Here is a 57,671-nt window from a genome sequence, read left to right as displayed (position 1 = left end):
CGATGACATAATACTGTGTGTCGCCGCCGAGGTCTTCAAAGCCTTTGACTTGCTTGATGCTGAAGCTTGATTTTGCGACTGCGCTCATAGTCGCGAACAAAGGCAGGATTCCCCAGCCTTTGTGGCCTGAAACGATCATGGATTCCTTGCGGGCCATTGCCTCTTCAAGGTACGCGCCTTGTGCTTCATTCATGAAGCCTTGATCAACCAGTTTTTTAAGCATGGCGTTCATTGAACATTCTCCTTTTAATTATATTATAGTTTTAGAATTTACAGGGTACTAGACTATGGAAATCTGAAGATTAAATATAATGTGGGATGACGGTACAAGTCTATATCCTATGCCGCCTTTTTTATAATATCATTTCATCCGAAAAACTTAAAGACCCGAACGAACAAAATTTTTTCGAATAATTGAATTATTTTATAAATAATTTTCATGGCATAAAAAAACCGCTCCTATGAAGCGGTTTTTTTGAATGGACACAATAGTAGACGTGTTTACCAATAAACGTGGATGAGTTCTTCAATGTCCTCTTCCGTGCTGAACAAGCGGACCTCCTTGGATTTCAAAAGCGCTATTGCAACATCTGGCTTATTGACGCGGAAGATCATCAGCGCTTTGCGCGGTTTTGTGCCTACGAAGGCGTACATATACTCAATGTTGATGCCGCCTTCCTCCAGGATATCGAGAATTTTTGTAAGCCCTCCCGGTGTATCCTCCATTTCGACGACGAGTACTTCCGTCATTTTTGCCGCGAAGTTGTGACTTCTGAGGATGGACATAGCCTCCTCGGGCTTGTCGACTATGACGCGCAGAACACCAAAATCAGAAGTATCCGCCAGCGTAAGCGCGCGCATATTGATTCCGGCTTCAGAAAGGACTTTGGTGGCGGCGTTGAGCCTTCCCGGCGAGTTATCGAGAAAGACGGACAGTTGTTTGATCAGCATAAAAAATCCTCCTTCAGTCTTGATTACAGTTTTCGGTTGTCAATGACGCGTTTGGCTTTGCCTTCGCTGCGCGGCAGCGTTTTAGGTTCTACCAGCCTGACCTTGACTGAGATGCCAAGCAGGCTCTCAATTCGGGAGCGGATCTGACTCGCCGTTTCTTCCAGAGCACGGACCTCGTCAAAGAGGAAGGTTTCAGAAACTTCAACGTGAACCTCAAGCTGGTCAAGCTGGCCAACGCGGTCTACAATCAGCTGGTAGTGCGGCTGAACATCCCCCATTTGCAGCAGGACGTGCTCGATCTGGGAAGGGAAGACGTTGACGCCGCGAATGATCAGCATGTCATCCGTTCTGCCCTGGATGCGGCCAATTCTTCGAAGGGTTCTGCCGCAGGCACAAGGCTCCGGAATAATGCGGGAAATATCACCGGTGCGGTAACGGATAATTGGAAGCGCTTCCTTGGTAAGAGAAGTGAAGACCAACTCGCCGCTTTCCCCTTCTGGAAGCACTTCTCCGGTCGCCGGATCAATAACCTCTACAATGAAATGATCCTCCATGACGTGAAGCCCTTTTTGCTCCAGGCATTCCACCGCGACACCCGGTCCAATGATTTCGCTTAGTCCATAGATATCCAAAGCTTTGATCTTTAACCTGGTTTCGATCTCGCGACGCATATTTTCTGACCAAGGCTCTGCGCCGAAGATGCCAAACTTCAGTTTCAGCTCTTCCGGCTTTATACCCAGATCTTCAAGAGTCTCAGCAAGAAATAACGCATAAGATGGCGTACATGCCAGAATGGTGCTGCCATAATCCTTCATGATCATGACCTGACGGTCGGTGTTGCCGCCGCTGATTGGGATGATGGACGCGCCAATTTTCTCGCCGCCATAATGAACACCCAGACCGCCCGTGAACAGACCGTAACCATAAGCATTCTGAATGACGTCGTGTCGAGTGGCGCCGCCGCTGGTGAGGGCTCTGGCCATGAGCTCCGACCAGGTGTTCAGGTCGCGGCGGGTGTAGCCTACAACAGTTGGTTTGCCGGTAGTGCCTGAAGAGGAGTGAATCCGGACGACCTCTGCGAGGCTGACAGCAAACATATCATAAGGATAGTTGTCGCGCAGATCCGTCTTATAGGTAAACGGCAGATTGGCGAGATCCCTCAGACTTTGCACGTCCTCCGGATCAATGCCCTGCTTCTGAAACAGGCGGCGATAGTGGGGCACATTGTGGTAGGCCCGGGACAGCGTTTCCTGCAGGCGCTCAAGCTGCAGCTGGTCCTTATCCTCTTTAGTCATGCATTCCTTTGGCTCATTCCAGTACTTTGTCATAATTGATTCCTCCTGTGCGCTTTGTCTGATGGCTTTTAAGATCTATAGACAGACTGACTTTACTCGTTTCGGGACAAAAAAATAAACCTTCTCCCTGCAATAGAAACTCTGCAAAGGGACGAAAGGTTTTTCCGCGGTACCACCCCAATAGGCCATAAGCCCACTTTTGAAAGACGGGAAACTAAAGCCTTCCTGGCTCAAATTCCGGATCCTCTGCCCTATAACGGGGGCAACCGTTCAAGCCTACAGCGGATGGGTTCAGCTTGAAAACTCAGGAGAGAACTTCGCCGCGCGGGATCCTGGGAACGCTTACAGTCTGGGACATTCCCTCCCTGAAAGGCCTTGGCACGAGTACTTTTCTCCGTCAACGTCTGTTTGGATGACAATTTGAATTGGTCGCGAGCCTGAACTGAACTCATTGACGTGATTATAGGCTTGTCTTGCGGACGTGTCAAGCAAAATGCCAGAGAATTCAAAAAGATTTGAAATATTTTATAAAAAATAAAATTTTTGTAGAAGATAAACTCTTTTTATGAAGAGGACTTTAGTTTTCTGCGTCGAATAGTGTCAATGGATTTACTTTGGGTACGAATTATTTGACCGAGAAATTGGGAATGAGTGTGGTGGGGGCGGGTGACCATCGGCAGAGAAAAGTTTTAAAAGCTTTAAAAGCTTTTAAAGCTGATGCCGATGGTCGTGAGTTCCTAAGCCTTTCAGAAAGTGAGTGGTTGGATGAAGCAGGGATATGACCATTTGATGGGATTCAATTTTATTGAAATTGCCAGGAAAATTCAGGTGGCGGTCAGCAAGCAGCTGGAGCCGCTGGGCATCACGTTTGCGCAGTACAGGGTGGTGTCGAGGCTCTGGGTTGAGGAGGAAATGACCCAGAAGGCGCTGGGGGACGTGCTGACGCTGTCCGCGGCGACGCTGACGCCAATGCTGCAGCTGATGGAGAAGAAGGGCTGGATTCAGCGGACCACGGATGAGTTGGACACGCGCTCTAAAAAGATTCGCCTGACGGAGGCGGGGGCGGAGATTCGGGGGCGGGCCTTCGAGGTTGTGATGGCTTATGAGCGGGAGGAGCTGAGGCTTCTGCCGGAGGAAGAGTCTGGCCTGATGCTGAAGTGGCTGAGGCTGATTAACGAGCACTTGAAGAGTATTTAATTAGGGCGCGAAATTAATTTGGAGAAATAACTTGATTTTATAGCGTTTAGTGCTATTATATAGTTAGGGTACGAACTAAAAATTTAAAGGGGTGCGATAAATGGGTGTCTATGATCAAGGTGTTATGTTTGCTTCTGAGATGGACGGCGTGGATCCATTGAAAGGGATCCGTCAGGAATTTTATCTGAATGATGAGGTCATTTATATGGATGGCAATTCACTTGGACTTTTTCCGAAAGCGGCTGAGGCTTCTCTGCTGAGAGTCCTGGAGGATTACAAGCGCATGGGGATTGATTGCTGGACAAAGACAAATCCGCAGCTGTTTCTCTATCAGGATCACCTTGGGGCGCTGATGGCAAGTTTGGTGGGCGCTTCGCCGGAAGAAGTGACTATTATGTCAAATACGACACTGAATCTGCATTCCATGATTGCGACGTTTTATAAACCATCGGCTGAGCGTTTTAAGATTTTGGTCGACGACTTGACCTTTCCAACAAGCCGCTACGCCATTGAAAGCCAGCTGAGACTGAAAGGCCTGGCGCCTGAGGAGGCGCTCAAGGAAGTAAAGAGCCTGGATGGCAGGACGCTGGATGAGGACAGGCTGATCGAGGCCATGACTGAGGATGTGGCCATAGCGGTGTTTCCGTCCGTGCTATACCGCAGCGGGCAGCTGCTGGATGTGGCGAGGCTGACCCAGACAGCTCATGAACGTGGCATCATCATAGGGTTTGACTGCTGTCACGGGGTTGGCGCGGTGCCTCACGAATTTTCAAAGTGGGACGTGGACTTCGCGGTCTGGTGTACCTATAAATATCTGAACGGGGGACCGGGGTCGAACGCGGCGCTGTATTTAAACAAGCGGCATTTTGGCCTGCATCCGGGCCTCGCCGGCTGGCAGGGCTACGTCAAGGACAAGCAGTTTGACCTGCTCAATACTTTTGAGCCGGTCAGAAATGCAGGGGGCTGGCAGTCCGGTACTCAGAACATTTTCAGCATGGCACCGCTGGAAGGGTCTCTTGAGCTCTTCAACCGGGTCGGGGTGGAGAACATTCGTGAAAAGTCCCTGAAGCTGACGGATTACCTCATGGCTTTGATCGACGACAAACTTACCGGATACGGGTTCAGTGTTGGAAACCCACGGGAGCCGCACCGCAGGGGCGGCCATGTGGCGCTGGAGCATTCAGATGCGGTGCGGATCAACCAGGCACTAAAAGACAACGGGGTCATGCCGGACTTCAGGGCGCCAAATGTCATCCGCCTGGCGCCTATCGCGCTGTACACGTCCTTTACGGAAGTCTTTAGAGTCGTGGAAACTCTCGTCAGGATTATGGATGAAAAACTGTATGAAAATTATTCCTCGAAGCGGGGAACGGTCGCTTAAAACAGGAGTTCTTGAGCGGGGCTGGGAATGCTGACTGCAGCGGGGCTGGAGAACGGTTGTCGGCGTAGTTGAAAGCGAGATTGACAGCGCGGCGGACTAAGGTCTTGAGTTTTTTTCATAAGGTTCAACAAATAATTTGATCTTTGTGTCCTTTTATGATGTAATATGAGATTGTAAGAGGTTTCACAGAAGGGGGTCGAATCGTTGAATGAAAAACTCAAACTGTATGGGTTTAACAATCTGACAAAGACGTTGAGCTTCAACATCTTTGATATTTGTTACACGCACAGCAGGGATGACCAAAAAAAATACATCGATTATATCGATGAACAATACAACGCCAGACGTTTGACGAAAATTTTGACAGAGGTCACCGAAATGATTGGGGCCTGCATTCTGAATATCGCGAAGCAGGACTATGATCCGGAAGGGGCCAGTGTCACTATTCTGATTTCGGAAACGCCGGTCCGGGTCAGTGAACTCGACGCCTCCTGTAATTTGGGGCAGCTGGTGTATAAGGATTCTGTCGTCGGTCACCTGGACAAGAGTCATATTACCGTTCACACCTATCCGGAAAGTCATCCCCAGGATGGCATCTCGACCTTTCGCGTGGACATAGATGTCTCGACTTGTGGCGAAATTTCGCCGCTGAAGGCGCTCAATTATCTGATTGAGTCCTTTGACTCGGACATCATCAATCTGGACTACCGCGTTCGCGGTTTTACCAGAGACACAAATGGTCAGAAGTTTTACATCGATCATAAGATCACCTCTATTCAGGACTATATCTCGCCGGATGTTTTGGATCGATATAATGCCATAGACACCAACGTCTATCAGGAAAATATCTTCCACACCAAGATGCTGCTCAGGAAGTTTGATCTGGACAACTATCTGTTTTCAACAGAAAAACTGGATCTGAGCCCTGAAGAACGGCGTTTGGTGACAAAGCGCCTGCGTTACGAAATGGAAGAGATTTATTACAGAAAGAATTATCTGTAGCCGTTTTAATCACATGAGTGGATCAGCCCTTTGGAATGAGCGGAAAGCTTTATTCCAGGGGGCTTTTTATTCGTGTTGATGTTTCTATAAGGCGTGCAACTCGCTACGCCATAAACCCCGCTGCGCGAGATTTATGGCTGCGCTTCGGTCACGGGCTGCGCCCTATACAAAGAAAAATGAGCTCGAGCTTCAGAGAACAAGCTCTCTTCAATCGAGCTCATTTTTCTTTGTGCACGTCTGTTAGCCTTCGCGTATTCTGGGGACGCGGACGGTAATATAATCCGCTTTTAAAATGTCTTGAACTGCTGGCCCCAAAAGGGTACGATAGGAAAGGAGTACACCATCACCTCATTCGAAAAGACGAAAAGGAGTGTGAAGCGTCATGGACGCTGGACCGAGTAGAATGCCGAAAACAAAATATGAATGGCGGCTCTGCACAGGGTAATTCCAGGCGGATGTTGACGCAGGATCCGGTAAATGATCATCGCGCTCGACTTTTGGCTTGGCTTTGCCAAGCGCAGGACGCCGAGAAGGAGCGAATGCGATGATTCAAATTTTTAAAACCATCGGCGAAAAGCTTGAAACGGTTGAGATGAACGGGGACGGCTGCTGGATCCACATGACGGCGCCCACAGAGCAGGAACTGCAGGATATCTGCAGAAATTTTCCGGACATGGACCCGACGCACCTGAGGGCGGCGCTGGACGAAGAGGAACGGGCGAGGATCGAGATTGAGCCGGGCTCGACTCTGATACTGGTGGACGTGCCTATGATCGAGCCGTCGGAGAACAACAAATACTACAATACGCTGCCGCTGGGCATCATCCTGGCTGGGGATTCGATTATCACCGTGTGTACGCAGGATGTGCCGCTGATCAAGGATTTTGCGGGCGGGAGCATTCGCAGTTTTTACACGTTTAAGAAAACGCGTTTTATTCTTCAAGTTTTGTATAAAAATGCGTCCTATTATCTGATGTTCCTGAAGCAGATCGACCGAAGGAGCAGTCAGATTGAGCGGGAGCTTCACAAATCCATGAAGAACAAGGAGCTGATTCAGCTGCTTGAGCTGGAAAAGAGCCTGGTATACTTTTCGACGTCCCTGAGGGCAAATGAGGTTGTGCTGGAGCGGATGCTGAGGCTGGACGCCATCAAGAAGTATCCTGAGGATGAGGATCTCCTGGAAGACGTTATCATTGAGAATAAGCAGGCCATTGAGATGGCAACCATCTACAGCAATATTTTGAGCGGGACCATGGACGCCTTCGCGTCGGTCATTTCGAACAATCTCAACATAGTCATGAAGCTGTTGACATCTATCACTATTGTTATGGCTATTCCGACCATGATCGCGAGCTTTTTCGGCATGAACGTGCCGGTGCCGCTTGAAGGAAACGCCTGGGCGTTTGTGGTGATCATAATGATGACCGTAGGCCTGGCTGTGCTGTCGACTTTTGTAATGTGGAAGAAGAAGCTGTTTTGAATTGAAGGCCGGGTGTGAGCGAAATGTTCGGCCAGTGAGCCGTGAAGGCGCAAAAAAGCCGCTGAGGCTTCGAATCCCAAAAGGATGCGAGGGGGCAGCGGCTTTCTTTTTCTATTATAGGGTTTATTATGTTTTTCGTCGGAGGTATGTTAATAAACCTATGAATTTGGGAATGAAAAGGTAGAATGGAATTAGAAGTTTGGTCAGTGTTGCCTTGAAATATGGTTTTTATGGTTTTTATGAAGGTGCTATGTTTCGTTTTGAGATAGCCGCTGGGAGTGTGGGTTGTGCAAAAAGTGAACGAACTGAATTTGGAACGCGGCATGCCGGAGGTGGCAACGGCAGTCCGGCGGCTCAAGGATGGCCTTGTGACCGCGAAACGACAGGGTGTCAAGGCGGTGGTTGTCATTCACGGCTACGGTTCCAGCGGGGTGGGCGGTGCCATCAGAGGCGCGGTTCAAAAGACCTTGGACGAGGATCAAATGCGAGGGCTGGTGCGCTTTTGGTTTAGTGGAAGTGCCTGGTCCTGGAAAAAGAAAGAGGCACTGGCCATCTGTAAGGATTTGGAGAAGTTTGAGAGAAGAATTTACGGTAACGAAGGCGTGACCGTGGTGATTTTGAAGTAGGGTCGCTGTTTTAGATATTTAGGGGTGATTTCAATGAAACTTCAAAGAAAGGCTGATTTGGCCTTAATTATGGTGGTCATGTTCTGGGGGACCTCAAATTTATTGACTAAGGTTGGCCTTGGTGATTTAAGCGAATTTAATCTGATTGCCCTGCGCTTTGTCATTGCGTTCGCGCTGACGGCTGTGATCTTTCGAAGGCGACTGGCGGCGGTTGATCTTATAACCGTGAAGCGCGCAGCAATGCTGTCGGTCATCCTCTTTTGTGTTTTCATTTTCGCGACGTTTGGGGTCAGGCATACGACGGTGTCCAATGCCGGATTTCTGACCTGTCTTTCGGGGATCATCGTACCCATGATCAACTTCGCGGTCTTTAAGATCAAGCAGGATAAGCTGACCGTAATAAGCATTCTGATGGCGCTCGCGGGCGTTTGGCTATTGATCGCGGGCACCTCACTTACTTTTAATTTAGGGGATATATTATGTATTCTGTGCTCTGTAGCGTTTGCTGTCCACATCCTGGTGACGGAACGGCTGACACGAGACGTGGACTCGGTTGCGCTGGGCGTGATTCAGCTGGGATTCGTTGGTGTTTACGCTGTGGTCTTCAGTTTTATGCTTGAGACGCCAACCCTTCCGGTGTCTGTTTCGAATTGGATGGTCGTCCTGGGACTCAGCGTCTTTTCGACAGCGATTGCCTTTGTCACTCAGACTGTCGCGCAGAAGTACACCACGGCAACTCATACGGGATTGATCTTCACCTTTGAGCCGCTGTTTTCGGTACTTATTGCTTATATTTTTCTTGGCGAAATCCTGTCTCTCAGGGGCTATGCCGGGGCGGTGCTGATGCTGGCGAGCCTGTTGCTGATAGAATTGAAGCCTGACTTTAGAAAGGTGGTATCCTGATGACTGCGTGGACTATGATTTTTGCTGTGGATCTCGACTGGAATATTGGCTATGATGGCGATATGCTGTTCAAGATTCACGCTGACCTGAGACGTTTCCGAAGGATGACGCAGTCTAATCTGATCATCATGGGTCGCAAGACCTTCGAGTCACTTCCTGAGCAGCGTCCGCTGCCCAACCGCGTCAATATTGTGGTCACCCGGGACCGGGCTTACCGGCGGGAGGGTGTGACGGTGGTACATGATCTCGATGCGCTCAAGTCCTTGGTGGACGGGCTGGTGGCGGACAGCGGCGGTGATCTCAGGCCTTTTTTGATAGGCGGAGGGGAGCTGGCCAGGCAGTGTCTGCCATGGTGCGCTCATGCCCTTATTACTAAAGTGTTCCGGCGCTTTGACGCGGATACTCTGATTCCCAATCTGGATGAAGATCCTGACTGGGCAACCGTGTGGACGTCAAGGCGTTACAGCCAGGAGGATCTGGTTTATCAGTATGTGAATTATGAGCGAGTTTCTGGTGTTTAGACCTTTTCGGAAGGTTTATAAGAGTGTTTGTAAGGGGGCGGCGCGTCGTGATTGAGGAGAAGCTAATCGGTCAGGAGCTAGTAGTACCAGGTGGGATCTATCGTCACTTCAAGGGGAAATTCTATAAAGTGCTGGAGGTCGCGAGGCATTCAGAAAACGGTTTGCCGATGGTCATCTATCAAGCACTCTACGGCGAGTATGGTCTCTGGGTCCGCCCGCTGGAGATGTTTCTGGAAGACATCGAACGCGATGGCGTACGCGTGCGGCGGTTTGAACTCTGGCAGGACGGAAGTGACGGGGCGTTCTATAAGGATGGAATGGATGGGGTTGAAAAACTATCTGAAGTCACGTTGGACCAGGATCCATGTGCCCGGATGCTGCGGGATCCTTCGGAGGCGCTGGAGCCTGCACAGGATCTGCATCAGCTGATCCTGGAGCTGGATGGGGAAAGGCGCTTCGGGGTCATGTTTTCGGCAGGCGGCGGGAGTGGGTCGAGGCCTACGCTGCTGCTGCTTCATGGATTCCCGGGCAACGAGCGAAACTTTGATCTGGCCCATGCCGTCAGGCGGCTGGGATGGAATGTCATGATCTTCCACTACCGGGGCACCTGGGGCAGTGATGGGGTGTTTACGTTTGAGAATGCGCTTGAGGACATCCGGGCCGCCATTGCTTATCTTCGCTCTGAAGCCGCCATTCAGGCGTTCGGGGTGAATCCTCAGAACCTTTTTATTGGGGGCAACAGCTTCGGCGGATTTGCAGCGATTTTGGCCGCTCAGGAGGATCCTGAGATTAAAGGGTGCATAGCCTTGTCGGTCTATGATTTGGGGAGAATGGGTGAGCTGATTCAGAAGGATACGGTGGCGGAAGGCGAGATGAAGTCGATGTTTGCTGCTTGCGTGATCCCGACCATCGGCGGATCTGTGGAGGCACTGACTCAAGAAGTGCTGGATCACCAAGGGGACTGGGATATAAGCGGCAAGGCCGGTCGTCTTAAGAACCGTCCTGTTCTGCTAATGGCGGGCTCACGGGATGTGGACGGGCCGCCGGCGGTGCACTACGAGCCTCTGAGGGCAGCGCTGGAGGCTTCCGGCGTGCTGCTGGAAGCGCATCTGCTGGAAAGTGATCACGGCTTCCAGAATAAACGGATTGAGGTCGCCTGCAGGATGGGGCGGTTTCTTGAGCGGTGGAAGTGAACGAAAATTATGGCACCATAAAAGGCGGCAGGGACAAATCGAACTTTTGTCCCTGCCGCCTTTTTCAATTTGGTGTCTGACACTCAGTTTAGGTCGGTGTCTGACACTCAGTTTAGGTCGGTGTCTGACACTCAGTTTAGGTCGGTGTCTGACACTCAGTTTAGATTGGTGTCTGACACTCAGTTTAGATTGGTGTCTGACACTCAGTTTAGATTGGTGTCTGACACTCAGTTTAGATTGGTGTCTGACACCAAGTTCACTTTGGTGCCAGAGCTTTGTCAATAAATTGTAATACTTCCCTCGGATTCAAGGGTGGTTTTGTCGAAAGCGCGAATGCGGCCGTCCTGAACATAGTAGAGGGTGTCGCCAATGTAGCAGAGGCGGCGAACCCATGAATAATAGTAGATGTTGTCAGGGGAGGAGAGCGCAGGCAGGCTTTCGATTTGGCCTTTGACATCGAATCCATCCTGGGCGTCATAGGTCATGACCACTGCGCCGTTGAAATAATCCACTCTGGTCTTGTCTGGGCTGTCCTGATCTGAAATAGTACCATCAAAAGCAATCATTTGGTTTTTGAGATCGAACATAATCGCTTTGTGGTTGTAGAGCATTTCGGCATAGCTGCCGGAACCGCCCAGTGTCAGTGTTTGGATTTCTTTAGGCTTACCCATGTCAGAGACATCAAAGAGTGAGAATTTAATACCTGCGGTGCGGGTGCCAACGACGATTTCTTCACCGTTGGAGTCTCTGGTGTAAATGTCTTGAGTGCCCTGGCCAATGCCAAGGATCAAGTCTTCTTCAACCGGGTGGAGATAGTTGGAGAAGCCCGGAACCTTAAGTTCCCCGGTAATTCTAGGCGCTTTTGGATTAGACAGATCGAGGACGAAGAGCGGGTCAATCTGTCTGAAGGTGACCACGTAACCCTTGTCGCCCATGAATCTTGCGGAGTAGATGGTTTCACCCGGTGCCATATTTTCGACGGCGCCAACGACGTTAAGCTGATCGTCGAGGACATAGACTGCATTGGTGGTTTCCATAGCCCAGCGCGTTGTCGCCAAGCGCAGGTAACCGTTGTGTTCATCCATGGAAAACTGGTTGAGCAGCGTGCCTTTGACTTTGCCGCCGCCTGCGAAGCCAATCTTGAGTCCGTCTATGCTGAACTTGGAAAGGCTGGTGGTGGAGCCGGACATGTCGCTGTAATCCTGACGCGCGATATACAGTGCCTGATCATTCATATAAATCTGAGTGCCGCTTCCGAGAATAGCTTCCACGGTGGAAGGGGTGCCTTCATCGCGAATGTCTATTGCAGCCACCATCAGATATTCCGGTGTCGTGTTGCCCGGATAGTACATGATCTGGTTGATGCTGAGTGGTTTGTATGCATCGCTCTTCACGGTATCTCGAAGGATTGGGAGGACATCCTCCATAATATAGTAGTAGTTATATTTGTTGACGGCCAAGTAAACAGTGTCGTCTTTTTTGCGGCTGGAGAGCAAATTGCCTTCAAGCTCAAATTCCTTCAGGAGTTCCGCTTTGCCTGTGTCGCTGATAGTATAGACACCGGTATAGACAAAACTCTTGCTGTAGTAAGGCGGCATGATGCCGATTCTGGTGTCGCCATCCATAGCAGGCATTGGGGCAGGTTCTGTCACCGTACCGGACTCCATCAATGGAAGATCCACAGGCCGAACTTGCGGGAGGCTCCTTGAGCCCAGGATCACGAGACGGCCGCTGTCAATATAGAGCTCAGAAATGTGAATGCCCTGGCCATATTTTTCATCTATTGGCATGCGAATGGTATCGGTGAGTTTCATGTCGCTGCCATCAGCGCGGACTATGCTGACGACGTTGCCGGACGCGACATAGATGAATTTGCCGTCGGTTTTTACGACGTCAGCTTCTTCAATGCCCTCGACCTGCTCGTTGGTGCTGGAGAAGTCCCTGTCGCCGCCACCGGAGGCCGAATCCTCTGCAGGCGCGGATGGTGCTGGGGCTTCAGCAGGCGACTCAGCTGCAGGAGCGGCAGTTTCAGGAACGGCATCTTTCAAGCCGCCGCTGTAGCCATACTGGTTAATGCTGCTGGAAAGCAGCGTCTTCAACTGCCAGAGTGAGGACACTTTGACAGCTTGACCAATTTTGGCGCGGATACTTTCCCGCAGCGTTTGATCTGCCGCGAGATTGACGAGTTTGTCGCCAATGAGGACCACGTTGCTGTCGTAGCTGACTGCTTTGCCGAGTACATCTTCACAGATGACGCGCAGCGGCAGCATGGAACGGTTTTCGATCACGAGGGTCTCGGTATCGAAGGTGACGCGTTTAGCCGGCTGACCGGTTACGATCAGGTCGTAATAGTTTTTGTTGAAGTAGAAGATGAACATTTTGCCGCCGTATTCGATCACAGCGGCTTGTTTAGGCGCGTCGTAGCTGACTTTGGCGCCAAAGTGCTCCGCCACGGCACGTGCTGGAACCAGTGTCCTGTCTTTGTGGACAATGGCTGCCACGTTAGGATTATCCGGATCCAGTGGGCTGACGACACCGTTTGAGAGCGTCAGCGGGCTGCCTATATAGAGCGCAATCGATCCGTCTCCGGCGGTCGTTTCGGCCATAGCCGGCACAGCGGCTGTTAATGCCAGCACGACCAGCATCAAAATGGATAGCATTTTTTTCACTTGGCTCACATCCTTTTTTGGGTTGATGGAGTGCTTAACTGTTTAATTGGAGATTGTTCCATGACTCGCTACATTAGTACCCTTATAACTTCCTTTGATGACAGTCTGTCTTAAAAGACCTCAATCTGATAATTACATTCCAATCGGCAAGATCACCTCTTCCGGGGTCTCAGTCTGTGGAACAGGCTGCTCTGCAGCCGCATCGAAAACTCTGATCCGTCCATCCGCCAGGATCTCATAAGCGTCATAAGTATAGCTCATGACCTTGTCTATGCCGCCCGAGAAAGCATCGCGGCTCACATCCTGGGTGAGATGAAATACAGTTCCGTCATAATTGACATCCATAAGAATGGGGTCGCCTTCAATGGTAAATGCCACAAAGCGCATGAAGGTCGGTTCGCCCTTTTCCAGGGTGCTCTTAAACTTTTCATAAGCTTCTGTATTGGTCAGCTCGCCGTGTAGATTGACGACGTCACCGCGTTCCACAGCGGTTTCAAAAGGGTAGTCCTCCGGTACTTCTGCCAGAGGCACAAAACCATTTGTGGTTTCGGAAGGCTCTATGGTTCCGTTTGGATCTGTCTTTTGTCCAGTGCATCCGCTGACGAGGACCATCACAAGGATCAGCAGCGCAAGTCCTGTCAGCGTCATGATAGTTTTTAATTTTGTCATTCTATTCACCTCCGTGGAGCTATCTGCCAATGGATCTGGCGTTCAATGGTTTAGACGAAACTCATCCGCCAACGGTTCCAGAACTTTAACTTGGTGACGCGGACAACTTTCAACTTGGTGACGGGGCGGTAATGAAATTGTAATATTATCGACCATCGGCAAACGTCTTGAAAAGGGTTTCAAAAGGGTTGCGGGAAGCATCTGTAATAATTCAAACGTAGATTTAGAAGACAACATGTGTTAAAGTGTGTATAATCTTTATACACTTAAATTTAGAGGAACGGCCTTTTAAAGGCCCATCAGGAGGATTCCATGAAAACATTTAAAGAACTCGGCATCTCAGACGCCTTAATCACAGGCCTGTCGAAAGCCGGTATCGTCACCCCTACAGAGATTCAGGGCGCGGTGATCCCTACAGGGCTGGCCCGTCAGGACGTCATTGCTCAGTCTGTCACCGGTTCCGGCAAGACGCTGGCCTATCTGCTGCCCATTTTTGAATCTATTGATGTGACTTCCAAAGCGCTTCAAGCGGTCGTGCTCAGTCCGACCCATGAGCTCAGCGTTCAAATCGCCAACGAGGTCAAGAAACTCGCTCAAAATGCGGGGCTGGCGCTTCAGTGTCAGGTGCTTATTGGTGAAACCAGCCTGAAGCGGCAGGTGGAAGCCTTGAAGAGCAAGCCGCAGATCGTGGTGGGTTCGCCGGGGAGAATGACCGAGCTGATTGCCATGAAAAAGCTTAAGATGCATGAGGTTAAAACCATCGTTCTCGACGAGGCGGACCGGCTGATGGACGACACCAAGCTGGCGGACTGCCGGACCGTGATCAAGGCGACGCTGCGTGACCGTCAGCTCATGGCGTTTTCAGCCTCTATAACCCCACAGGCCGAGACCGTGCTCACAGAAATGATGAAAACACCCCAGGTCATCCGGCTGGAAGGGACGCTGGTCAATCCAAACATCACGCACCTCTACGTGGAATGCGATCTCAGGGATAAAGCCGACGCTGTCAGAAAGATCGCCAGCGCGCTGAAGCCGGAGAAAATTCTGGTGTTCCTCAATAAGAATGACCATATTCAGAACATGGAAAAATTCCTGATTCATCACAAGGTCAGCGCCAAGGCCATATACGGCGCTTCTGAGCGACAGGACCGAAAGGATGCCATGGAAGGCTTCAGATCCGGCCGCTACCAGGTGCTGATCGCGTCGGACCTCGCGGCGCGGGGGCTGGATATAGCTGGGCTCAATGTCGTCGTCAGCGCGGATGTGCCAAAGAAGACCGAGGAGTACGTTCACCGTGTCGGCCGCACCGCCCGCTATGCCAACGAGGGCTATGCCATTGTTCTGGCCACAGCCCAGGACCTTTCCTTCCTGAAGACCCTGGAAGAGGACCTGTCCGTAACCTTTCACGAAAAAATTCTGAGATTTGGCAGGATTGAAGATCCCCGGTAACTGAAGAAATTCGCTGACGTTTCATAACCAGGAGGAAAAGGCGCCCGGCACCATTTCCATGTTCCTCCTGGCACCACTCTTCGCACTTAAGGAGGCCTTCAGTCATGGCTGTCTATGCTAAAGCAGACCCTGAAATGCTGCTCTTCGCGTTTCAGAAAATACTTGACTCAATTTCAGACGGCGTCGTCATGAGTGATGCCGATGGCCGGCTGATCGTCTACAATCACGCCCAGGAAAAGCTGGAAGAGCTTCATGGCGAGGACATCATAGGCAAACCCCTCTGGGAAGCCTATGGTTACGATCCTGACAACGAGTCAGAGCACCGTAAAGTCCTGACCAGCGGCAAGGCGATTGAAAACCGCTACGAAGCCCATGCCGTCAACAACGGCATCCCCAAATATGTGTCCTACAGCACCTACCCTGTGCTTCGAAACGGAGAGGCTATCGGTGTCTTTTCGATCAGCAAGAATGAAACCAAGCTGCACTCCCTCTTGGAAGAGGCCATCGAGCTCAAGCGCCGCTTCCTGAGCCTGGACCCAGACCATCAGGAGCCGGTGGAGGACGCAGGCAATGGCACGCGGTACAATTTTACCAACCTCATTGGTGACAGCGAGGCCACCCGGCAGCTCATCAAGGAAGCCCAGAAGATCGCCTGGCTCGACAACAACGTCTTGATTGTCGGGGAAACCGGCACCGGCAAAGAAGTGTTTGCCCAGAGCATTCACAACCACGGGAAGAAGCACAAAGAGCCCTTCATAGGCATCAACTGCGCCGCGATTCCTGAAAACCTTCTGGAGGGCATTCTGTTTGGTACGGTCAAAGGCGCCTACACCGGCGCAATGGACCGAAGCGGGCTTTTCGAGGACGCCAGGAGCGGAACGCTCTTTCTGGATGAGCTCAACTCCATGCCGGTGTCCATGCAGACCAAGCTGCTGCGGGTTTTACAGGAGCGCAAGGTCAACCGGGTAGGAGGATCTGAGTTTGTTCCCGTCAAGTGCCGCGTCGTCTGCGCTATGAACGAGGATCCCATGAAATTGATCAGCGAGGGCAAGCTGAGACAAGACCTGTATTACAGGATTGGGGGCCTGAGCCTTTACATTTCACCCCTCAGGGAACGCCCGGAGGATGTCCGGTGTCTGACCCGCTTCTTCATTCAAAAGTACAATCACATGCTCAATACCCATGTGGAGCAGCTTTCCGAGGTTCTCGAACGGGCATTTGAAAACTATGAATGGCCGGGCAACGTCAGGGAGCTGGAACACGTCATAGAAAACCTGATGGTCCATAACGATGAGCAAAACCGGGTGCTGGAGGGAACACATCTGCCCTCTTATCTGAAGGCCTCGCTCAAAATTGACCCCAAGGCGGAGCGGCCAAAGCAGGTCAAACGGGAAGGGCTCAATGACCGCATGGATCATTTCGAGCGGGAAATTATTTTGGAAGCGCTCGGCCGCAACGGCTACAACATTTCCTCCACCTCCCGGGAGCTTGGGATCATCCGCCAGAGCCTGCTTTACAAAATGAAGCGGCTGGGGATTGAAAAAGTGACGTCCTGACACCCGTGAAGTTTTTATACAGGGTGTAAAATATTATACACTCAGAGTTTAAGGCGTAAAGACAGCAACGTGTATGAAATTTATACATGCTGCTGTCTTTCGTTTTTTTGGGGGTGTGTTATTCTGTTGGCGTTGTAAAATTTATATCCAGCATTTCCAACGCTTTCAAAGATATTTGCCGATGGTCGCTAAACTTGGCACGCCACTTGCTTATATAGTTTGGCAAGAAACAAAAATCCATGAAACACCCAATAAAAGGAGGAACCATCAGTGGCAAACGCAGAAATTCTTTACTCGGTTAAGGCTCAGCGCGGAGATACCCTTCGCTGCAAAGGCTGGAAGCAGGAAACGATCCTCAGGATGCTGGAAAACAACATGGAGAACGCGGAAATTCCTGAGCTTCTCGTCATTTACGGCGGAAACGGCAAGTGCGCCCGAAACTGGGAGTCCTATCATGCGATCGTCCAGTCTCTCAAAGAGCTGGAGGACAATGAAACTTTAGTCGTTCAGTCCGGCATGCCGGTTGCGATTTTTAAGACCCACAAACTCGCGCCGCGCGTCGTCATGGCGACCACCAATATCATGAAAGCCACTTGGGAGACTTTTTACGATCTACAGGACAAAAACCTCACCATGTTTGCCAACTATACGGCGGCGCCTTGGGAATACATCGGCACACAAGGGGTTATTCAGGGGACCTTTGAGACCTTGTCTGCCATTGCTATTAAGCGTTTCGACAATGACCTTGCCGGAAGGATTTATCTGACAGCCGGCGCGGGCGGCATGGGCGGCAACCAGAGCTGGGCCATGAAGATGCACGGCGGCGTCGCGATCATTGTCGACGCGGACGAGCGCGTCATTCAGCGCAGAATAGACAAGAACTACATGGACATGATGGTACATTCTTTTGATGAGGCTAGAAAAATTGCAGAAGAGCATGCCGCGGCTAAAAAGCCGTTATCTATAGGCGTCGTGGGCAACGCGGCGGAGATCTTCTGGGAGGCTTATGATAAGGGCTTCCAGCCGGACATTGTCAGCGAAATGTGCCCGTGCCATGATCCGATTTCCTATATCCCGGCCGGTTACACGGGTGAGCAGGCGGACGAGTATCGTGCCCGCGACAGAAAGGCTTACCTGACTGACGCCCGGGAGTCCATGCAGAAGCAGCTGCGCGCCATGATTGCCTTCTCCAAGAAAGGCGTTGAGGTCTTTGAGTATGGCACGAGCATCCGCAAAGAGTGTATGGATGCAGGCATGCCGCCGGAAGAAGCGAAGCAGATTCCGGGCTTTGTCTCTGAATACATTCGCCCGCTCTTCTGCGAAGGCCGCGGTCCGTTCCGATGGATCTGCACCTCCGGAGAAGCCTCCGACCTCGCCCGTCTCGACGACCTTGCCCTTGAAATCTGCGCCGGCGATCCCCTCGTAGAGCGCTGGATCAAGCTTGCCAGAAAGAATCTGCCTATTGAGGCGCTCCCTGCAAGAATCTGCTACATGGGCTTTGGCCAGCGTAAGCGCTTTGGCCTCGCGGTCAACGACCTTATCAAAAAAGGCGAAGTCAAGGGTCCTGTGGCGTTTTCCAGAGACAACCTCGACTCTGGCTCCATTGTCAATCCTACCTTTGAGTCTGAAAATATGCTGGACGGCGGCGACCTGATCTCTGACTGGCCATACCTGAACGGCCTCCTCAACTGCGCGGCGGGCTGCGACCTGATCGCCATCCAGGCGAACTACTCCATGGGTGAAGCGGTTCACACCGGCGTCACCATGATCGCGGACGGCACGGAAGAGGCAGACCTTCGCCTTGAGGCATCCCTGACAGTCGACTCAGGCATAGGCGTCATTCGTCACGCACAGGCGGGTTATCAGGCGGCTAAGGACGTTTGCAACGGCAAAGGAAAGCTGACTACCGACAGCATTAAAGTGCCGCTCTGGTGGGAGCCTGCGGATAAGGTGACCTTTGGTCCATCCGGAATGCCGCCGAGATAGGAAGTGGAAAAAGGTGTCTGACACCGAGAGGGAAACTGGGTGTCTGACACCCAGTTTCACCATCGAAGAAGAAACTCGGTGTCTGACACCCAGTTTCACCGATGTATAAAATATATACAACTATGTAAAATATTTTACACCCAATTTCACTCATTTCTTGTGTTGAACTGTATAAAAAATAGACACCCTTAGTATTATCTTAAATCACCCATTTCACAAAAACCTCTAATTCCAATGGCTGCAGAGAAAATTCAGAACTTTCGGCAAGTTGGCACACGACTTGCTTATATGAACAGTGAGCAACAACTTACACTTTCATGATTATAAGGAGGACGTTAAAGTGGCAAACGCAGAGATTCTTTATTCGGTTAAGGCACAGCGCGGTGACACCTTACGCTGCAAAGGCTGGAAGCAGGAAACCATACTCAGAATGCTGGAAAACAATATGGAGAACGCTGAGATCCCTGAGCTTCTCGTCATCTACGGCGGCAATGGCAAATGTGCGCGCAACTGGGAATCCTACCATGCAATCGTCAAGTCCCTGAAGGAACTTGAGGATAACGAGACCCTCGTCATTCAGTCCGGCATGCCTGTGGCGATCTTCAAGACCCACAAGCTGGCGCCTCGCGTTGTCATGGCGACCACCAATATCATGAAGGCAACCTGGGAAGTGTTCTATGACCTTCAAGACAAAAACCTTACCATGTTCGCTCAGTATACTGCGGCGCCATGGGAATATATTGGCACACAGGGCGTTATCCAGGGCACTTTTGAGACCCTTTCCGCCATTGCAATCAAACGTTTTGACAACGACCTCGGCGGCAAAATCTATCTGACAGCCGGCGCAGGCGGCATGGGCGGCAACCAGAGCTGGGCTATGAAAATGCATGGCGGCGTTGCAATCATCGTCGACGCGGACGAGCGTGTCCTCAAGCGCAGAATTGAAAAGAACTATCTGGACCAATACGTCCATTCCTTTGATGAAGCCAGAAAAATTGCTGAAGAGCATGCCGCAGCCAAGAAACCGCTTTCAATCGGGATCGTAGGCAACGCTGCTGACATCTATTGGGAAGCTTACGAAAAAGGCTTCCAGCCTGACATTGTCAGCGAAATGTGCCCATGCCATGACCCAATTTCCTACATTCCATCCGGTTATACAGGCGAGCAGGCTGACGAATACCGTGCCCGCGACAGAAAAGCTTACCTTGAAGACGCCCGCGCCACTATGATCAGTCAGCTGCGCGCCATGATCGCGTTCTCCAAGAAGGGCGCTGAAGTCTTCGAGTACGGCACCAGCATCCGCAAAGAGTGTATGGACGCGGGCATGCCGCCTGAAGAAGCGAAGCAGATCCTTGGATTTGTCGCCGCCTACATTCGTCCGCTCTTCTGCGAAGGCCGCGGACCGTTCCGCTGGACTTGCATCTCCGGTGAAGCCTCCGACCTCGCCCGACTCGACGATCTCGCTCTTGAAATCTGTGCCGGCGATCCGCTCGTAGAGCGCTGGATCAAGCTTGCCAGAAAGCACCTTCCAATTGAGGCACTCCCTGCGAGAATCTGCTACATGGGCTTCGGACAGCGTAAGCGCTTTGGCCTCGCTGTCAACGACCTTATTAAAAAAGGTGAAATCAAGGGTCCGGTAGCGTTCTCCCGCGACAACCTCGACTCCGGTTCCATTGTGAATCCAACCTTCGAATCTGAGAACATGAAAGACGGCGGCGACCTGATCTCCGACTGGCCATACCTGAACGGCCTCCTCAACTGCGCGGCAGGCTGCGACCTGATCGCCATCCAGGCGAACTACTCCATGGGCGAAGCGGTTCACACCGGCGTCACCATGATCGCGGACGGCACAGAAGAAGCGGATCTCAGACTTGAAGCGTCTCTGACCGTCGACTCCGGCATAGGCGTCATCCGCCACGCGCAAGCTGGCTACGAGACCGCTAAAGATGTCGCCAACGGCAAAGGCAAGCTGACCACAGACAGCATTAAAGTGCCGCTCTGGTGGGAGCCTGCGGACAAAGTCACCTTTGGCCCAACCGGCATGCCTCCAAGATAGTCAAAACTTTCAAACACCAAAATGATAGGCTGATTTCAGCGGTTCATTGACCACGACCGGCGATGTGCGACGCATCGCCGGTTTCTTTGATTAAACAAAGTCACAAGCAAAAAAAGGATGGTTTCACATGAACACTCCGGTTGAATCTGCTAAAAAAGCCACCCTCATTCTGAAGGACGCAGCACAGCTGCTGACCTGCGCCGGCAGCAATCCCAGTCACCTTGAGGTCCTTGCCGATGGCTGGGTCGTCATCACAGGCGACCGTATAGCCGGTGTCGGACAAGGGGCGAAAGCCCTCGAGGTGTTCAGGCACACCAGCGGCCTTGATTTCAGCAACCCTGAAGAAGTTTCGCTGACAGGTAAAGTCCTGGCGCCTGGATTCGTCGACTGTCACACCCACCTGGTGTTTGGCGGCTCCCGTGTGGATGAATATGTGGCCAAGCTTCCACGGGGGGACGCTGAGTCACTGAAGAAACGCGGCATTCCAACAGGGCTGGCGGCCTCCATGGCAATGACCAGAGCGGAGACCGAGGAGGCCCTTGTGGAAAGTGCGGGACACCGGCTTAAAAACCTCATGTCTTCAGGCGTAACTACAGCTGAAATCAAAAGCGGTTACGGCTTTACCGCCGAACACGAGCTCAAGCAGCTCAGGGTCATTCAGAAATTGAAAGCCCTGCAGCCCGTCGATCTCCACGCGACCTTCCTGGGCGCTCACGGCTGGCCGCCAGACATGACTAAAGAGGCTTACATGGACATTCTGATGTCGGAAATGATTCCGGAAGTGGGTCGTTCCGGCCTTGCCACAGCCTGTGATGTCTGGTGTGACGACGGCTACTACACCGCAGCGGAGTCCGGGAAAATTCTCTCCAAGGCGCTGGATTTTGGCATGAAGCCTAAGATCCACACAGATGCCTACTCGCTGATTGGCGGTTCGGAGCTTGCCATTGAGATGGGCATGCTTTCTGCGGATCACTTGAATTACACGACCTATGACATCATGGAAAAAATGGCGGCCGCCGGCATTCCCGGCGTCCTGCTCCCGGGGACGGACTTCAACGTCCAGCATCCCGTCCTCACTCAGCCGGGGCTGATGCTGAAGGCAGGTATGACCCTCGCCCTCGCGACGAACCTTAATCCCGGGAATTACGTGGAATCCATGGCGTGGATTCTGGTCCTCGCCTGCAGACGCCATGGCATGACCCCGGAGGAAGCGATACGGGCCGCGACAATCGGCGGGGCACTGGCACTGGGGCTTCAGGAGGACCGGGGCAGTATTGAAGTGGGCAAGCGCGCGGATTTACAGGTCTGGAGCACGGACCGGTATGAAAATATTATCTACCGTCAGGGGGCCAACCTCGTGGAGATGGTAATCAAAAACGGGCAGCCGATAGTCAGTCGATAAGCTGCGGAAAGGTGAGACACAATGACTCAAAAAGAGACATTCAATTATAAAGCACTGGATTTAATCCTGGACACCCAGGACGTTACCGTAGGCGGCGGATCCGCGTCAGCAATATCGGCAGCCATGGCGGCCGGGCTGATTGGCATGGTGGCCAGACTGTCGACGAAAAAGGACTACGGACTTAGCGCAGAGGCCCACCTGGAAGTGGCAGAGCGCTGTGACGTTCTGGCGCCCGGGCTGATGCAGGGCTCGCTGGACGACATGGCGGCTTTTGCCATGATCAAAGCGGCATTTGGATTGCCAAAAGAAACAGATGACGAAAAGCTGGCCAGAGCGAAAGCGATCAATGACGCAGCGGTTCAGGCGGCGCTGACGCCTTATGAAAATGCGAAGAAGGCCCTTGAGGTTCTGGAACTTGGCAGAAAGATCAAAAATGTCTCGAATCCGGCGGCTGGCTCAGACCTTTTGATCGGCCTGCAGCTCTCTGAGATTGGCGTGAAAGGCTGCATCATGAACATGGAAGCCAACATGCCGCTCATCAAAGACGCCGGGCAGATTGAAGCCCTCAAGAATTATATTATCCAGTTGAACAGCAGATTATAATAAAAGACCGGGAGGGAACACTCGTGAAAGTGTTATTGGCAGAAGTCAATGTCAGCGAAGGCAGAAATATTGGTTTAATTGAAGAAATGAAGTCCGCTTTAATGGAGGGTGCTGTGCTCCGTCTGCTCGAGGTCAACTCGGACAAGGATCACAACCGGACCGTCTTTACGTATAGCGGGGAGCCTGAAGAAGTGCTCGAAGGGACTAAGCGTCTCGCCGCGAAGGCAATCGAGCTGATCGATATGACGAAGCATACAGGTGCCCATCCGAGAATGGGCGCGGTGGATGTCGTACCATTTATTCCGGCGAGGGATGTCACTCAGGAGGAGGCCCTTGAAGTCGCACGTGCATTTGGCACTTTTCTGGGAAGCCTAGGCGTACCGGTCTATTACTATGAAGAGGCTGCGACTAAACCCGAACGCAAGAGCCTGGTCGACATAAGGCGGGGTGAGTACGAATCCTTCCCTGAGAAAATGACCAAGGACGAGTGGCGTCCGGATGAAGGTCCGTTTGAATTTGTGCCAAAGAGCGGCGCGACTGTGACGGGTGTCAGGTTCCCGCTGGTGGCCTTTAATGTCAACCTCAGAACGGATGATTTGGCGGCGGCCAAGCAGATTGTCAAAGCAGTACGTGCGGCGACAGGCGGCTATCAGAATGTCAGAGCGATTGCCCTTGAGATTCCGGACAAGAAAATGGTTCAAATCTCCATGAACCTGACGCAATATCAAAAGACGCCTATTCACCGGGTCTTTGAGACGATTAAATCAGAGACGGAGAGCAGGGGAATTCTCATTGCGGACACCGAGCTCGTAGGTCCGGTTCCGGTGATGGCCCTTGAGGACATGATGAAGTTCTATCTCAGATGCTACAGCTTTAATATGGAGCAGCTTTATTAGAAGCAAGGAACTGGGTGTCAGACACCGAGTTTCATCAGGAAGAAACCGGGTGTCAGCGGCTAGCGCCTATCAACCCTGAGTTTCAACTCATCAAAATCAAGAAACTGGGTGTCAGCGGCTAGCGCCTGTCAACCCCAAGTTTCATCAGAAAGGCAGGAAAAAAAGTGGCAGAGTATATAGTCTTGGATGGCAATAACGTCAGTCTTGAAGACGTTGTAAATATTGCGCGCTTTGGCAAACCGGCAGTACTTGCGGAAGATGCCAAAGAAAGAATCAATAAATCCCGTGCTTGTGTGGAAAAATTTATAGCGGAAGGTAAAGCCATTTATGGTCTGAACACCGGTTTTGGTAAATTCAGTGATGTGGCCATTACGGCGGATCAGCTGGATGAGCTTCAGAAAAACCTGATTTATGCGGATGCGGTCGGCATTGGACGGCCTTTCGATACGGAGATAGTTCGTTCTATCATGGTACTCAGGGCGAATGCCCTGGCCAAGGGATTTTCAGGGATCAGGCTGTCTACGGTAGAAACCCTGATTGAAATGGTCAATAAACGCGTACATCCAATCATTCGCGAAAAGGGCTCTGTAGGCTCCAGTGGGGATCTCTGTCCCCTTGCTCATCTGGTTCTCGTCATGATAGGCGAGGGTGAAGCGGAGTATGAGGGGGTTGTCATGCCTGGGGCAGAAGCCATGGCTAAAGCAGGCATAACGCCGGTTGTGCTCAAGGCTAAAGAAGGCTTGGCTTTGATCAACGGCACCTGCGCTATGATGGGTGTGGCGACTTTGACCGTTTATGATGCCCTGAATCTTCTCAAGACGGCGGATATTGTGGCAACACTTACGGTTGAAGCCCTAGAAGGAATCAAGGACGCCTTTGATCCGAGAGTTCATCAAGCCCGCAACCAGAAATGGCAGGAGGCTGTCGCGCGAAACCTTCTGAGACTCTCGGAGGGGAGCACCTTGACCACCTCTCAAGGCGAACAGAGAATGCAGGATGGCTATACGCTCCGCTGTGTGCCTCAGATCCACGGTGCCAGCAGACCTGCCTATGAATACGTGCGTCAGGTCATTGAGAATGAGATCAATGCAGCGACAGATAATCCGCTAATTTTCCCTGATGGCGAAGCAGCTGTAATTTCAGGCGGCAACTTCCACGGCCAGCCAGTTGCTATTGCCATGGATACACTTGGCATAGCTGTAGCGGAGCTGGGTAATGTTTCCGAACGCCGGATTGAAAGATTGGTCAATCCGACTTTGAGTGGACTGCCAGCGTTCCTGGTGAAAAACGGCGGCCTTAACTGCGGCTTTATGGTGCCTCAGTACGCGGCAGCTGCAGTCGTCTCCGAGAACAAGATCCTGGCCCATCCGGCCAGCGTTGACTCCATTCCGACCTCTGCCAATCAGGAAGACCACGTCAGCATGGGTACCATAGCGGCGAGAAAGGCGAGGGAAATATTGGGGCACGTGGAATATGTCCTGGGCATTGAGTGGCTCTGCGCGGCGCAAGCCGTTGACTTCAAAGACAAAGAACGCCTTGGTAAAGGCAGCCGCGCGGCCTATGAAACTATCCGCGCCAGTGTGACCTTTATGGAGAGTGACCGGATCATTTATCCGGATATGGATCAGTCGGTATCCCTGATCCACAGCGGTGTATTGGTGGACGCGGTGGAATCGGTTGTTGGTGAATTGGAATAATGTTAAGAAAGAGGATGTAGAGCATTTGCAAAATAGCCCCCAAAGTGAAACTCGGTGTCTGTGGCTGGTGCCTATTGACCCCGAGTTTTTTTTTCTGCAACTGACGCCTATTTACCCCTTTACACCACAAAATTGTATGCATACACTGTGTCTAAAAGCTAAATTGTATCGACAAAACGCTTCTCATAACCCCTTTTGTATGTATAATAAATTCAAGACTAATACTAATGGGGTGTAAAAATGACAGAAATCAAAGTACAAGCACAATTGGCAGCAGAAGGCACTATGGATTCAAAAGGCGTAATGAGACATTCGGGAACAATGGAAAAACCCAGGTCCATCGCCAAAGAAGTTACACTTAATGGATTATTGATCGCACTCGTCTTTGTCAGCACCTATCTGATTCAGATCAGACTTCCCATCTCCCTGAATGGCGGCCTGGTCCATATGGGCAACGTGGCACTGTTTACTGTCGCCCTCGTCTTTGGGAAGAAGAAAGGCGCCATGGCAGGCGCGGTTGGAATGGGTTTGTTTGACCTGGTTTCGGGCTGGGTCGCGTGGGCACCCTTTACTTTTGTGGTCAGGGGCGTCATGGGCTATCTGATCGGACGCTTTTCAGAAGGCTTTGAGAACGCATGGTGGAAAGCGCCCGCCGCGATTATACTCGGCGGCATCTGGATGCTGGCGGGCTATTATGCAACAGAGGGGATCCTTTATGGTAATTGGATCGCGCCAGTGACATCTATTCCGGGCAATCTGACACAGCTTGGACTGGGCGCGGTCATTGCCATTCCGTTTTCAAAAATGCTGAAAAGCAACGCTTTAAAATTCATGAGATAGGGCAGGTGACGATCATGCGAAAAAACGAAAAACCTTACCTGATTATGACACCGGGTCCAACGCAGATGCATCCGGATGTCCTTGGTGCGTTGTCCCAATATGAAACAAATCCTGATTTGGATTCGGATTTTCTCGTGTTTTACAGGAGACTATGTCAGGACATCTCCAAAAAAATGAACGCGTCTGGCCCAACCTTTATTCTGGCAGGTGAAGGTATTTTGGGACTTGAAGCTGCCTGCGCATCAATGATTGAGCCGGGCGACCGGGTTCTTACGATTTCCAACGGCATCTTTGGAAGAGGCTTTAATGATTTTTCCAAGATGTATGGCGCTCAGACGGTGATGTATGAGGGGGATCTGCGCAGGGGACTCGATCCGGCGAAGCTGGACCGGTTCATAATAGACCACGGGCCGTTCAAAGTGGCAACTGTAGTGCACTGTGAGACACCTTCCGGGATTACGAATGATCTTGAGACCATCGGCAAAGTACTGAACCGGCATGGCATCCTGTCCATAGTAGACGCGGTCTCGTCCTTTGGCGGGGAAAAACTGAATGTGGACGCCTGGGGGCTTGATGTGGTCCTCAGCGGGTCCCAGAAGGTGCTTTCCGGACCAGCCGGACTGAGCACGGCGACCCTAAGCCAAAGGGCTGTGGAGCGCATCAAGGGGCGCACAACACCTATTGCTTCCTATTATGCCAACCTGTCGATCTGGCTGGATTACTACGAGAAAAAATCATTTCCTTATACACAGCCGGTTCAAATGCTTATAGCGCTGGACAAAGCGGTGGAGCGACTTGAGGTGGAGACGCTGGCAGAGCGTCATAAAATCTTTGCTGAGGCAGTGCGCGGCACTTTCGAACAGCTCGGTTTTGAGCTTTATGCCCTGGATCATGAGTCGAATACGGTGACGACGGTCCTTTTGCCTTCTGGTGTGGACTTTAAGACGCTGTTTAATCAAATGAAGACGGTCCACGGCGTTCTTATTGGCGGAGGCTTCAATTTTCTTGAAAACAGGATCTTCCGAATTGGTCATATGGGGGAAAACCTCTCTGCTGAGAAGATCGCTGCAGCACTGGACGCGCTTCAGGCGTGCTTCATATCAATGGGCACTGTATTTGGAACTCGACGATACTCCGAAGTTTTTTGTGAGCTGCTGGAGCAGCATCAGGAGAACTTAAAGGCTTGTTGAAATAAAGCAGAGTGTTCAGATAAAAATAACTCGAGATAACCTCCAGAGGCTGGGATATTCCCTTTACATTCCACTATTGCTGTGTGATAATATTACTTTAATTGAGGAGCGGGATCGCACAGCAAGTGGATTAATGGGAGGGTATTGTCTTGAAAATCGGGTTCGATCACAACAAGTACATCGAAGAACAATCGAAGTTTATTCTTGAGCGCGTCAACAACTATGATAAGCTGTATTTGGAATTCGGGGGCAAACTCCTGGGGGACTTTCACGCAAAGCGCGTACTGCCCGGCTTCGACGAAAATGCAAAAGTCAAACTGATGCATCACCTGAAGGACAAGATTGAGGTCATCATTTGTGTCTATGCGGGGGACATTGAAAGAAACAAGATCCGGGGCGACTTTGGCATTACTTATGATCTGGATGTCCTAAGGCTGATCGACGACCTCAGAGCTTTTGAACTGGACGTGAACAGTGTCGTGATCACGCGCTTCGACAATCAGCCTGCCACCACGCTTTTCATAAATCGGCTCGAAAGACGCGGCATTAAAGTCTACAAGCACTCTGCCACTAAGGGGTACCCAACGGATGTAGACACCATCGTCAGCGACGAAGGCTATGGCAAGAACCCGTATATCGTCACGACTAAGCCAATCGTACTGGTCACTGCGCCAGGACCTGGCAGCGGCAAGCTCGCGACTTGTCTGAGCCAGCTTTACCATGAGCACAAACTTGGCCGCACAGTCGGTTACTCAAAATACGAGACCTTCCCAATCTGGAACGTGCCTCTGAAGCACCCGGTCAACATTGCTTATGAAGCGGCTACCGCGGATCTGAAAGATGTCAACATGATAGATTCCTTCCACTTTGATGCCTACAACGAAGTGACGGTCAACTACAACCGAGACATCGAAATGTTCCCGGTTTTAAGACGGATCATTGAGAAAATCACCGGTGAAGCCGCTGTATATAAATCCCCTACGGATATGGGCGTCAACCGCGTAGGCTTTGGAATCATTGATGATGAAGTGGTCAAGGAAGCTTCCCGCCAGGAAATCATCCGCAGATACTTTAAGACGAGCACTGAGTATAAAAAAGGCTTTGTTGAAAAGGATGTTTCCAATCGCGTCAAGCTGATCATGGAAGAACTCAATCTGAAAGAGGAAGACCGAAAAGTCGTCATGCCGGCGCGTGAGTATTCTGCCAAGCTGAGAAAACTGTCCAGCAAGAACGAGCTGTCACCGGTTGTAGCCATTGAACTGCATGATGGCACCATTGTTACCGGCAGAACCTCCAATCTTATGGACGGCTCGGCAGCGGCGCTTCTGAACGGCATCAAGTATTTGGCCAATATTTCAGATGAAATTCATCTTATCTCACCGGTCATTCTTGAACCAATTGTCGATCTGAAAGCCAACAAGCTGGGAAGCCGCAACACACTCCTGGACTGCGAAGAAATTCTGATTGCCCTCAGTATTTCCGCAGCGACGAATCCAACAGCGCAAGTGGCCCTGGACAAGCTCTCCATGATGAAAGGCTGTCAGGCACACTCTACGACTATTCTCAGCGTCAATGACGAACAGACTTTCAGAAAGATCGGGATCGATTTGACCTGTGATCCGGAATATCCGTCAGAGAGCTTGTATTACAACAACTAGAAGCAGAATAATATCGACAGCAAATGCCGCACCCATCTCAGATGGGTGCGGCATTTACTGTTGTGTGCCCGGCATGGGATTTTGAGTTTTTGAAAGGATCTTTTGAGTTTGGTCATTCTCAAGGGCCTCTGAAAGTGATATTATGTAGAATAATGTGTATGTATACTTTATCGACAGCGTATGGCCATTAAGTTTATAAAATCCTTATCGCTGCCGGTGTTTCTCGATAGAATTTGGGGGATGCTCATGAAAATTGTGGATTTGACACATCTGATCAAGGAAGGTATGCCGGTTTTTCCGGGTACTGAGCCTCCGGTTCTCGAGGTGGCGAATACTCTGGAAAAGGATGGTTTTCGGGAGAAAAAGCTTCATATGTATTCACATACAGGGACACACATGGATGCACCAGCCCATATGATAGCTCAGGGATGGACTTTGGACCAGGTTCCGGCGTCTGCTTTTTTTGGACCTGCTGCAAAGTTGGATGCCAGAGGTCTTCAAAGGATCGAGAAACATCACCTGGAGTCTCTGATCAAACCTGAAACCGAATTTCTGATTCTCTGGACGGGGTGGGATCAATTTTGGGGATCTGAAAGCTATTTTGGTGCGTTTCCCACACTTAGCCCCGAAGCGGCAAAATGGCTTTCGGGACTGCCGCTCAAAGGTGTTGGCGTTGACGCGATCTCCATTGATCCAATGGACTCGGTGAATTTTGAGGTCCATCTAGAGCTGCTTGGCAGCGACAAAGTGCTTATTGAGAATCTGAAGGGCCTTGATCAGCTGCCTGAGCATTTTCTTTTCAGCGCAATGCCCCTAAAACTTGAGGATGCCGATGGTTCTCCGGTTCGCGCCTTCGCGCTGGTCGACCACGACCTGTCAACGAATTGTTAGATGCTTACAAAAAAGATTTGTATAGGGGACAATAGCGCCGGACAGGCAGCGCCTTTACCCAAAGAATCTGATTGGATAGACAGAAGGGAGGAAGGAACGCCGGCGGCTTTGACATGAGATCGTGATATAACGAGATCAAAGGTCAGACCTGCGTTCCGCTATTATGAAGCTAGCTATGATTGGCTGCGGCAACATGGGAAAAATTTTACTGCAAAGTGTGCTTAAAGCAGAAAAGCTTACGACATCCGAGTTGTCGGTTTATGATCGTAAACCTGAACGACGCCAGGCGCTGGGGGAAAAATACCCTGGTCTTGGACTGCCTGACAATCCCTATGATTGTGTGAGCGGCGCAGATTATCTGCTCCTAGCCATAAAGCCTTATCAATATGCGGCTATGCTGGCAGAAGTCCGCGATTCAATTTCGAAGGACACGGTCATCATCTCCATTGCGGCGGGCATAGGTACAGAACACCTCAAACGCTGGATTGATCCCAGTGTCAAAGCTGTCATCACCATGCCAAACACGCCGGCCCTCGTCAACAAGGGCTTAACCGCAATCTCCTATGGCGAGGGTCTCAGCGCTGAAGAAATGACATTCTGCCGCGGGCTGTTCGAATGTGTCGGTGAAGTGGTGGAAATTGAGGAAAAACTCATGTATGTAGTTCCGTCCATCAGTGCGTCTGCGCCGGCCTATATCTACGTTTTAATTGAGGCAATGGCGGATGGCGGAGTCATGCAGGGACTTCCAAGAGATCTGGCGTACAAAATGGCAGCCTTGACTGTGGAAGGCTCTGCGCGCATGGTTCTCGATACAGGCAAGCATCCCGGCGAATTGAAAGATCTGGTTACTTCACCGGGCGGTACAACTATTGTCGCGCTCAAAAGTCTTGAAAATGATAAATTCCGAGCGACGATCATGAACGCCATGGAAGCCGGAACCAAGCGCGTTGAGCAGATGATGAAGGGTCAGCAGCCTTAGTTTGTTACTTTTATACAATACAATATGTGGTAAACCTAAGATTTTTTTGAGCTGTTTTCAACTTTCTGTTACAATGTTCGTGTATCTAAACGAAGGTTAAGGAGCGTTGTGTAATGGCTAAAGCATATCAGGGACACATCCTTTATACAAAAGATCCGGACCGTTTTGAGATCTATGAAAACGGCGCAGTTATTGTGGAAGACGGCAAAGTGGTCGAGGTCCTGAAGACCTTGCCTGAGAATCTGGAAGCCCTTGAAGTTTTCAATATGGGAGATCGACTGATTATACCAGGATTTGTTGATCTTCATTTCCATGCGCCTCAGTTTCCGAATTTGGGACTAGGGCTGGACAAAGAACTGCTGCCATGGCTGGAAGACTATACTTTTCCTGAAGAAGCCAAATACTCTGATCTGGATTACGCTGAGTCTGTCTATACCCGGGTGGCCAAAGAAATATGGCGTCAGGGAACAACCCGCATAGTCCTGTTCAGCAGCGTCCACAAAGAGAGCACGCAGCTTCTCATGTCGATCTTTGACAGGGCAGGTCTGGGCGCCTATGTGGGCAAGGTCAACATGGACCGGAATTGTCCGGACTTCCTTGTTGAATCGACCATGGACTCTATTGAAGCGACAAAAGCCTGGCTAAAAGCCACAGTCAATTTATATCCAAAAGTCAAGCCTCTGATTACACCGAGATTTGTTCCAACGTGCACTTCTGAGCTGATGCGGGCGCTGGGAGACCTGGCCGCTGAGTACAATGTGCCGGTTCAGACGCATATTTCCGAGAATCAGGCTGAGGTCGACTGGGTGAGAGAGCTGCATCCGGAGAGTGCGGATTACGCCACAGTCTATGAGGATCATGGCTTGATGGGAGATAAAACCATACTGGCCCATTGTGTGCACAATACGGATGCAGAAATTGAAAAAATGGCTAAACTTGGCGTCTTCGCAGCCCATTGCCCAAATGCCAACTACAATCTGGCCAGCGGAATTATGCCGGTTAGAAAGTTTTTGAATGCCGGGGTAAAAGTAGGCCTTGGGACAGATGTCGGTGCCGGACACAAGGTGTCTATAGCCAGTGTCATGAGCACTGCCATTCAAGCTTCCAAGATCGCCTGGCTGAACTCTGACCGGACCTTGGCACCTCTCAGCACGTCCGAGGCATTCTACCTTGGCACCAAGGGCGGCGGCGCCTATTTTGGCAAAGTGGGCAGCTTTGAGCCCGGTTATGAGTTTGATGCTCTGGTCATAGATGATCACCGTCTGGGAGTCACAGAAGGCCGGACGGTGGAAGAGCGCCTGCAGAGATTCCTGTATATTGGGGATGACCGGGATATCATCTCGAGATTTGTCTCGGGTGACGAGATCATGGAACCGACAAAATAAAAAACAAAAAATAAAAAAGTAGTATGAACTTGAGTCTTCAGCCTTTGCCGGCTGACACTCATTTCATACTACTTTTTTTAGTTGGTCACTGTCAGGACTTTCAAAGTGACGCTGCCGCCGGGGGTGAAAATGTTGACGACATCCCCCGCCTTGCGGCCAATGATGGCCGAACCAATAGGGGATTCATTTGAAATCATCCCATCAAATGGATCCGCTTCAATTTTAGTGACGAGGGTAAATTCATCCTGGTCGCCACTTTCGATGTAAAGAACTTCGACCTGTGATCCGAGTCTGACCTGGTCATGCGTGTAATCTCCAGCATCCTCCAGCTCATAGCTTTCAAGCATGCCTTTGACTTTCAAAATCTCTGTCTCGTTCAAGGATTGGGCTTCCCGGGCGGCATGGTACTCAGCATTCTCTGACAGGTCGCCAAAACCGCGGGCTTTCTTGATTTCTTCAGAAATTTCTTTGCGCTTTCCAATCAGCAGGTCGAGCTCACGCTCTAATTTTTCAACTGCTTCCTTGGTTAAAATGAGTTTCTTCAAGTGATCACTCCTTCGATACAGAGTCCATCATACCAGAAAGTGAGATGAAAATTAAGCGTTTTTTAAGATTTAATTAAGAATTTACAGATTCGTCAAGAAAACCTATCCGCCTTTTGAGACTCACAGGCTTGCCGGAGAGGATCTCCAGGTGATCTCCGGCAAAGGCGTCAGCCTCTTCGGGACTATGGGTGACGAGAATCATGGCCTTCTGATAATGGGCCTGTACAGAAAGCAGAAGCTGGATTGCGTTGTCCCTGTTTGCTCTGTCAAGGGACGCAAAGGGCTCGTCCATAAGGAGAATGTCAGCCTCCGAGGAAAGCGCACGGGCTATGGCCACTCTCTGACGTTCGCCGCCGGACAGCTCCGCCGGGTATTTTGAAGACAGGTGCGCAATTTTTAGAAAGTCCAGCTGCTCATGAATGCTTTGCCGATGGTCGCGGCTCATCACCCTCTCCCGAACCTGACTGTGAAACTCGCCTCGGTGTCCGTGCCGAACTCCAAACATGACATTTTGCAGGACAGTCATATGAGGAAACAGCGCAAGGGACTGAAAGATATACCCAATGCGGCGATCCCGCGGCGGAAGGGAGATGCCGGTATCGTGGTCGTATAGAAGCCTGCCGTTTAGTCGCAGGTACCCTTTGTCCGGCGTCGTCAGTCCGGAAATCAGATTAAGCAATGTGGTTTTCCCTGAACCTGACGGCCCCATCAAGATCAAAAAAGGTGAATCTGTGGTGTGCGCGATATCCAGGGTAAAGGCGTCCAGCTGTTTGACGAGATGAAAATCTATCATATAAAAGGCTCCTTTGACTAAATTAAACTATTGAGTCCTGGACTTGTCCAAAATGAAATTGACACTGAACATGGCGGTTATGCCAATAAATAGGGAAATCACCATAAGTGTGTTTGCAGTGGCATGGTCGCCGCCTTCGGCAGCGAAATAGAGTGCTGTGGGAATGGTCTGGGTTTTACCGGGAATGTTGCCGGCAACCATGAGGGTTGCACCAAATTCTCCAATGGCACGAGCGAAAGACAGCGCGAGTCCAGTCAGTAGTTTAGGTCTAGCCAGAGGAAGCGTGATCTCGGTGAAAATATGCCATTCGCTGGCCCCCAAGGTCCTGGCGGCGTTTTCAAGACGTTGATCCACGCCTTGAAATCCGGCGCGGGCGCTTTGATACATCAAGGGGAGGGAGACAATAACCGCTGCAATGACGGCGGCTGACCAGCTGAAAAGGAGTGTTTTACCGGTGGCTGCATAAATTAAGCTTCCCAGCCAGCTGTTTTTTCCTAAAGACAGAAGAAGCAGGTAACCTACAATGGAGGGTGGCAGAACCATCGGCAAAACTACCAGGGTTTCAATGATTCTAAAGGAAGTTTTTTTTGTCTGAGACAATTTTCGGGCGAGCAAGGTACCCAGGAGGCCGGTGAGTATGGTCGACAGGGCTGCTATTCTCAGGGAAAGCAGGACCGCACTGAGGATCAGGGGCTGGGACAAGGTCATCACTCCAATTCAGGGGAATACGTCAATTTTGGTCTGGTATGGAAAAGCCATAGGACTTAAAAACGGAAAGGGCTTCCTCACTGCTCAGGAATTCCAGGAACGCCGCGGCTTCAGGGCTGTCTGAAATTAGGGCGGCAGGATAGAGGATTGGCTGGTGTGTATGGTCGGGCAGGATCAGCGTGGATACTTCGATTTCCAGCAGAGCGACATCCGTTGCGAAGACAAATCCGGCGTCGACTGCACCTGAGTTCAAATATTGCAGAACTTGTCGAGCGTCTTTGGCATAGAGTTTCTTATCTTCAATTAGATGAGAGACGCCCAGACTCTCGAGGGACTGGGCAGCGTATTTGCCCACGGGGACACTGGCCGGGTCGCCCAGTGTGATGCGTTCGGACATTTCAAGAAGGTCTGGAAGTGTTTCGAGTGACGCGGGGATCTCCAGATGTGTGGAGATAAAACAAATTTGATTGCTTAAGAGGTCGCGCCTGGAAGCTTCAAGGAGAAGGCCCGCGTCAGACAAGGCATCAAGATCTGAGGTGGAGGCAAGTAAAAGCAGATCAAAGGGTGCGCCTTCCTCAGCCTGTTTTCTGAGTGTGCCCGACGACGCAAAGGAAATTTGGGGGCGGACGCCGGTTTTCAAGGCGTAGAGCTCGGAGAGCTCATTTAGAGGTTCGGTCAGGGAAGAGGCAGCACCCATAATAAGCTCCGTTTTTTCACTGGAGGCACTGCAGCCGGCGAGGGTAAAGGTGACTGCGGCAAGGAGGAACAGGATTAGAGATCTTATTTTGGGGTGACGCTGCGAACAGGCAGGTTGAAAGCTGTGTGCCCTCGATAACGCGCCGGTGGTATTGGGTCTATGGATCGTAGTCTTCATGGGGAGGCTCCTTCGTTATGTATTCTAAAGTATAACGGTGGTTAAAATGAATCGACACAGGAGATTGTGCCGAATTCTGTTGTCATTATAGCATGAATTGATCAGTACGGGTAGGGTGAGAGAGCGAGTAAAAACTTATGAGGCGTTTCTTCGAAAAATACTTGAAATGAAAGCTCCTTGCAATTATGATGTAATAGATGAATTAAACAAAAAAAGATGTTTTTATATTTAAAACAACTGAAAAAATCTTTTAAAACGAAACAAATTCTAAAATATAGCAAGGCAAACGGTTTTTCCGGCTTAAAAGGTCCATACATAAAATATTTTGAAGAGGAGAGAAGGCTTGAGTATGCGTCCGCATAATGTAAGCCGCAAATAATGCAGGATTACTTATTGGAACTGGTAAAAAAATATGGTCCGTCCTCTCGAGACGGGAAAGTCGCCACCTATATCCCCGAGCTTGCTAAAGTCAGTCCTGATGGGATAGGGATTTGTGTTAGAAGGCAAGACAGTCTGTATTGTGCAGGGGATGCCAATGTTAAATTTACCATGCAGAGTGTCTCCAAGCCTATTGTGCTGATTCTGGCATTGATGGACTGGGGTATGGACAAAATCTTTGAAAAAGTTGGGAAAGAACCTACGGGAGATCCCTTTAACTCCATGATTCGACTTGAAACCTACGAAAAGCACAAGCCGTTCAATCCTATGATCAATGCCGGCGCAATTTCGATTGCTGCTTTGATTAAAGGCGACTCGCCAGCGCACAAGATAGAACGTCTGCTGGCATTTATGAGGAAAATCGCTCATAACCCCAGCATTGAGATTGACAGAAGGGTATATCAGAGCGAAAAGGAAACCGGTCACAGAAACCGGTCTATTGCCCATTTTCTTCGGGCTATGGAAAACCTTGATCAGGATCCAAATGATGTTTTGGAAGTCTATTTCAGCCAGTGCTCAGTCAGCCTGACTTGCTCTGACCTGGCCAATATGGCAATGGTGCTGGCCCTTGACGGCAAATCCTATGAGACGGGGGAACAACTCTTCCCGAGAGAATACGCCAAGATTGCGAAGGCCTATATGGTGACCTGCGGCATGTATGATGGCTCCGGGGAGTTCGCGATTCAAGTCGGTATCCCGGCGAAGTCCGGTGTAGGCGGCGGCATCATGGGTGTCGCACCTGGGCGAATGGGCATTGGCGTCTATGGACCGGCGCTGGATTCAAAAGGGAACTCAGTGGTAGGCATCAAAATGCTGAAGGATTTATCTGACACCTATGATTTGAATATATTTTAATTAATAAGGCGAATAAAAGAAATTGTTTAACTTGATTAAAAAATAACGTAAAAACATGGAAATAATTTTAATATAGGTTTATAATGAGAGTAAGTCTAATGGATGGAGCGTGACTATGCCTAATAATATTGGAGATAAAATCAAGGATCTGCGTTTATCTAAAAAAATGACCTTGAAAGAACTCAGTGAAATGACAGAATTGTCCATTGGATTTCTTTCTCAGGTTGAACGCGGACTGACAGCTCTGGCGATCACGTCTCTGGAAAAAATCGCTAGGGCTCTGGATGTGGATCTTTCCTATTTCTTTCCGCTTAAAAAGCGGAGCAATGACGTCATCATGCGCTCTTTCGAGAGAGAAGTCGCCAGGGTAGACAGCGCGCACTTCATTCACTATCATTTGAGCAATGACCTGGAAAACAGGGATATTTTGCCGCGCGTCATTGAAATATTGCCTAAGTCAGAAGATGAACTGCTCTCGCCTTACCAACATGAAGGAGAAGAATTCATTTACGTTCTGGAAGGCATCTTCACCTTATATTTGAATAATGAACGCTTTGAACTGTATCCCGGAGACTGCGCACACTTTGAGTCCAATACGGTTCACAACTGGGCCAACTATACCAGTCGAATGGTCAAAGTCCTTTGCATCAACGTACCTAATGGCTTTAAGCACTCAGAAATTGTAGAGCCAATGCTTTAGCCGGAAATTATGGTGAGGGCTGGCCCTTGGACTACACTCATGCTCTGTTTGACTATTGAAGTGGTTTACACTATAATAGTTGTAATTTAGTGTGTTTGGCAATGAAGGGAAGAGTAATGCGACTGTCTGACCCCAGCGAAGCGGGAATGGTGTGAGCCCGCCGTCATGTCACCGTATGAAAAACATCCCTGAGCTCCTGACCGAAAGCTTACAAGCGGATTTTTGATAAGCCGGGCTAAGCTGGTAGATTCGGGCGACTGACCTTCGTTACAGGGTTTTGAGAGGCTGAGTCATGGAACTCGGCAATCAGGGTGGTACCGCGAATAACCTTTCGTCCCTTGTCATTAGTGCAGGCGCGAAAGGTTTTTTTGTTGGCGGAAACAATGAGAATTTTATTAGAATTGAATGAATTAATGGAGGAATCTGCATGCAATTGATGAAAGATTTAATGCTCAGCTACAATGAATTGGCTGGCCAGTCGGTCACAATAGGCGGCTGGATCAGAACCGTCAGAGACAGCAAGAACTTCGGATTTATTGAGTTGAATGACGGCACGACCTTCAGAAACGTACAGATCGTGTTTGACAAAACCCTTGAAAATTTTGACGAAGTAGCGAAGTATCCAATTTCAACTTCTCTGATCATTACCGGAGAAATGATTTTGACGCCTCAGGCCAAGCAGCCCTTTGAAATCAAGGCGTCCGAAATCATCATTGAAGGCACCTCAGATGCGGACTATCCGCTTCAGAAAAAACGACATACTCTGGAGTATTTGAGAACGATCGCGCATCTCAGACCGCGCAGCAATACCTTTTCAGCTGCGTTTCGTGTCAGGTCTGTCGCGGCGTTCGCCATTCACCGCTTTTTCCAGGAAAAAGGTTTTGTGTATGCGCATACCCCAATTGTCACAGGCAGTGATGCTGAAGGTGCCGGAGAAATGTTCCGCGTCACGACGTTAGAGCTCGGGAATCCTCCTAGAACAGAGTCGGGTGAGATCGATTTTTCCGAAGACTTCTTTGGCAAAGAAACGAACCTGACAGTCAGCGGTCAGCTTGAAGCAGAAATTTTTGCACAAGCTTTCAGAAACACTTATACTTTTGGTCCGACTTTCCGTGCTGAGAATTCCAACACCGCCCGCCATGCAGCAGAGTTCTGGATGATTGAGCCGGAAATGGCATTCACGGATTTAAATGGCAATATGGAAATCGCGGAAGAAATGATTAAGTACATTATCCGGTATGTCATGGCGGAGTGTCCTGAAGAGATCGCCTTCTTCAACGAGCGCATAGATACAGGACTGATGGAAAGACTGACCCATGTCGTCAACTCCGACTTCGCGCGGGTCACTTATACTGAAGCAATTGAACTTCTTGAAAAAGCAGATGTCGTTTTCGATTATCCAGTCAGCTGGGGTCTGGATCTTCAGACGGAGCATGAGCGTTATCTGACAGAAAAAGTGTTCAAGAAGCCTGTCTTTGTTATCAACTATCCGAAAGAGATCAAAGCCTTTTACATGAGACTGAATGAAGACGGCAAGACTGTCGCGGCCATGGATCTTCTGGTTCCGGGTGTTGGTGAGATAATAGGCGGCTCCCAGCGCGAGGAGCGTTATGATAACCTGGTTCAGCGCATTAAGGACATGAACCTTCATGTAGAGGACTACTGGTGGTACCTCGAACTGAGAAAGTACGGCACGACCCGCCACGCAGGCTATGGATTGGGTTTTGAACGGATCCTCATGTACTTGACGGGAATAACCAATATCCGCGATGTCATACCGTTCCCTCGTACGGTGAAGACGGCGGAGTTTTAGGAAACAGATTGCATCTGAAGACAAAAAAGGAAGACGGTGTCACTTGGCTATACAGCCCAGGACGCCGTCTTTTTTCAGGTTCACAATATGCAATCAGAGCTTAATGGGCTTATGCTTCAGATACCCGCTGCCTTCATCCCTATTTCACTCAAATTAATGCTCCACGGATCCGTGGTAAACCGGTGTTAACTGCTCAACGGATTTTAAACCGCTCAAAGCGGATAAGTCATCCATCAGACCGGTGAGATCAAAAGCTTTGGGATACTTCAGCGCCAAAGTAATGACAGCGGTTTGATCGGTCTGATGATCCAGATCAATGTCCTGGATCAGACACTTGTGAAAGCCGGTGACATCTCCAATTTTGCCAATCTGGCCGGGTGTGTTTTCGGATACTATCCGAAGTACAAGCTGTCTGCGTTTTTTGATGATGTTTTTTTCGATCCGTGCGAACAACTCCAAAATGACCAGGACAGTCAGCGTAGTAATAATGCTGAGTGAATAGTAGCCCGCGCCAATAGCTAGGCCTATGCAAGCGACTGTCCAGAGGCTCGCTGCAGTTGTTAAGCCCTTGACGGAATTACCTTCTTTGATAATGGTGCCGGCACCTAAAAAGCCTATCCCGCTGATGACCGCCGCGCCAAATCGTCCGGGATCAAGATTGACCATATCACCATAGGCGCTGATCATGACGGCGTTGATCATCATGACCAAAGTGGAGCCAATGCTGACCAGCATGTGAGTTCGAAAACCAGCCGGGCGGTTAACGCTTTCGCGTTCAAGTCCAATCATGCCGCCCAGAATACAGGAGAGCAGCAGTTTAATCAGCATATCTGAGGTGAGCATGAATTCCGGCATAATATGACCTCCAAGCATCTAATAAACCTTTATTATTCATAAGTTTAACATCCGAATCCGGTCAAAGCGATGATTTTTTGAAATTTCGGGTACAATCAGGTTGGGATGATCGTTTTATTTTGATAATCCTCCAGCGGTTTGACGCTTTTTTGACAGCCGGGATCTACACTGTGAATGGATCCGGCGACCCAAGGAGAGTGTATGAGTTGAAAAAAATACTTATCACAGGCGCATCCGGACAAATTGGAACAGAACTGACGACTTATCTTCAGTCTGTCTATGGGCACGATCAGGTGGTTGCTTCAGGCAGACACGACGACATCCGTCATCACGCGATCTATGAAAAACTCGATGTTCTCAGTGCCGTCCAGCTAATTGAGGTCATCCGAAAACATCAAATCGACAGTGTCATTCATCTGGCGGCCATATTGTCAGCCCAGGGGGAAAAGAATCCTGAAGCACTGTGGCAGATCAATATGAATGGCCTCTATAATGTCCTTGAGGCAGCAAAGGAGACTTCTGCTGCGGTGTTCACGCCGAGCTCCATTGCGGCATTTGGACCTGAGACGCCTCTGGATCACACGCCGCAGCTGACCATTCAGCGTCCCAGAACGATCTATGGCATCTCCAAAGTTGCAGGAGAGCTGCTGTGTGATTACTACCACCATCACTTTGGCGTAGACACACGGGGGGTGCGGTTTCCGGGATTGATTTCCCATGAAGCCCTTCCAGGCGGAGGGACTACGGATTACGCGGTGCATATTTTCTACAAAGCGATTGAAACAGGTCAATTCAGTTGTGATCTGGGGCCTGAGACTTTTCTCGACATGATGTATATGCCGGACGCTCTTAGAGCGGTGGTTGAGCTGATGGAAGCAGATCCCGCGAAGCTTCAGCATCGCAATGCCTATAACATTTCCGCCATGAGCTTTTCTCCGTCTCAATTGGCAAAGGAAATTCAGAAGCATCTTCCAGAATTTCGAATGGACTATGATGTCAATCCTGTCAAGCAAGCCATTGCCGACTCGTGGCCAAATTCGCTGGATGACAGCTGCGCCAGGGCGCAGTGGGGCTGGAGGCCTGAATACGACCTGTCAGCCATGACATCTCACATGCTCAAAGTACTTGGTTCCAGATCTCGATAGGAGCCAGTACCCCAAAATAAAACAATATCGAATGGAGGCAATTAAAAATGGCGTTTAACAAAATTGTACAATGTGTCCCTAACTTCAGTGAAGGTAAAGATCGTGAGAAGATCGAAAAAATCGTTCAGGCATTCAGAGGCAAGGAGGGCATCAAGCTGCTCGACTACAGCAATGATGAGGATCATAACCGCGTTGTCGTCACTGTTGTCGGTGAGCCTGAGCCTCTTAAAGCAGCCGTGGTTGAAGCCATGGGCATCGCATCCGAGCTTATCGATATGACGACACATCGCGGTCAGCACCCTAGAATGGGCGCGACAGACGTCGTTCCTTTCATTCCGATCACGAATGTTACTATGGAGGAATGTGTCGCCCTTGCTAAGGAGACCGCGGCTCTTGTCTATGAAAAGCACGGCATACCTTCTTTCCTATATGAAAAAGCAGCGTCCGCTTCACACCGTGAAAACCTTGCTGATCTCAGAAAAGGCCAGTTCGAGGGTATGGCTGAAAAAGTCAAAGAGGACAAATGGAAGCCGGATTTTGGCACAGACATCCATCCAACTGCCGGCATCACAGCAATTGGCGCCAGAATGCCGCTCGTAGCCTTCAATATCAACCTCGACACAAACAACCTTGAAATTGCCAACAAGATCGCGAAAAATGTTCGTTTCCTTTCCGGCGGCCTCAGATATTGCAAAGCGATAGGAATCGACCTTGCTGACCGCGGGCAGGTTCAGGTCTCCATGAATATGACGGACTTCACCAAAACGCCTTTGTACCGCGTCTTTGAGCTCGTTAAAATTGAAGCAAAGCGTTATGGCGTCAATGTTGTGGGCAGCGAAGTCATCGGACTTGTGCCTATGGAAGCTCTAATCAGTACAGCGGAGTATTACCTTGGTGTTGAGGTCTTCTCTATGGATCAAATTCTCGAAAAAAGAATAATGGAGTAAACTCATGACTAAAAAAAAGGCAGATGAAAATCGCGTCCTTCTACTGTCAAATGCTGCACAAATCGTAACGGTGAGCGGCTTCGAGGCTAAAAAAGGCCTACAGATGCAGGAACTTGGCGTCATTGAAGGCGGCTCTGTTGTGGTCAAAGGTGACCGTATTGAGCGCATCTTGCTGCCAGGGGAGACCATGGTTGATATAGTCCCGGATGCGGTGATCGACTGTACCGGCAAGACCATTTTGCCTGGCTTCGTCGATTCCCACACGCACCTGGTCTTTGGCGGCTATAGAGAAAATGAATACAACTGGCGCCTTCGCGGGGATTCCTACGTCGACATCATGAATCGTGGCGGCGGCATTATCAATTCCGTACGCGGCACCCGCGAGGCATCTTTTGAAACGCTGTATAAGACCGGGATGAAACGCCTCGACAGCATGACCCGTTTTGGTGTCACTACGGTGGAAGCCAAGAGCGGCTATGGCCTTGACAAAGAGACAGAACTCAAGCAGCTTGAGGTTATGAAGGCGCTGCAGACAGACCACTCCCTGGATCTTGTGACCACTTTCATGGGCGCTCACAGTGTTCCTACAGAGTATAAGGGACGAGGCGCTGAATTTATCGAATATCTGATCGCTGAGGTTATGCCCTTAGTCCGGGAACAAAACCTAGCTGAATTCTGCGACATCTTCTGCGAAAAGAACGTTTTTTCAGTCGAGGAATCCAGACGTCTGCTGACTGCGGCTAAGGACATGGGCTTCAAACTCAAACTCCACGCAGATGAAATCGTTCAGCTGGGCGGTGCGGAACTGGCAGCCGAAGTAGGGGCTGTTTCTGCAGACCATCTGCTGCAGGCGTCGGATGAAGGCATCCGCAAAATGGCGGAAGCGGGTGTCGTGGCGACAGTCCTGCCTTGTACAGCCTTCAGCCTGAAGGAGCACTACGCCAGAGCCCGCCATATGATCGACAGCGGGTGCGCAGTCGCGGTGGCGACAGATTTCAACCCGGGCAGCTGTTTCACGGAATCTGTGCCTCTGGCAATAGCGCTGACCACACTTCAAATGGACATGCGCATAGAAGAAGTCATCACGGGTCTGACCCTGAATGGTGCGGCTGCTGTTGGGCGCGCTCATGAAATTGGAAGTATAGATCCGGGGAAAAAGGCAGATCTTGTGATCCATGAGTTTCCATCTTATCAGTATATTCCTTATCACATTGGCGTTTCCACCGTTGAAAAAGTGATAAAGAATGGCAGACTCATTTTTGATGCTTGTAAAATTGAGATTTTGTAAATTCTTTCTATAGCATATTAATTGAAGTTGAAGTATACTGATATCAGAATTATTTAAGGAGGAGTAAATTCATGTTATCTACAATGAAAATTACCGAATTTTTGGCAGCCACATCCTCAGATGCTCCGGTTCCTGGCGGCGGCAGTGTTGCAGCACTTTCTGCAGCGATCGCATCATCCCTTGCGGAGATGGTTGCGAACTTAACCATCGGCAAAAAAGGTTATGACGAAGTTCAAGATGAAATGAAGGCAATTTCAGAAAAAATGAGCGCCTATACGCCAAAGTTCGTCGATTTCATTGACAAGGATGCAACCTCCTTCGACGACGTTATGAAAGCGTTCAAGCTCCCTAAGGAGACGGACGAAGAGAAGAAGACCAGAACTGAAGCGATTCAGAACGGCATGAAGCTCGCTGCCAATGTACCGCTTGAAACAGCTCAGGCTTCTATGGAAATTCTCGGCATGATCGAAGCGGTTGTCGAGAGAGGCAACAGCAACGCGGTCACAGACGGCGCGGTTGCGGCTATGATGACGCGTACAGCTGTGCTCTCCGCACTTTACAACGTCAAGATCAACCTCGGCTCCATTAAGGACGCAGAGTATGTTGAGAAGGCTGCTGCTGAAGTTGCACGCATTGAGAAGGAAGTCGTTGAGATCGAAGCGAGAATTCTTTCAAAAGTGAAGCTCTAATTAATGAAGTTATGAAAGCCCTGGGTCAGTTTCTCCAGGGCTTTTGTTGTCTCTATGACTTCGCTTGCTCAGGACGCCTTAATGCAGTCCCTCGCATGTCTGCAGACCTGACCCGTTCACTTGTCAATTGTCGCCAAATACCATATAATTAAAAAAAGACGTTGAGTGAGGTGGGACAAATGGGGTTCAAGATAATTGCGGACAGCTCTAATGATATGTCACCTGATCTTCATGAGAAATACCCGGTCGAAATCGTTCCCTTTAAGCTGACCTTGGATGGGGTAGAATATGTGGATGACGCGCGGCTCGATCCTATTCAGTTTATAACGGATATGAGTGCGGCCAAGGATGTGCCGCGTTCTGCGTGTCCTTCTCCAAATGATTTTCTCGAAGCTTTTGAAGGCGAGGAGGACTGCTTTGTGGTCACAATCTCCTCCAAGCTGAGCGGAACCTACAACAGCGCCCAAATCGCAAAAGAAATGTTCCTTGAGGGTCATCCGGACAAGAAGATTCACCTCGTAGATTCCAAGAGCGCTTCAATTGCTGAAACCCTGATCTCCATGAAGCTGTACGAGCTCATTGGAAAAGGGCAGGACTTCAACGAGATAGTTGAAGCCATTACGGCTTATGTCAATGGCATGAAAACTTTTTTTGTCTCCGAGTCCCTGGACAATTTGATTAAGAACGGCAGGATTTCGAAGCTGAAAGGTGCGTTCGCCACCGCGCTGAGCATCAAGCCTATCATGGGCGCTGAGGACGGCGAGATCAAGATGTTTGACAAAGCACGGGGCTCGAACAAAGCTTTCGACCGTTTGCTGGAAATGATTTACGAGAACGCAAAGGCCGTTGAGGACAAAATATTGGCAATTTCACATGTCAATAATCCTACGAGAGCGGCGCATCTTAAAACGGAAATTCAGAAGCACTGTGGCTTTAAAGATGTGATTATCGTTCAGACCCACGGGCTGAGCAGCCTCTATTGTGACCGACAGGGGATCATAGTGTCATTTTAACTTAAAAAGGTGCAGGGTTCCGACCAATTACTGGCTGGAGCGCTGCACCTTTTTTATGGATTAGTTCACGTGTTAGTTTTCAATAGAAATCAGGTTGTGACGATACTCTGTATAGATGGATTTCAAAGTGGTCATCTTCGCCATCATTTCAATTTGCAGTTCGCTGGCGAGCTCAAATTGCTCGTCGCGGATCGCGTTTTTGATTCGGGTAAAGAGGGCCTGTTTGTCCAAGCTGTTTTTCATGAGTTCTGAGCGGAGGGCACGAATTTTTTCCCAGTTGACAATGTCAAGATCCGTGATATCATCCAGTCCGTGAAGCTTGACATAGCGTCTGATCAGGTCTTCATTCGTCGGGATCACGCGGTTCGTAAGCTCGGAGACCCACTGGCTTAAAATGGTCGCCTGATAGGACTCAATTACTTTTTCAGGGAAGACTTCGCCGCGCGTCAAAACACTGACTTTGTCTTTGTATTGATCAAATGCTTTGAGGTTTTCCCAAACGGTACGAGGCGGAACGCCAAACAACTGATCGCGCTCTTCGATGGTGAAGTGCTCAAAGACATCTTCCTCGCTGCGGTAAGCCCTGAACTTTTCAAGATAATCAGAGTCCTCACCATATGACTTGGATAATTCTTTCTCAAGCTCTGCCTCAGTTGGCTTCTTGTCCAGAACGTAAGCGATGCCGTCCAGCATAGACTGATAGACAGCCGCTGTGGTGAGGTAGGTGTTGGAGGTAGGATTTGGAGAACGCAGCTCGAAGCGCGTTGCGAAAGGATTGTCCATATCTCTGATGAGGCCGATCAGGACGGTACGGTTCCGAGCGGGAACTTCCACCGTGTGGCCGATACATGATACGGTACAAACCGGTGCTTCAAAGCCCGGCTTCAGGCGGTTAAAGGCGTCGTTGGAAGAAGTGACAAACGGATTGATGACTTCATAGTGCTTCAGGATGCCCATGAGCGCGCCCCAACCGAAAGGATTCAGGTAGGAGTCCTTCATATTTTTTGGTGAGAATAAATTCAATTTTCTTCCGGAGCTGAGCTTGACTGCGATCCCAACGTGGTGGTGTTCGCCGTTCCCGGCGACGCCTTCAATAGGCTTGGCGCGGAAAGTGACTTTGAGTCCGTGTCTGACAAAAGTCTCTCTGATGATTTCACGGGCAAAGAGCTCGTGATCCGCGGATTGAAGTGCCTCGTCATATTTCCAGTCGATTTCGAGCTGCTCCATGATGTGCGTAAACTGGCTCATGCCGGCGAGCTTGGACGGAACGCCGCCAACTTCTTTATGGCCCATTTCAGCATGATAGCCATAGTTGTCCAGGTTGATCAGAGACTGCTCCATGGCGGTTCTAACCGGACCGACAGTGCGCTTCCAGTACTGCTCTTTCAATGTTTGAGAAGCAGTAAGTTTCTCTGTGTCCGTTCTATGATCAGGTGTTTTAACCCAGAATTCCACTTCTGTTGCCATGGTCATGTAAACTTCCTCAACAACTTCATCTTTCGTCATGCCGAGGAATTCACGTGCGTAATCGCTTTCTGCCAGCCATGCTTTGAGGGTGGATTTGAAGTATTCCGTCGACTTTTTAAGGACTGCTCTGGAGCAGACCGGTTTGCCGTCATGGTAGAGGAACGCGGGGATGACCAGCGTGCCAACCGGGCGTCCGGTAGCCACATCTCGGTGGGCCAGGTTGTAATCCACCATCCACTTTACATTTCGGTCTGGAATGAGGTCAACTTTGGCGTTGTTGATCTGAGCGATTTTTGGCAAATAAACGCTTGAACCGTCTGTTTGAACACCCTGGTTAAGAAAACCATCAATGTCTTCAAGAAAAATTTGAACTGGGATCTTTTCATCCGTGCTATTGTTGCCCAAATCCACTGCGGTCAGGGAAACAAACTTTATCTGGGGATGATCAGCCAGCTGTTGTTTTATAGATTCTTCGTCGTGTTGATCAGCGGGAATAAAATAAAGAAGATCGTTCACGTTACACCTCCGGACTTAGTTTATGCTCTTTCACGAATTATTATAGAGAGATAACAGAAAGAAGTAAAGCAAATTTCGATAAAAATGCCAATGAAAACAAAAAAAAATCATAAAACGGCCAGTTTAGCACGCATGATAAACGAGTATAACGATTTAATGTTCGTGAATTTGTCCTTTTGAGAACTTTTTGTAATATGCGACTACTGTGATGGCAGTGAGAGGGCCAAGGATCAAACCGGAAAATCCAAGGAAACGGATGCCTATATAAAGTGAAAACAGCGTAATTAAAGGATGAATGCCTATATGATGCCCCACAATTTTAGGTTCGAGCATTTGTCTGGTGACCGTGACAATGGCATAAAGAGCCAGCAGTTTGACTGCCATTGTGACATCAGACAGGATGAGCTTGGAGAGCGCCCAAGGCACATATACCGCCGCTGGCCCCAGCGCCGGCACCACATCCACCAGACCTATGCCAACGGCTATTGGAAGCGCATTCGGCACCCTCAGAATCAATAAGCCTGCCAGGGAGACGGCAAACGTAATGGTCATTAAAGTCAGCTGCGCTTTGAAGTATCCTGCGACAACTTTGAGAACGTCCTGTTTAAAGGTTTGAATATACTGGTTGTCGCTGATATACTTTTGAATCCACGGTCTGAACAGCTTTTCAATGCGCTTTCTGTCGACTGTAAAAAAGAAAGTGGAGATTATGATGACGAGGAGTGAGACGACAAGGCGCGGAAGCGATTTGAGCATGCTGAAAGAGGATGTTGCTGCCTCTGAGAGCACTGAAGCGAGGGCGCCTATAAAACCGGACCAGGCGGTGGTCAGAAAACCGGCGGACTCTTCAGGAAGGTTGAGGAAAACTTTTTCTATGACATTCAAGACACGCTCGTTGTAGCTTGTGAGACTTTCGATCCATCCGGGAACCATCGGCAGCAATTCTTTAATTGAGAGCACGAGAATGATGCCGAGTCTGAAAATTAGAAAGCCGCCTAAACCGATAAGAAGAGCCATCAGTACCAGGGTGATCAGCGAATCCGGCAGACGAAGACCGGATTTGACGCGATCCACGATTCTGCATAACGGCCGAGACAGCAAATAACCCAGCCAAAATGGGAGCAGCACAAAAAGCAGCGGAATCATTTGGGTATAGAAAAGAAACAGGAAGAAAAGCCCCAGCGCGATCAGACTTAGCTTGGACAAGATAATAGAGTTCACCGATATCACCTCCGAATCATTACAACTAATACCCATTTTGAGGAAGCACTCCACAACATCTATGAGGGCCGTTAAAAGGAAAAGGTTGAAATGAGGCGCAGGCGGCGGTGTGGGTATAGATTGTCAAAGGGATAACAGGACTTGATTTTACCCTTTCAATCCTTTATAATGGTAAAAGATTGTGATCAGATACTAATAACTAATTATAAATGGAGGTTACCATGAGCTTATTGAATCAGAAAAAGATTCTGGTAATGGGTGTGGCTAATAAATGGAGCATTGCGTGGGGCATCAGCAGAAAACTGATCGAGTCAGGCGCGCAGCTCATTTTTACTTATTACGGGGAAAAAAGCCTCAGAGGGCTTGAAAAATTAGTCGAGGAAGAGGGCATTACCGGTGTTCGCATGATCGAATGTGACGTGACACAGGATACCAGCATTGAACAGGCATTCGGCGAAATCGCAGAAAAAGAAGGCAAGATTTTTGGTGTGGTACATAGCATCGCCCACGCAGATAAAAATGAACTGGACGGAGATTATTACAATACCTCGAGATCGGGTTACAGCATGGCTCAGGACATCAGTGCCTTTTCGCTGGTCGCCGTGACCAAGCATGCCCTTCCAATACTGGAAGAGGGCGGCTCTATTGTGACGCTCAGCTACCTCGGAGGCGAGCGCGTCGTCAAAAACTATAATGTCATGGGTGTCGCGAAGGCTGCATTGGAAATGAGCGTTCGCTATCTGGCTCACGATCTTGGGCCTCTTGGCTTCAGAATCAACGCTATCTCCGCCGGACCGGTGAAAACCCTTGCAGCGAAGGGCATCAGCGGCTTCAGCAATTTGTCTGCCAACTTTGTAGATCGTGCGCCAATGAGACGAATGGTGACCACGGAAGAGATTGGCGGCGCAGCCGTGTTCCTGCTGAGCAGTTTGGGCAGCGGTGTAACGGGCGAAGTCCTGCACGTGGATTGTGGTTATTCTATACTTGGGTATTAATTGGAATTTCTGATCCAACAAGTTAAAGGAAGATGAAAGGGTGCAGTTTATAGTTCGCTGCCTGATTCATCTTCCTTTTGTTTTGCAAAAATGGATGGAAGTCGGAGCTGACAGGCGCTTGTCGATATCACACACTTCCGTCATTTATTGCCTTAACATTGCAGTCGTACGCTTTTTTGATATAATGTAAAGGTTAATAGTACACGGAGGTGACCTCAAATGCACCTGAAGACCAATCAACTCAATAATATGCTCATTGATCTGGACAGGGCGCTGACCCGCGGTGAGGCTGAGAATGTTGTAGAAGCCATCAATAGAATCCGCTTGATTTGTGATGATATTGAGCTGTCCGTTCAAGATGAAATCGACTACGCGAAGCGTCGTGATGAAGCTTTGAGATTAAAATATAAGCATGAACTCATCAATGAAGTCTCATTTTTAATGAAACCGGTGACGGTTGAAAATGTCTATGACGGCGACTATCTGGATCACTTCGTGGAAACCCGGGCAAGACAGCTCTCCGAGGCTGGTGCTGAGGCAGCCCACAATGCGTTCTGGACGGAATACCTGACCCTTCACGGCAATATCTTTGGCTCAGTGCCAGCTGAACTCTTGACCCCTGAGGCTGCAGCCTACCTGGAAAAATCGGGATGGAAGCGCGTCCAAGTCAGCGTTCTGGATTTTGGGGATGCCCTGGAGGTCACCATGGCCTTTTACGAATACTGTGATGAAAAATTCGGACGCTATATTGTCGTCCAGGAATCCAAGACAAACGCCTTTATGGTTCTCGCGTTTGGCATTTAAGTTGAAGAATTTGGGAAGGCGGCGTCAGAAACATGTTTGAACAGCTGGGACATGACAGGCTGGACTTCCGGATTGAGGAAGCCCAATCCGGAATGAAGATCATAGATGTGATGGTACAGTGGATGGATTTGTCTGTCCGTCAGGTGAGGAGCGGAAAGAATCGAAAGGATGTGCTCCTGAATGGGCGTCCTGTGTCGGTCAATGGGTTTGTCAGGACCGGAGATCTGATCACCTATCAGATGGAGGTTGAGGAAAACTATTTCGAGCCTGAGGCAATTCCCATTGAAGTGGTGTATGAAAATGATGATCTGGTTCTGATCAATAAGCAGCCTTTCGTCGTGGTGCACCCGACTAAGAGTTATCCTTCCGGGACTATAGGCAACGGCCTTGCCATGCACTTCAAGAAAAAGGGCATCAACCCCAAGATCAGGTTCATCAACCGTCTGGATCGGGACACTTCCGGGCTGCTGCTGATCGCCAAGAACCCGTACGCGCAGCACGTGGTGACGGAGCAGATGAAGCGGGATGAGGTGGAAAAGCGCTATCTGGCGCTGGTCCACGGCCGGGTCGAGGCTGAGGAGGGCACCATTGACGCACCTATAGGCCGACCGGATGAAGACCAAGTCGAGCGCATGGTGATGGCCGATGGTCAGCCGTCCACCACCCATTTCTGGGTCAGGGAGCGTTTTGGCAACGCAACGCTGGTGGAAGTGCGTCTCGAAACAGGCAGGACGCACCAGATCCGAGTGCATTTCAATCACCTGGGACATCCGCTGTTGGGAGACACGCTTTACCATGAGGGGTCGGACCTGATTGACCGACAGGCGCTCCACGCCTTCAAGCTCTGTTTTAGGCTGCCTAGAACGGGCGAGCACCACTGCTTTGAAGCACCGCTTCCGGAAGATTTCGAGCGGCTTTTGACTCAGCTTCGAACTGAGGATCCATTCAGGATTTGATATTATTGCTAACTTGTATTATAATGTAATCAGTACTCTGGGGTGTGCGTTATTACGGATAAAATTCAACCACTGGCATATTATAGGGAGCACGTGTTTTCTGAGAGATGACAAGCCGGCCAGACCGGACGCCAGAACTCGGGAACAGTACACCCACTTAGGTGGAGTGTGGTGCTGAATTTCATCCTTGACGGCACTCTGGAGACATCTTCATTTTTTGAATGAAGATTTTTTTTGCGAATTCAAGACAAAAGTGAGTGCGGCAAGGAGGTAGTACATGCAGCCTTATTATGGAATAACCATTGATAAGCAGGATCAGGAGCACTTATACATTCAGGTGTATAAGCATTTGCGGACCCTGATCTTCAACAATTCCATCAAGCCTCATGAAAAGCTTCCGCCTATTCGCAAATTGTCCGCTATACTCGGCGTCAACAACGTCACCGTAGTCAATGCTTACAAACTCCTGGAAGAGGATGCACTGGTCTATAAGAAAATCGGGAGCGGCACCTATGTCGCGCCTGTTGAGGATGAACTTGAAAATGAAAGGGACATGGAGGAACGTCATCGCATTGTGCCTTATGATTTTTCGGTATCATCCCCTACAGCGGATCTCTTTCCGGTTAAGGATTTCAAAATCGTCATTGACGAAGTGCTGGAACGGGATAAGGGCTACGCCTTTGGCTATCATGAGAGCCAGGGCTTTTTTCCGTTTAGACAGTCTCTGTCCGCCATGTTCGGCGGCTCTAAGGTCGCCCTTGACCCAGACCAGATTCAGATCATTTCAGGCGCTCAGCAGGGGATTGACCTGGTGGCGAAATCTGTTCTGGACTACGGGGATTATGTGTTCGTCGAAGCCCCAACTTATACCGGCGCCCTTGCCAGTTTCAAGCTAAAAGGCGCTCTGATCGTGGAAATCCCCATCCTGGAGGACGGCATTGATCTGGAGGCCCTGAGTCAACAGGCCAAAAAGTTGAAGCCCAAACTCATTTATGTCATGCCCAACTTTCAAAATCCAACGGGATATTGCTACAGCGTCGAGAAAAAGCGAGGCTTGATCGAGATCGCCAAATCCTGCGGAGCGTGGATTCTTGAAGACGACTATGCCGCGGATTTGAATACCGGTGATGCGCTGGTATCGCCACTGAGCGCCTATGATCCCTATGATAGAATAATATACGTCAAAAGCTTTTCCAAAGTGCTGATGCCGGGGCTGCGACTGGGCTACATGGTCGTTCCTGAAGCGCTCCAGGACGAAATAGCCCTCGCCAAGCACGCTACGGACATATCCACTTCTGGACTGCTGCAGCGCGCTTTCGATCTATATATTCGAAAGGGTCTTTGGGACAGGCAGATCGTCCTCATGAAGCGCATCTATGACAAGCGTCATGCAGTCATCTCGCGTTATCTGAAGTCTCACGAAGTGCCATGGGTCCACTATCATCTGCCGCAAGGCGGGTATAATTACTGGATCACCATGGATGCAGCCCTCAATGCGGATGAATTGATGTGGCGGCTGAACAAGAAAGGTGTGGCTGTTTTGTCAGGGAGCACTTTTTATCATCTGCAGCTGAAGAGCTCATCCTTCAGGCTCAGCATAGCGGCCATAGATGAAAAGGAAATTGAGGCCGGGCTCGGGATCATCTTTAATGAGATTGAAGCCATGTACCATGAAATGTCCGGGAGCAAGCCGGGGTTAATGAAATCACAGGTGCTGTAAGCATCATTTGAGAGTAAGGCGTCAAGCACTTAAGCTCATCCACACTTATAAGGAGTTATGTATGTCAAATCAGGGATTTATGCCCGTCAATCAAGAGGATCTCAAAGCGCTCGGCTGGGAGCGCGTGGACTTTGTACTTGTCACTGGTGATGCCTATATCGATCATCCTACTTTTGGCGCGGCGGTCATTGGGCGCGTGCTGATGGATGCGGGATTTAAAGTTGGGATTCTGTCTCAGCCCAACTGGAAAACCACAGAGGCTTTCAAGACCTTTGGACGCCCGCGGCTGGGGTTTTTGGTGACGGCCGGCAACATTGACTCCATGGTCAATCACTATTCCGTCAGCAAGCGGCGAAGAGAAAAAGATGCCTATTCGCCGGGCGGAAAGATGGATTTGAGACCGGATCGCGCAACCCTTGTGTACACGCAAAAAATCAGAGAAACATTTTCCAAAATGCCCATTATCATTGGTGGCATTGAAGCGAGTCTGAGGCGTTTTGCCCACTATGATTATTGGGACGACAAAGTTCGGAGATCCATTCTGGTGGATTCTGAAGCGGACCTGTTGGTGTACGGCATGGGTGAGCATCAGATTGTCGAAATAGCAAATTTGATGAATCAAGGCTTCGAGCCCAAATATATCAGGCATATCCCCGGCACCTGTTACGTTGCCGCGTCCCGTGATGAGGTCTATGAAGCGGTGGAAATTCCTTCGTTTGAAGACGTGACGGCAGATAAGAGAACCTACGCAAAAGCCTTCATGATTCAATATGACGAGCAGGATCCCATTCGCGGGAAGGCGCTGATGCAGGCCCACGGCACCAGATGGCTCGTTCAGAATCCTCCGGCCATGCCGCTGAACCGCGGTGAGCTTGACCAGGTTTATGCGTTGGATTATAAACGTGAAATTCACCCTGCCTATCAGAGTCTGGGTGGGGTTCCGGGCATTGAAGAAGTCAAATTCTCAATTATCTCGGAGCGTGGCTGCTTCGGTTCCTGTTCGTTCTGCGCCTTGACCTACCATCAGGGGCGCATTGTTCAGAGCCGGTCCCACGAGTCCATTCTCGAAGAGGCGAAGCGGATTGTTCAGGATCGCGACTTCAAGGGCTATATTCATGACGTTGGCGGACCAACGGCAAATTTCAGAGCGCCGTCCTGCAAGAAGCAGCTCAGGCTGGGTACGTGCAAGCATAAGCAGTGTCTGTATCCTGCGCCCTGCAAGGACCTTGAGATCGACCATGAAGATCTGAGACTGCTGTTAGGCAAGCTGCGTCAGGTAGAGGGCGTCAAAAAAGTCTTCTTGCGCTCCGGACTGAGATATGATTATCTGATGGCAGATCCAAACCAAGCCTTCTTCAAGGAGCTGGTTCAGCATCACGTCAGCGGGCAGCTCAAGGTTGCCCCGGAGCATGTGGCCACTGAAGTGCTGGATAAAATGCAAAAGCCTGCCGGCAAGATCTATGGCAAATTTGTGGACCGTTTCTTTGAGCTCAGCAAGCAGTGCGGACTGGAGCAATATCTGGTGCCGTATCTGATGAGCTCGCACCCCGGAAGCACACTGCACAGCGCTATCGAGCTGGCCGTCTATCTCAAGAAGATAGGTTATCAGCCTGAGCAGGTTCAGGATTTCTATCCGACACCGGGAACGCTTTCGACCACCATGTTTTATACAGAGCTGGATCCTCGTGACATGACCCCGGTCTATGTGCCGAAGAGCAAAGAAGAAAAGAAAATGCAGCGTGCTCTGCTTCAATTTGGAAGGCCGCAGAATTACGAGCTGGTTTATAAGGCGCTTATCCAGGCGGGTCGTACGGATCTCATAGGCTTTGGTCCCAACTGCCTGATCAAGCCGCGAGACGGTTCAAAAGTACCTGATCAAAAGCCTGGAACCGGAAGTGGCAAAAGTTTCCGAGGCAAGGGCAGACCTGCTGAAAATGACAAATCAGTCAAAAATGAGAAATCAGTCAAAAATGACAAATCAGTCAAAAATGACAAACCGGTCAAAAGTGACAAACCGGTCAAAAGTGACAAACCGGTCAGAACTGACAAAAGCTCTGCAAAGGGACCTTCCCGCAATAACACTAAGGGCGCAGCGCGCCAAGCTGCCAACACAAAGACTTCCGGCAGCGGATTTAAAACTAAACGGAGTTGATACTATGTTATCCAAAGAAAAACTGGACAGAATCAATATTTTAGCGAACAAAGCAAAAAATGGTTCATTGACTGAATCAGAAAAAATTGAACAAAGGCTTCTTAGAGAAGAGTACCTTGAGGCGTTTCGCGAGAACTTCAAACGCCAGCTGGACAACATTGAAGTCCGGTATGTGGATGAGGATGGGAATCCGGTTGAGAATCAGAAGTCAAGCACTGGTCAAAAACTCAAGGAGAACTTGAATTAGTCGTACGTTAAGGACTAAACCATTTAGAGAGGTGTCATTATGTCAACGACAAATGTGAGTACGGATCGCAAAGCAAGTATAAAAGATCGTTTGACTCACAGCTTCCCCATAGTATGGGATCAGCTGGATGAAATAGAAACTGCCGCAGTCTTTGAAATGGGAGAACGCTACAAATCCTTTATCACTTTGAGTAAAACGGAACGTCTTTGTGCTGCTGAGATCAAACGCATCGCAGAAAGCCAAGGGTACCTCAATATGGACGCGCTGCCTGAGGGGTTCAGCCCGGTGGCCGGCGACAAGCTCTATCGCGTCAATCGCGGCAAAGCCCTTGTCATGATCGTGGTCGGGAAAGCGCCTCTTGAGGAAGGCATGCACATTGTAGGCAGCCACATAGATGCGCCGCGACTGGATCTGAAGCCGGTGCCCCTTTACGAAGAGTCAGACATGGCATTTTTGAAAACTCACTATTACGGCGGCGTCAAAAAATATCAATGGACTTCAATTCCGCTCGCCCTGCATGGCACGGCCAGAAAAGAAAACGGCGAGTTGGTGGAAATTCGAATTGGCGAAGACGCAAATGATCCTGTTCTCTTTATCACGGATCTTCTGCCGCACCTTGCCAAAGATCAGGTCACAAAGCCGCTGGGAGAAGCCATCACGGGTGAGGGCCTCAACGTGCTTGCCGGCAGTGTGCCGCTGCCAAAAGGTGATTCTGAATCCGAAGGATCCGTCTCTGAAGAGACCCTCAAGGACAAAGTGAAGCTGCATCTGTTGAAGCTGCTCGAGGCGCGCTACGGGATCACCGAGCGCGAGCTGGTGACAGCGGAGCTCGAAATTGTCCCGGCTGGCGCAGCCAGGGATGTTGGCCTTGACCGTGGGATGATCTCCTCCTACGGACATGATGACCGCGTGTGCGCCTTCGCCAGTCTCGAGGCCATTTTGGGCATCCAGAATCCGGAGAAAACCGCAATTGCTTATTTCACTGATAAAGAAGAAGTGGGCAGCATGGGCAATACAGGCGCCGAGTCCGCGTTTTTTGAAACGACTGTGGCGGAGCTGATGCTCCTTCAGGCCGGTCACTATCACGACCTGATGCTGAGACGCGCCCTGGCGAAGACGGAAGTGCTCTCCGCTGATGTCAGTGCAGGTTATGATCCGAATTACTCAGACGCTTATGATAAGCGAAATTCCGGCATGATGGGCAGGGGCCTCGAAATTATGAAATATACCGGCGTGCGCGGCAAATCCGGCAGCAGTGATGCCAATGGCGAATTTTTTGACAAAGTGGCGCGTCTTTTTGAAGCCAACAAGGTCTGCTGGCAGGTCGGCGAGCTGGGAAAAGTCGACCAGGGCGGCGGAGGCACGATTGCCTACATCCTGGCCAACAAAGGCGCAGAAGTCATAGACTGCGGTGTTCCTGTACTAAGCATGCATGCCCCGTATGAAGTGATCAGCAAAGCAGACCTTTATATGGCCGCAAAAGGCTATATGGCCTTCCTGAACCGTTAAAAAAACAGGCGGACCATTGAACGTGACACTGTGTCACTTCTGTGGACGCCTGTTTTATATTAAGCAACAAAAACTTCAATGCCTTTTTGCCGATGGTCACATTTCTACACAACACAGACCTTCAAAAAGGTTTATTTTTCTTATCTTCGTTTATAAAGCTCTTAAAAGTATCAGACAGTGGAGAAAGTACTCGTTTCTTGTGGAAGACGAAATAGAACGAGCGGCTGATTTTCGCATCTTTGTAAGGGATCAATTTTAGACGCCGTTCTGAGAGTTCCTTTTGAATAGATTGAAGCGAGAAGAAGCTATACCCCATCCCCAACTCCACCATGCGCTTAATTGTCTCATTGCTTTCAACTTCTGCAATGATTTTAAGCGTCTCGGGATCGAGTCCTGCGTGCTCTTTTAGAAATCTCATGGCAGCTGAACGTGTCCCTGAGCCTTGCTCTCGAAGAATCAGAGGCATATCCGGAATGAGTTCAGTCTTGATGGCATCAACACCGTCAGTAGGCCCTGCCAAAACAATTTCGTCCTCCATGATTTCTATGCAGTCGAGCTGCGCGGATTCCGGTTTTGCACCGACGATCCCAAAATCAATTTCTCCAGAGAGAATTTTTTCGATGACTTGTGACGTGTCATGTTTCATTAGATTGTATCTGACATCCGGGTAAATCAGACTGAAGCGCCTGAGCGCGTCAGCCAGATAGTACTGCTCAGGAATTGAACTTGAAGCGATTTCGAGAATCCCTTCAATTTTGCCTTTGTATTCTTCCAATGAAAAAAAAGCATGCTCCTTTTTGTTGAGGATGCTGATGGCGTGCTCATAAAAAATTTCGCCGGCCTGGGTCAGAGAGATCTGTTTGTTGGTTCTGTTAAACAATACAGTACCTAACTCCTTTTCAAGCAAATGAATGTGATTGCTGATGGTGGGCTGCGTCAAATACAG

At 49.9% G+C, this 57,671-nt stretch carries 50 protein-coding genes, 1 other RNA gene and 2 other annotated features (2 of these 53 only partly in view); of the genes, 38 read left to right on the top strand and 13 right to left on the bottom strand.

Translation table 11 applies throughout. The features are described 5' to 3' along the window. The 3 genes from OEL90_RS01615 to OEL90_RS01605 form a co-directional block, all read right to left on the bottom strand. A protein-coding gene (locus OEL90_RS01615; protein WP_291400683.1) for a hypothetical protein crosses the window boundary here: on the bottom strand, positions 1-232 show its beginning. The gene continues 266 nt to the left of window position 1, outside the view; 232 of the gene's 498 nt are visible here — the first part of the coding sequence; the start codon lies at positions 230-232; the stop codon falls past the left edge of the window. A 269-nt stretch (positions 233-501) separates the two neighbouring features. Then, a complete protein-coding gene (locus tag OEL90_RS01610) occupies positions 502-951 on the bottom strand; it encodes an acetolactate synthase (protein WP_291400681.1) in 450 nt (149 codons plus the stop codon). 23 nt (positions 952-974) lie between these two features. Beyond that, a complete protein-coding gene (locus OEL90_RS01605; RefSeq protein ID WP_291400679.1) occupies positions 975-2,279 on the bottom strand; it encodes a phenylacetate--CoA ligase family protein in 1,305 nt (434 codons plus the stop codon). A 111-nt stretch (positions 2,280-2,390) separates the two neighbouring features. Beyond that, positions 2,391-2,656 (bottom strand) — a binding site (T-box leader). 355 nt (positions 2,657-3,011) lie between these two features. Here OEL90_RS01605 and OEL90_RS01600 point away from each other — a divergent pair. The 8 genes from OEL90_RS01600 (at position 3,012) to OEL90_RS01560 (ending at position 10,549) form a co-directional block, all read left to right on the top strand. After that, on the top strand, positions 3,012-3,443 hold the full coding sequence (locus OEL90_RS01600; RefSeq protein WP_291400677.1) for a MarR family winged helix-turn-helix transcriptional regulator: 432 nt from the start codon (positions 3,012-3,014) through the stop codon (positions 3,441-3,443). A 100-nt stretch (positions 3,444-3,543) separates the two neighbouring features. Further along, positions 3,544-4,824, top strand: coding sequence for a kynureninase (kynU, locus tag OEL90_RS01595; RefSeq protein WP_300686811.1), 1,281 nt, complete (start codon positions 3,544-3,546; stop codon positions 4,822-4,824). 204 nt (positions 4,825-5,028) lie between these two features. Continuing rightward, positions 5,029-5,826 (top strand): adenosylmethionine decarboxylase, encoded by a 798-nt coding sequence (speD, locus tag OEL90_RS01590; RefSeq protein ID WP_291400674.1) that lies wholly within the window; start codon positions 5,029-5,031, stop codon positions 5,824-5,826. A 544-nt stretch (positions 5,827-6,370) separates the two neighbouring features. Continuing rightward, positions 6,371-7,306 (top strand): magnesium transporter CorA family protein, encoded by a 936-nt coding sequence (locus OEL90_RS01585; protein ID WP_291400673.1) that lies wholly within the window; start codon positions 6,371-6,373, stop codon positions 7,304-7,306. 287 nt (positions 7,307-7,593) lie between these two features. Beyond that, entirely contained in the window at positions 7,594-7,932 is a 339-nt protein-coding gene (locus OEL90_RS01580) for a Smr/MutS family protein (protein WP_291400670.1), read from the top strand. Positions 7,933-7,965: 33 nt separating this feature from the next. Continuing rightward, positions 7,966-8,835, top strand: a complete 870-nt coding sequence (locus OEL90_RS01575; RefSeq protein ID WP_291400668.1) for a DMT family transporter — start codon at positions 7,966-7,968, stop codon at positions 8,833-8,835. Then, positions 8,835-9,356 carry a dihydrofolate reductase gene (locus tag OEL90_RS01570; RefSeq protein ID WP_291400666.1) on the top strand — a complete coding sequence of 174 codons (522 nt, stop codon included), beginning with the start codon at positions 8,835-8,837 and terminating at the stop codon, positions 9,354-9,356. The genes OEL90_RS01575 and OEL90_RS01570 overlap by 1 nt, the downstream gene beginning before the upstream one ends. 47 nt (positions 9,357-9,403) lie before the next feature. After that, positions 9,404-10,549, top strand: a complete 1,146-nt coding sequence (locus OEL90_RS01560; protein ID WP_308207470.1) for an alpha/beta fold hydrolase — start codon at positions 9,404-9,406, stop codon at positions 10,547-10,549. 278 nt (positions 10,550-10,827) lie between these two features. Here OEL90_RS01560 and OEL90_RS01555 read toward each other — a convergent pair whose 3' ends face one another. Then, complete coding sequence (locus OEL90_RS01555) at positions 10,828-13,209, bottom strand: beta-propeller domain-containing protein (protein WP_291400724.1); 2,382 nt, start codon at positions 13,207-13,209, stop codon at positions 10,828-10,830. A gap of 141 nt (positions 13,210-13,350) precedes the next feature. Continuing rightward, on the bottom strand, positions 13,351-13,887 hold the full coding sequence (locus tag OEL90_RS01550; protein ID WP_291400664.1) for a DUF4362 domain-containing protein: 537 nt from the start codon (positions 13,885-13,887) through the stop codon (positions 13,351-13,353). Positions 13,888-14,199: 312 nt separating this feature from the next. On the opposite strand from OEL90_RS01550, the gene OEL90_RS01545 reads away from it, so the two are divergent. From OEL90_RS01545 to guaD, 14 genes are all read left to right on the top strand, one after another. Next, positions 14,200-15,336, top strand: coding sequence for a DEAD/DEAH box helicase (locus tag OEL90_RS01545; RefSeq protein WP_291400662.1), 1,137 nt, complete (start codon positions 14,200-14,202; stop codon positions 15,334-15,336). 104 nt (positions 15,337-15,440) lie between these two features. Further along, a complete protein-coding gene (locus OEL90_RS01540) occupies positions 15,441-16,892 on the top strand; it encodes a sigma-54 interaction domain-containing protein (protein ID WP_291400661.1) in 1,452 nt (483 codons plus the stop codon). A 270-nt stretch (positions 16,893-17,162) separates the two neighbouring features. Continuing rightward, positions 17,163-18,878, top strand: coding sequence for a urocanate hydratase (locus OEL90_RS01535; protein ID WP_291400660.1), 1,716 nt, complete (start codon positions 17,163-17,165; stop codon positions 18,876-18,878). Positions 18,879-19,218: 340 nt separating this feature from the next. Beyond that, complete coding sequence (locus OEL90_RS01530) at positions 19,219-20,934, top strand: urocanate hydratase (protein ID WP_300686805.1); 1,716 nt, start codon at positions 19,219-19,221, stop codon at positions 20,932-20,934. 127 nt (positions 20,935-21,061) lie between these two features. After that, positions 21,062-22,336, top strand: coding sequence for an imidazolonepropionase (hutI, locus tag OEL90_RS01525; protein WP_291400658.1), 1,275 nt, complete (start codon positions 21,062-21,064; stop codon positions 22,334-22,336). 21 nt (positions 22,337-22,357) lie between these two features. After that, positions 22,358-22,939, top strand: a complete 582-nt coding sequence (locus OEL90_RS01520; RefSeq protein ID WP_291400657.1) for a cyclodeaminase/cyclohydrolase family protein — start codon at positions 22,358-22,360, stop codon at positions 22,937-22,939. A gap of 23 nt (positions 22,940-22,962) precedes the next feature. Beyond that, positions 22,963-23,835 (top strand): glutamate formimidoyltransferase, encoded by an 873-nt coding sequence (gene ftcD, locus OEL90_RS01515; protein WP_291400656.1) that lies wholly within the window; start codon positions 22,963-22,965, stop codon positions 23,833-23,835. A gap of 164 nt (positions 23,836-23,999) precedes the next feature. Continuing rightward, positions 24,000-25,532, top strand: coding sequence for a histidine ammonia-lyase (gene hutH / locus OEL90_RS01510; protein ID WP_291400655.1), 1,533 nt, complete (start codon positions 24,000-24,002; stop codon positions 25,530-25,532). Positions 25,533-25,853: 321 nt separating this feature from the next. Then, positions 25,854-26,372: an ECF transporter S component gene (locus OEL90_RS01505; RefSeq protein WP_291400722.1), complete on the top strand. Its 519-nt coding sequence runs from the start codon at positions 25,854-25,856 to the stop codon at positions 26,370-26,372. A 14-nt stretch (positions 26,373-26,386) separates the two neighbouring features. Then, positions 26,387-27,562, top strand: coding sequence for a pyridoxal-phosphate-dependent aminotransferase family protein (locus OEL90_RS01500; protein ID WP_300686802.1), 1,176 nt, complete (start codon positions 26,387-26,389; stop codon positions 27,560-27,562). A 149-nt stretch (positions 27,563-27,711) separates the two neighbouring features. Further along, positions 27,712-29,220 (top strand): DUF1846 domain-containing protein, encoded by a 1,509-nt coding sequence (locus OEL90_RS01495; RefSeq protein ID WP_291400653.1) that lies wholly within the window; start codon positions 27,712-27,714, stop codon positions 29,218-29,220. A 246-nt stretch (positions 29,221-29,466) separates the two neighbouring features. Then, positions 29,467-30,111 (top strand): cyclase family protein, encoded by a 645-nt coding sequence (locus OEL90_RS01490; RefSeq protein ID WP_300686800.1) that lies wholly within the window; start codon positions 29,467-29,469, stop codon positions 30,109-30,111. Between the two features lie 163 nt (positions 30,112-30,274). Then, positions 30,275-31,090: a pyrroline-5-carboxylate reductase gene (gene proC / locus OEL90_RS01485; RefSeq protein WP_291400651.1), complete on the top strand. Its 816-nt coding sequence runs from the start codon at positions 30,275-30,277 to the stop codon at positions 31,088-31,090. Between the two features lie 113 nt (positions 31,091-31,203). Beyond that, positions 31,204-32,475 (top strand): guanine deaminase, encoded by a 1,272-nt coding sequence (gene guaD / locus OEL90_RS01480; RefSeq protein WP_300686798.1) that lies wholly within the window; start codon positions 31,204-31,206, stop codon positions 32,473-32,475. Between the two features lie 77 nt (positions 32,476-32,552). Here the strand turns inward: guaD and greA are convergent, their stop codons facing one another. The 4 genes from greA to modA form a co-directional block, all read right to left on the bottom strand. Beyond that, on the bottom strand, positions 32,553-33,020 hold the full coding sequence (greA, locus tag OEL90_RS01475; protein ID WP_291400648.1) for a transcription elongation factor GreA: 468 nt from the start codon (positions 33,018-33,020) through the stop codon (positions 32,553-32,555). A 73-nt stretch (positions 33,021-33,093) separates the two neighbouring features. Further along, on the bottom strand, positions 33,094-33,813 hold the full coding sequence (locus tag OEL90_RS01470) for an ATP-binding cassette domain-containing protein (RefSeq protein WP_291400646.1): 720 nt from the start codon (positions 33,811-33,813) through the stop codon (positions 33,094-33,096). A 27-nt stretch (positions 33,814-33,840) separates the two neighbouring features. Beyond that, a complete protein-coding gene (gene modB / locus OEL90_RS01465) occupies positions 33,841-34,515 on the bottom strand; it encodes a molybdate ABC transporter permease subunit (RefSeq protein WP_291400643.1) in 675 nt (224 codons plus the stop codon). Positions 34,516-34,543: 28 nt separating this feature from the next. Further along, positions 34,544-35,395, bottom strand: coding sequence for a molybdate ABC transporter substrate-binding protein (gene modA, locus OEL90_RS01460; RefSeq protein WP_291400641.1), 852 nt, complete (start codon positions 35,393-35,395; stop codon positions 34,544-34,546). A gap of 393 nt (positions 35,396-35,788) precedes the next feature. Here modA and glsA point away from each other — a divergent pair, with 393 nt between their 5' ends. The 3 genes from glsA (at position 35,789) to asnS (ending at position 39,201) form a co-directional block, all read left to right on the top strand. Beyond that, positions 35,789-36,688, top strand: coding sequence for a glutaminase A (gene glsA / locus OEL90_RS01455; RefSeq protein ID WP_330583706.1), 900 nt, complete (start codon positions 35,789-35,791; stop codon positions 36,686-36,688). A 115-nt stretch (positions 36,689-36,803) separates the two neighbouring features. Then, positions 36,804-37,388, top strand: a complete 585-nt coding sequence (locus OEL90_RS01450) for a helix-turn-helix domain-containing protein (RefSeq protein ID WP_291400637.1) — start codon at positions 36,804-36,806, stop codon at positions 37,386-37,388. Between the two features lie 92 nt (positions 37,389-37,480). Beyond that, positions 37,481-37,730, top strand: a binding site (T-box leader). Between the two features lie 85 nt (positions 37,731-37,815). Continuing rightward, positions 37,816-39,201, top strand: a complete 1,386-nt coding sequence (gene asnS / locus OEL90_RS01445; RefSeq protein WP_330583705.1) for an asparagine--tRNA ligase — start codon at positions 37,816-37,818, stop codon at positions 39,199-39,201. A gap of 153 nt (positions 39,202-39,354) precedes the next feature. Here asnS and OEL90_RS01440 read toward each other — a convergent pair whose 3' ends face one another. Next, positions 39,355-40,056 (bottom strand): MgtC/SapB family protein, encoded by a 702-nt coding sequence (locus OEL90_RS01440; protein ID WP_291400636.1) that lies wholly within the window; start codon positions 40,054-40,056, stop codon positions 39,355-39,357. A gap of 206 nt (positions 40,057-40,262) precedes the next feature. Between OEL90_RS01440 and OEL90_RS01435 the strand changes: the two genes are divergently transcribed. The 5 genes from OEL90_RS01435 (at position 40,263) to OEL90_RS01415 (ending at position 45,138) form a co-directional block, all read left to right on the top strand. Beyond that, positions 40,263-41,201, top strand: a complete 939-nt coding sequence (locus OEL90_RS01435) for an NAD-dependent epimerase/dehydratase family protein (protein WP_300686794.1) — start codon at positions 40,263-40,265, stop codon at positions 41,199-41,201. A gap of 47 nt (positions 41,202-41,248) precedes the next feature. After that, complete coding sequence (gene ftcD, locus OEL90_RS01430; protein WP_300686791.1) at positions 41,249-42,148, top strand: glutamate formimidoyltransferase; 900 nt, start codon at positions 41,249-41,251, stop codon at positions 42,146-42,148. 4 nt (positions 42,149-42,152) lie between these two features. Then, complete coding sequence (hutI, locus tag OEL90_RS01425) at positions 42,153-43,436, top strand: imidazolonepropionase (RefSeq protein ID WP_291400630.1); 1,284 nt, start codon at positions 42,153-42,155, stop codon at positions 43,434-43,436. 71 nt (positions 43,437-43,507) lie between these two features. Further along, positions 43,508-44,125: a cyclodeaminase/cyclohydrolase family protein gene (locus OEL90_RS01420; RefSeq protein WP_291400628.1), complete on the top strand. Its 618-nt coding sequence runs from the start codon at positions 43,508-43,510 to the stop codon at positions 44,123-44,125. 179 nt (positions 44,126-44,304) lie between these two features. Further along, positions 44,305-45,138: a DegV family protein gene (locus OEL90_RS01415; protein ID WP_291400626.1), complete on the top strand. Its 834-nt coding sequence runs from the start codon at positions 44,305-44,307 to the stop codon at positions 45,136-45,138. Between the two features lie 72 nt (positions 45,139-45,210). On the opposite strand, the gene OEL90_RS01410 is transcribed toward OEL90_RS01415, so the two are convergent. Beyond that, positions 45,211-47,121, bottom strand: coding sequence for a glutamine synthetase (locus tag OEL90_RS01410; RefSeq protein WP_291400624.1), 1,911 nt, complete (start codon positions 47,119-47,121; stop codon positions 45,211-45,213). Positions 47,122-47,274: 153 nt separating this feature from the next. After that, positions 47,275-48,342: a sporulation integral membrane protein YtvI gene (gene ytvI / locus OEL90_RS01405; RefSeq protein WP_291400622.1), complete on the bottom strand. Its 1,068-nt coding sequence runs from the start codon at positions 48,340-48,342 to the stop codon at positions 47,275-47,277. A 221-nt stretch (positions 48,343-48,563) separates the two neighbouring features. Between ytvI and OEL90_RS01400 the strand changes: the two genes are divergently transcribed. The 8 genes from OEL90_RS01400 to OEL90_RS01365 all read left to right on the top strand — a co-directional run bounded on the left by OEL90_RS01400 (position 48,564) and on the right by OEL90_RS01365 (position 56,725). Continuing rightward, positions 48,564-49,337, top strand: coding sequence for an enoyl-ACP reductase FabI (locus tag OEL90_RS01400; protein WP_291400620.1), 774 nt, complete (start codon positions 48,564-48,566; stop codon positions 49,335-49,337). A 219-nt stretch (positions 49,338-49,556) separates the two neighbouring features. Continuing rightward, positions 49,557-50,141 (top strand): hypothetical protein, encoded by a 585-nt coding sequence (locus OEL90_RS01395; protein WP_291400618.1) that lies wholly within the window; start codon positions 49,557-49,559, stop codon positions 50,139-50,141. A 32-nt stretch (positions 50,142-50,173) separates the two neighbouring features. Further along, the gene (locus tag OEL90_RS01390) at positions 50,174-51,097 is read left to right on the top strand and encodes an RluA family pseudouridine synthase (RefSeq protein WP_291400616.1); all 924 of its coding nucleotides are present in this window, start codon (positions 50,174-50,176) and stop codon (positions 51,095-51,097) included. A gap of 31 nt (positions 51,098-51,128) precedes the next feature. Beyond that, positions 51,129-51,306, top strand: a non-coding RNA gene (gene ssrS, locus OEL90_RS01385) — 6S RNA. Positions 51,307-51,374: 68 nt separating this feature from the next. Further along, positions 51,375-52,817, top strand: a complete 1,443-nt coding sequence (locus tag OEL90_RS01380) for a PLP-dependent aminotransferase family protein (RefSeq protein ID WP_291400614.1) — start codon at positions 51,375-51,377, stop codon at positions 52,815-52,817. Between the two features lie 61 nt (positions 52,818-52,878). Continuing rightward, a complete protein-coding gene (locus tag OEL90_RS01375) occupies positions 52,879-54,969 on the top strand; it encodes a YgiQ family radical SAM protein (protein ID WP_291400612.1) in 2,091 nt (696 codons plus the stop codon). Between the two features lie 4 nt (positions 54,970-54,973). Next, positions 54,974-55,216 (top strand): DUF896 domain-containing protein, encoded by a 243-nt coding sequence (locus tag OEL90_RS01370; protein ID WP_291400610.1) that lies wholly within the window; start codon positions 54,974-54,976, stop codon positions 55,214-55,216. A gap of 39 nt (positions 55,217-55,255) precedes the next feature. Next, the gene (locus OEL90_RS01365; RefSeq protein WP_291400607.1) at positions 55,256-56,725 is read left to right on the top strand and encodes an aminopeptidase; all 1,470 of its coding nucleotides are present in this window, start codon (positions 55,256-55,258) and stop codon (positions 56,723-56,725) included. 121 nt (positions 56,726-56,846) lie between these two features. Here the strand turns inward: OEL90_RS01365 and OEL90_RS01360 are convergent, their stop codons facing one another. Further along, positions 56,847-57,671 carry the 3' portion of a selenium metabolism-associated LysR family transcriptional regulator gene (locus tag OEL90_RS01360; protein ID WP_291400605.1) on the bottom strand. It continues 72 nt past the right edge of the window, so the window shows 825 of its 897 coding nt (coding positions 73-897); its start codon lies beyond the right edge, outside the window — the gene reads right to left on this strand; the stop codon is at positions 56,847-56,849.

This window comes from Acidaminobacter sp. (assembly GCF_030247605.1).
Taxonomy (GTDB): domain Bacteria; phylum Bacillota; class Clostridia; order Peptostreptococcales; family Acidaminobacteraceae; genus Acidaminobacter.
Note: the sequence above shows the minus strand (reverse complement) of the source record. Positions and strands in the feature narration are given on the sequence as shown.

What these genes read in the sequence shown, in the direction of transcription:
- OEL90_RS01610 (WP_291400681.1), bottom strand. Translation starts at nt 951, where the DNA reads ATGCTGATCAAACAACTGTCCGTCTTTCTCGATAACTCGCCGGGAAGG.
- OEL90_RS01605 (WP_291400679.1), bottom strand. Translation starts at nt 2,279, where the DNA reads ATGACAAAGTACTGGAATGAGCCAAAGGAATGCATGACTAAAGAGGAT.
- OEL90_RS01600 (WP_291400677.1), top strand. Translation starts at nt 3,012, where the DNA reads ATGAAGCAGGGATATGACCATTTGATGGGATTCAATTTTATTGAAATT.
- kynU (WP_300686811.1), top strand. Translation starts at nt 3,544, where the DNA reads ATGGGTGTCTATGATCAAGGTGTTATGTTTGCTTCTGAGATGGACGGC.
- OEL90_RS01585 (WP_291400673.1), top strand. Translation starts at nt 6,371, where the DNA reads ATGATTCAAATTTTTAAAACCATCGGCGAAAAGCTTGAAACGGTTGAG.
- OEL90_RS01575 (WP_291400668.1), top strand. Translation starts at nt 7,966, where the DNA reads ATGAAACTTCAAAGAAAGGCTGATTTGGCCTTAATTATGGTGGTCATG.
- OEL90_RS01570 (WP_291400666.1), top strand. Translation starts at nt 8,835, where the DNA reads ATGACTGCGTGGACTATGATTTTTGCTGTGGATCTCGACTGGAATATT.
- OEL90_RS01555 (WP_291400724.1), bottom strand. Translation starts at nt 13,209, where the DNA reads ATGCTATCCATTTTGATGCTGGTCGTGCTGGCATTAACAGCCGCTGTG.
- OEL90_RS01550 (WP_291400664.1), bottom strand. Translation starts at nt 13,887, where the DNA reads ATGACAAAATTAAAAACTATCATGACGCTGACAGGACTTGCGCTGCTG.
- OEL90_RS01545 (WP_291400662.1), top strand. Translation starts at nt 14,200, where the DNA reads ATGAAAACATTTAAAGAACTCGGCATCTCAGACGCCTTAATCACAGGC.
- OEL90_RS01540 (WP_291400661.1), top strand. Translation starts at nt 15,441, where the DNA reads ATGGCTGTCTATGCTAAAGCAGACCCTGAAATGCTGCTCTTCGCGTTT.
- hutI (WP_291400658.1), top strand. Translation starts at nt 21,062, where the DNA reads ATGAACACTCCGGTTGAATCTGCTAAAAAAGCCACCCTCATTCTGAAG.
- OEL90_RS01520 (WP_291400657.1), top strand. Translation starts at nt 22,358, where the DNA reads ATGACTCAAAAAGAGACATTCAATTATAAAGCACTGGATTTAATCCTG.
- OEL90_RS01505 (WP_291400722.1), top strand. Translation starts at nt 25,854, where the DNA reads ATGGAAAAACCCAGGTCCATCGCCAAAGAAGTTACACTTAATGGATTA.
- OEL90_RS01500 (WP_300686802.1), top strand. Translation starts at nt 26,387, where the DNA reads ATGCGAAAAAACGAAAAACCTTACCTGATTATGACACCGGGTCCAACG.
- OEL90_RS01490 (WP_300686800.1), top strand. Translation starts at nt 29,467, where the DNA reads ATGAAAATTGTGGATTTGACACATCTGATCAAGGAAGGTATGCCGGTT.
- proC (WP_291400651.1), top strand. Translation starts at nt 30,275, where the DNA reads ATGAAGCTAGCTATGATTGGCTGCGGCAACATGGGAAAAATTTTACTG.
- guaD (WP_300686798.1), top strand. Translation starts at nt 31,204, where the DNA reads ATGGCTAAAGCATATCAGGGACACATCCTTTATACAAAAGATCCGGAC.
- OEL90_RS01470 (WP_291400646.1), bottom strand. Translation starts at nt 33,813, where the DNA reads ATGATAGATTTTCATCTCGTCAAACAGCTGGACGCCTTTACCCTGGAT.
- modA (WP_291400641.1), bottom strand. Translation starts at nt 35,395, where the DNA reads ATGAAGACTACGATCCATAGACCCAATACCACCGGCGCGTTATCGAGG.
- OEL90_RS01450 (WP_291400637.1), top strand. Translation starts at nt 36,804, where the DNA reads ATGCCTAATAATATTGGAGATAAAATCAAGGATCTGCGTTTATCTAAA.
- asnS (WP_330583705.1), top strand. Translation starts at nt 37,816, where the DNA reads ATGCAATTGATGAAAGATTTAATGCTCAGCTACAATGAATTGGCTGGC.
- OEL90_RS01440 (WP_291400636.1), bottom strand. Translation starts at nt 40,056, where the DNA reads ATGCCGGAATTCATGCTCACCTCAGATATGCTGATTAAACTGCTGCTC.
- ftcD (WP_300686791.1), top strand. Translation starts at nt 41,249, where the DNA reads ATGGCGTTTAACAAAATTGTACAATGTGTCCCTAACTTCAGTGAAGGT.
- hutI (WP_291400630.1), top strand. Translation starts at nt 42,153, where the DNA reads ATGACTAAAAAAAAGGCAGATGAAAATCGCGTCCTTCTACTGTCAAAT.
- OEL90_RS01420 (WP_291400628.1), top strand. Translation starts at nt 43,508, where the DNA reads ATGTTATCTACAATGAAAATTACCGAATTTTTGGCAGCCACATCCTCA.
- OEL90_RS01415 (WP_291400626.1), top strand. Translation starts at nt 44,305, where the DNA reads ATGGGGTTCAAGATAATTGCGGACAGCTCTAATGATATGTCACCTGAT.
- OEL90_RS01400 (WP_291400620.1), top strand. Translation starts at nt 48,564, where the DNA reads ATGAGCTTATTGAATCAGAAAAAGATTCTGGTAATGGGTGTGGCTAAT.
- OEL90_RS01395 (WP_291400618.1), top strand. Translation starts at nt 49,557, where the DNA reads ATGCACCTGAAGACCAATCAACTCAATAATATGCTCATTGATCTGGAC.
- OEL90_RS01390 (WP_291400616.1), top strand. Translation starts at nt 50,174, where the DNA reads ATGTTTGAACAGCTGGGACATGACAGGCTGGACTTCCGGATTGAGGAA.
- OEL90_RS01380 (WP_291400614.1), top strand. Translation starts at nt 51,375, where the DNA reads ATGCAGCCTTATTATGGAATAACCATTGATAAGCAGGATCAGGAGCAC.
- OEL90_RS01375 (WP_291400612.1), top strand. Translation starts at nt 52,879, where the DNA reads ATGTCAAATCAGGGATTTATGCCCGTCAATCAAGAGGATCTCAAAGCG.
- OEL90_RS01370 (WP_291400610.1), top strand. Translation starts at nt 54,974, where the DNA reads ATGTTATCCAAAGAAAAACTGGACAGAATCAATATTTTAGCGAACAAA.
- OEL90_RS01365 (WP_291400607.1), top strand. Translation starts at nt 55,256, where the DNA reads ATGTCAACGACAAATGTGAGTACGGATCGCAAAGCAAGTATAAAAGAT.